Here is a 57,671-nt window from a genome sequence, read left to right on the forward strand (position 1 = left end):
CCTCTTTTTCTCCGTGCCATAATATTACCTCCAAAGTAGTGCTGCTTCCATTATACACTACTTTGGAGGTTTACACAAGATTTGGGATGGACTCGCCGTTTTCGGGTTTTACTGTTTTTACACTGCTGATATGTACATAACTTCTCTTAATTCTTTTCCGCCGATATTATCATCAAGGTGTTCGCTTGTACATATGAAGCCATTCTTCTCATAAAAATGTCTTGCGCTGATGTTATCTTCAAGCACCCATAAGAGTATAGATGTGAATCTTTGTTTTTTGAGTTCTTCAGTACACTTTTTTAGCAAGTGCTTTCCGTAACCTTTTCCAATATACTCGGGAAGGAAATAAATAGAAACAATCTCACCGTACTCCTTGAATTTATCCCATCTTGATCTGCAGAATCCTGCCGTACCGATAAGCTTTCCGTTTTCGGTCATTACAAGGTTTTTCATACCGTTTTTATTGATCCTGTCTGCCCAGCGGCCTTTTGGGATACTGTCAAGGTATTCCTTCGGGATAATGCCTTTATAGGCATATTTCCAGCTTTCCTCATAGATATTACTGATTTCCGACAGATCGTCTTCTGAATTGATATATCTGATTTCCATAATATTTTCCTCCTTTAAAAATATTACTTATTATACTATAATATGATTATACAGTCAATATTTTAGTGGTAATATAAGCTAACACTTCCTTCTTTATTATTGACAAAAACACACTAATATGGTAGAATATGTAAGGTTATTGATAAAGGTTTAGGAGTTGATCATCTTGAAAAATACCTTTGGTTCAAGTGTTTCCGTGACCATTTTCGGAGAGAGCCACGGTAAAATGATCGGCGCTGTACTGGACGGCATTGCCCCTGGTATAGCTGTTGATGAAGAATTTATAAGCAGACAGATGGCAAAAAGACGTTCTGTAGGAGCAATATCCACAGCTCGTCATGAAGAAGACAAGGTAAACATAGTAAGCGGAGTTTTTAACGGCAGAACAACAGGAACTCCGATAACGCTCATAATAGAGAATCAGGATACACGCAGCAAGGATTACGGTGAGCTTGCCTATAAAGCAAGGCCGGGACACGCTGACTATACCGCACAGATGAAGTATCACGGATTCCAGGATTTTCGCGGAGGCGGCCATTTTTCCGGACGTATCACAGCTGGAATAGTTGCAGCAGGTGCTATTGCAATATCAGCACTTGCAGAACATGGTATTAAAATAGGAACGCATATCCTTTCATGCGGCGGCGTTAAGGACAGACATTTTATAGATTACGATGCGGATATAGATAAGCTGAGTGAACTTGATTTTGCGGTTCTTGATGATGACAAAAAGCCGCTTATGAATGAAGCAATACTTGCGGCAAAGGCTGAAGGCGACAGCGTCGGAGGACGTCTTGAAACTGCTGTAATTGGATTTCCGGCAGGTGTGGGAGAACCGTGGTTCGATACTCTTGAAGGAGTGCTTTCTCACGGACTGTTCAGTATTCCGGCTGTCAAGGCAGTTGAGTTCGGTGATGGCTTTGAGCTATCAGAAAGCCGCGCAAGTAAGGTCAACGATGATTTCCGCTCAGATAAGGACGGAAATGTATACACAGCAACAAATCACTGCGGAGGTATACTCGGAGGCATATCAAACGGAATGCCGCTTGTATTCCGTATCGGAGTCAAGCCTACTCCTTCAATATACAAACCTCAGGAAACAGTTGACCTTAATACAATGAAAAATACGACATTACAAATACAGGGACGTCATGATCCGGCAATTATACATAGAGCACGTGTGGTAGTTGACAGTATTACAGCATTAATTCTTGCAGACCAGCTGGCACTTCGTTTCGGAACAGACTGGATTAACAAAGATATCAAAGGAGAATGAACCATGTCCATGAATATAGTAAGAGAACTTCCACATCCTAATGATATAAAGGCAGAATATCCTCTTTCAGCAGAACTCGCTGCAATAAAGACAAAAAGAGATGAAGAGGTAAAAGCTGTTTTCAGAGGAGACTCGGATAAATTTCTCCTTATCATAGGTCCTTGTTCAGCTGATAATGAGGACAGTGTACTTGATTATATTTTAAGACTCAGAGAATTACAGGAAAAAGTCAAGGACAAGATCCTTATGATACCAAGGATCTATACAGGTAAACCAAGAACAACAGGTGACGGCTACAAGGGAATGCTCCACCAGCCTAATCCTTCCGCAATGCCTGACCTTAAGAGTGGTATCATCGCAGTCAGAAGTCTTCATATCAGAGCGCTTTCCGAAACCGGATTCAGTGCAGCTGACGAGATGCTTTACCCCGAGAATTACAGCTATCTTGATGATGTTCTTGCGTACATTGCTATAGGAGCGAGATCAGTTGAGAATCAGCAGCATCGTCTTGTTTCAAGCGGTGTATCTATCCCTGTCGGAATGAAGAACCCTACAGGCGGAGATATCTCTGTTATGATGAACTCAATAACAGCTGCACAGCACCGTCACGCTTTCATCTACAGGGGCTGTGAAGTCAAGAGCGACGGTAATCCGTATGCACATGCTATACTCAGGGGATATGTCAACGACAGGGGACAGTCCTTCCCGAATTACCACTATGAAGATCTCATTAATCTCGCACAGATTTACAGTGAAAAGAATCTGGAAAATCCTGCTCTTATCGTAGATACTAACCATTCAAACTCCGGTAAGAAGTATATGGAACAGATAAGAATTGCCAAGGAGATACTCCATAGTATGCGTCACAGCGATGATATCAAGAAGCTTGTTAAAGGCCTCATGATCGAAAGCTATATTGAGGATGGTTCTCAGAAAATAGGCGAAAATATCTACGGAAAATCAATTACAGATCCTTGCCTGGGCTGGGAAAAATCAGAAAAACTCGTACTCGAGATAGCTGAACAACTGTAAATATAAAAAATAACCGTTCTTAAAACTAAGAACGGTTATTTTAGTTATATCATATTTTATTCTTCACTCTGTGCGAACTGGCTTTCATGTCTTGTGAAGAAATCAGTTCTTGGAGGCAGGAATTTGAGCTTATGATCCTTTCCTGTAAAGAATGTAAGAGGTTCAAGGATAGTATCCCATGACCAGATGCGTTCATCAACATCAAGGTATTCACGAAGCTTTTCTGTACCAAAAGGAGCCATTGGGTGAAGAAGTACACCTGCGATCCTTATCATATAAAACAGGTTAGCCAATGCTTGTTCAGCCTCAGCAGGGGACTGATCCTCCTTTAAAGCACGGGACATGTATTTGCTTCCGTTTCTTATATAGCTGTCAAGAACGTATGTGCACTGATGGAAAGCAAATTTAGCCATGTATCTTTCATATTCAAGGACTGCTTTTTTAGCATCTGCTACAAAGTTCTCTTCTGGTGCAGCAGAAGGCATTACGCCGTCGAATAGCTTCTGAGTTGTATAGAAAGCGGTACGAATCATTCGGTTATATACATTTGAAAGAAGAAGACCGTCCTTAACTACGGGATCTGCATCATCAGGAGCAGCATCAGGATTGAATGGCTTAGGCATAAAGCTTACCGAACGCTGACCCAGTCCGAGTCCGAGCCAGTGCATGCGGAGCTGTTCAGGAGTGTAATAATTCAGAAGATCATCAGCCATAGGAGGCTTTATAGCGCCCGAACTTGAAGCCTTTTTGTCCAAGAATAAAATGTGATGATTTGCAACTATAACAGGCATCTGAAGTTCGCCTTCAGCCGGAGTTGATGACTTTGTATCAGATTCCTGCTGAGCCATCCACATAGCAGGCTCTGCAATACCGTAGAAATAGATATTATCCTGTCCGATGAACTGATAAACAGTAGAATCCTTACTGCACCAGTAGTCCTTCCACTCATCACGAGAGTGACCTATCTGTTCAAGATATGTCTCTGTAAAAGAGATAGGAGCCCATAAGGATTCAGGCCAAACCCAGACAGTAAGACCTTCAGCACCTTCGAGTACAGGTGCAGGAACGCCCCATTCTATATTTCCTGTAAGGCGGAAGGGAACGAGTGTCTTACCTGTTCTGTAACGGATGCCGTTCTCAGTAAGAACTTTACAAGCTTCATCACAGTCTGAAAGCTTTGAGAACTCTATAGTGAATGAAGGCTTTTTAGGCTCTTCAAGATAATTATGCTCAGGCAGACTTGACTTTAATGAGAGATACTTTTCCTCAAATTCACGTTTTACATATATAACAGGCGGTTTAAGGAACTCTGAGATAGTTTTCCATACAACAGGTCTCACGTCCTTGCGCTTCTGCATTTCAGCTACCCATTCCTTCATAAGCTCCTCGTAGTCTCTGAGCTTGAAGTACCAGTTGGTAACAGGTTTCATTGTAGGAGTTTCACCAGTAAGCGTACTAACAGGGTTCAGCAGATTTTCCGGCATATACTGATGACCAAGGTCACATTCATCTGCATAACCTTTTTCAGAAGTACAGCCTTCAACCGGGCATTTACCGATGACCTGACGTCCGTTAAGGAATACACCGGCTTTTTCATCAAAGAACTGCATGGTAGTTATGCGGTTCAGCTGACCTTTTTTATAAAGTGAGCTTATAAACCAGTCAGTAACCTCTGCGTGTATCTCCTTAGAACGGCCGATTCCTGAAGCTCCAAAGAGGTTTGGCGATATACCGTAAGCATCGAGAGTTTTCTTCTGCTTTTCATGATTGCTTGAAACAAAGTCAGTAAGTGAACCGTTGAATTCTCCGTTATTTGATTTAACTCTCCAGCTTTCAGCTATAGGTGAACCATAGCAGTCGGTACCGCTTACGAATATAACGTTTTCTTTACCGATCCTGTCACGAAGAAAACGTGCATATGTATCAGCGAATACGAGCATACCGCCGACGTGTCCGAAATGAAGTTCCTTATTTCCGTAAGGCATTCCGCCTGTAACTATAGCACGTTTAGGAAATACAGGTCTTGGAATCTCAAAATTATTATTTCGATCTTTTGCCATAAGATATTGTCCTTTCATATTTAAAAACTTCTCTTATTATAGCATATTTTTTCTTATAATTCAATAGCTTTGTATTATAAAAAAAGTAATGACTGGACTATAATAATGCTTATTCATGTTCAAAGGTTATAATAATTGCACCAAACTTTTATTTGGTGCAATTATTAGTATGGAATAATATGTACGAATAAAGCAAATATGATCCGTTCTCCCATAAGGAAAACGGACCATTATTATTGCTTAACGATTATTCTGTGTACGGTAATGAAGTTATTGTTTTAGCATCAAGCATCTGTATTGCAAGTGCATCCTTAGCTGTTATACCGTCGCCGCGGTTACAGCAGTCAGCGTTATCTGCTGCCTGACCTTCTAACTTGTACTTGTTTCCATTAGCTACATACTGTAATACAGCAAGTGCGTCTGCTAATGTAACATCACCGTCAAGAGTTGCATCACCGATCACACCATTGCTTGGAGTCTGTGCCGGTGCTGTAGTTGGTGCCGGCTGAGGTGTTGTTGGAGGCTGAGTAGCTGGTTCTGTTGGCTGTGGCTGAACTGCCTGACCGCTGTAAACAGCAGTTATCTGAACATTGCCTGAAGGCTTGAATGAGATCTCAGGTGAAGTTGTGCTGCCTGAAGTGAGCTGTGCACCGTTAACTTCCCAGTGTGAGAAGCTGACGCCTTCCTTTGGAACAGCTACAGCAGTTACATCATAATCTGCGTAATAATTACCGCTCCATGTTGACTCCTCTGTTAAGTTTAATGTATTAAATTTAATGCTTCCCTTATCAGGATCATTGTTTACAGTTACCTTGCCTAACTCCCCTGTTAAGCCGAAGCTTGTCTTGAGCATGCTTGTAATGTTACTGTATCTTGTATTGTAGAATGTTTCAAGAAGCTGATAATCTTCCTCGAATGTCTGCTCATTGTGGACATTCTTTGATGATGGGAAACGCTTATAAGTATCAAGTATCTGCTGCTTGTAGTTTGTCTTATAGTAATCTATAGCTTTCTTGGTCTTATTGGTATCAAAGTTATAGTTTGCCATATCCATGAAGCTGAGTTCAAACTGCTTCTTGAATTCTTCATTCTTCATGAGAGCTGAGAATGAACCGCTGAGTGAGCCGCCGCCCATTCCGAATCCGAAGCCGCCTCCGCCGCTTACCTGATTGAAGCTGTTGAAGGTAGGGCCTGTTTCATTGACCTTATCAGCGAGGTTAGAACTGTACTCTGTATCAAACAGAACCATACGCCATTTACCGTCTGCATAAGGATTTTCAGGATCCACTGAATTTGCACGCCATACACCTGTGTTATTGCTTGGCCAGTCGTGATTTGCCCAGTATATCTGAGCTGCAAAGTAATCAATATAGCTCTGGATATCGAGTCTTTCGCAGACACTTCTGTAGTTAGCATCAACACTCATATCGTTTCTTGAGATATCGTTGAGAAGTGAATTCCAGTCATTGAGATCCTGATCTGAACCGTCTTCAAGTGAGTTATTCTTTATATAAGCAACATCATTTTTCTTGATGCCGTAATGTGACTTGAAGTAGTCTGTGTTATACTTCTCCATGAGCTGATATATGCCCCAAAACTCACCGTCGATAAAGAGAATACACTCACTTGTTGCCTGTGTAGCCATATCTCTGTCAGTAACGAGTGACTGGTTTACAGAGTCACGGAAGAAGCCTGCCATATTATCGTTTCCGCCGTTTCTGATGGTGAAACCGTCGAACTTATCGATAACCTTATTATTCTTTTCTTTAGTTGATTTTCCTTCAAAGAGATCGTATTCAACTTCACCTTTGCCGTAATCTGCGCGAGCGAATATATTGAAGCTCTTCTGAGCCCATGCACGTGAAGCGGCACCCTTTGTTCTTATGCCGACATCCTGTGAAACAACGCTTGTACCGTTGTCGAAGATCTCAATATTTGCGGGACGCTCCCACTCTGCGCCCTTCTGGTTGTAGTTAGCCTGAGACATGAATGCGAAATCGCCCATATTCATTCCGAATCCGCCGTTACCGCCTGCTACACCGAAGTCACCAAAATTGAAGCCCTGGTTTCCAAAGTTGAAATTACCGTCCTGGCCGTTCATATTCCAGTTCATCTGACCTGGCTGCTGCCCCTGCTGCTGATTGTCACCTGCTGCAGGCTGTCCCCATTCAGCAGGCATATTCCACTGCCCTGGCTGTTGGCCAGGCTGCTGCTGTCCGGGCATTCCCCAGTTCATACCGCCGCCGCTTTCTTCGTATACTTTACCTGTTACGTATATACCTTTTTCATAGTCGAAAAGGTTATAAGGATCTGTAACGAGTGAAATAACTTTCATATTTCTGTAGCGGTCCACATTTGCTGAACCTACGAAATAAGTTTTGGTGATGATGCTGCTCTTTCTGCCCTGTCCGTCTACTGCTATAGCGCGGATAACAGCTGCTTTGAGTACGCCCTCGTCAGGAGCAAGTATATCTGTATAAGCAGAAATATCTGTTCTTGCACTGTACTTGTTAGGTTCACTTGTCATATCCTTGATATTGATAGAACCTGTGTACTTATCTGACTCTGTTGTAGGATCACTTCCGTCTGTTGTGTAGTAAACGGTAGTTCCTTCCGGCACATCGATAGTAAGATCAAAGCCGCTGTCATAGAAGCCGCTTTCAGCAGAGAAAGAAGGCGTCCTTACTGCGTTTGAACCCTCGGGAGCAGCATTTGCAGCACCGGGAGTACAGCTGAGAACGTACATCTCGCCGCTGCCGTCAGGATACTGACCGTAGGAAGTGTCCTTAGCCATGTCACCGAATGTTATCTGCGATGCTACGTTGCCTGATACATCGGTAAGAGTCAGAGTTTCGCCGCTTGTAGAAAGTCCGAATGGGATTATGCTGTTATTGGCAGCTCCTGCATCAGCATCGCAGAAAACCACAAGCTTCTCACCTGCACCGATAGATGTTCCCTGTGGGAATGTGAAGCGGAATGGCTCCCCTTCCTTATCGGAAAATCCCCAGCCGCTGATATCAACATTGTTGCCTGAACCGTTATACAGCTCTATCCAGTCATAATAACCGCCGCCGGGAGCAGCATATGTTGTGTTTTTGGCACAGACCTCATTGATAGTAACGCCGTCTGCAGCTGATGCTGTAGGTACTGATGGAACTATACCGAGTAAAAGTCCCATGCAAAGTATACCTGAAATTGTTTTCTTACTGAACTTTTTCATGTCATGTCCTCCTTAATTCAAAGAATCTCATATTTTTCATCCAATTCCCCTTTGAACGGAGCGATTTATTTCTTTTTCTGATTATTATTATAATATGTGAACGATTTTTTGTCAATGAAACTGCAATTATTCAGCAAAAATTGGTCATAAAACCAATAATTGCCTTAAGACTAAATTAAGATAATTTTAAGGAAAGGATATTTCAACGATAAAAATCCATTATTTGTATTTACAGATATAAACTAAATGAAGTGGAGATAAAGTATGAAAAACGCCTAATTTGCAGAAAATAGGGAAAAAAGCTTGAATTCGTCGATTCAGGGTAGTATAATTAGAAATGCTGAATTTTTATGAATGAGGAGATAGTATGGAAGAACAAGTAAAAAAACCGACCGAACAAAAGCTTAAACCCAAGCTGTTCTCGGTCATCAAAAACTACTCTAAGGAGCAGTTTATCAAGGACATAATATCGGGTATTATCGTTGCAATCATAGCGCTTCCCTTGTCTATCGCACTTGCACTTGCATCGGGAGTTAATCCTGAACAAGGACTTTATACTGCGATAGTTGCGGGATTTATCGTTTCATTCCTTGGAGGAAGCCGTGTACAGATCGCAGGACCTACTGCTGCATTTGCTACTATTGTTGCAGGTATAGTTGCTTCAGAGGGCATGGACGGACTGGTGCTGTCAACTATTATGGCAGGAATAATCATGCTCATTATGGGCTTCTGCCGTTTTGGTGCACTTATTAAATATATACCAGGTACCATAACAACCGGTTTTACCTTCGGAATCGCTGTTACAATTCTTGTGGGACAGATAAAGGACTTTCTCGGACTTACTTTCAGCAGTTCGCCCATTGAAACTGTTGACAAGATAAAGGAGATATTCCTTTCACTCGGAACATTCAATCCACAGGCGTTTTTGGTCGGAATAGTATCGCTCGGTATACTTATATTCTGGCCGAAAAAACTGGAAAAGATTCCTGCTTCACTTATCGCTGTAATCGTTGGTTCACTTATGGTCGGACTGCTTAAGCTGGACGTTAACACTATAGGAAAGCTTTATACAGTTTCAGCAGGACTTCCGCCTTTCACAGTTCCTTCCGTAAGTTTTGCGAGAGTAAAGGCTCTTCTGCCTAACGCATTCACCATAGCTATTCTCGCAGCAGTGGAGTCACTTCTCTCATGTGTTGTTGCGGACGGTATGATCGGTTCAAAGCACCGTTCAAATATGGAGCTTGTTGCTCAGGGTGCGGCTAATATAGGTTCTGCGCTGTTCGGAGGCATCCCTGCTACAGGTGCTATTGCAAGAACTGCCGCTAACGTAAAGAACGGTGGACGTACTCCTATCGCAGGTATGGTACATTCCGTTGTTGTACTTATTATATTATGTCTTCTTATGGACAAGGCTTCACTTATACCGATGCCTACAATTGCCGCTATACTCTTTATGGTAGCATATAATATGTGCGGCTGGAGAAATATTCGCAACACTATTAAAACTGCGCCTAAGAGCGATATTGCTGTTCTCTTTGTAACGCTTATCCTTACAGTTGTATTCGATCTTGTTGTAGCTATTGGTGTTGGACTCGTTCTTGCAGCACTTCTCTTCATGAAGAGAATGGCAGATGTTACAGAAGCACACGCTTGGGTGGATATTGATGATGAGGAAACCGATCCCGATAATATCCTTCTTAAAAAGATACCGCCGAATACTCGAGTATACGAAATAAACGGACCGATGTTCTTTGCGGCATCAGATAAATATAAGTACGTACTTGATGACAAAAATATCGATGTACTTTGTATACGTATGAGAAATGTGCCTGCTATTGATGCAACAGGTGTTGAAGCTCTCAACAGAATAGTAAAGAGATGCGAAAAGCATAATGTAAAAGTTATATTCTCCCATGTAAACGAACAGCCGATGCACGCAATGGAAAAAGCAGGTTTCATAGAAAAGATCGGAAAAGAGAATTTCTGCGATCATATTGACAGTGCACTTGCAAGAGCAGAGCAAATTGAAGCTTCAATCAAAGCTTCCTAAAGAACTTAAAAGTCGGGCATCATGTCCGACTTTTTACTTTTTGTATATTATGATCTGTAAATAAGCTGAAGTATAAAAATAATATACTGGCGGTTATTGACAATTTTAACATCATTTGCTATAATTAAGATGTATAAATCTGTATATTATATTTAGTTTTATTGTTTGCATATAATATACAGATAGTAATTTTTATAACTTTAATTACATTTTCTGTTATATGAGGAGGTCTTGTACATGAATCTGAAACGTATTACAGCAGGACTTATCGCACTTTCATTAGTGTGTTCTGCGTCCCCTTTTTCTGTATATGACAATACTATATCTATCTCGCATGCGGAGGATTCAGCAGGTAAAGCAGCAGCTGAGTTCAACTGCGGAAAGTATGTAAAACTGACACTTGAAAACGGTGTTGCAAGAGTTTCACTTAAAGATGCTTCTGCCGAGATCAAAGGTGCAGTATGGATCTATAATTACGATGAAGAGAAAGCGCCCTGGGACAGTGTAAAGGAAGATATCGAAACCCTTATTATAGATGAAGGCGTAACCGACATCGGTGCAAAGGCTTTTGAAGGATGTGAGAACCTTAAGAACCTTGTTCTTCCTTCAACACTTAAATCCATACGTTTCTGTACCTTCCAGTACTGCTATGCGCTTAAGAGTGTTACTATCCCCTCTTCTGTTGAACAGATAGCAGATGGTGCATTCCTTAATACAGGTATTGAGAAGCTGATATATACAGGTTCAGAGGAACAGTGGGATGCTGTCGATAAAGGTGGGCAGTTCATTGGTCCACAGCAGCCTGAGATACAGTTTGATGTTAATGCTGGTTCTGCAGGTACTACTGTACAGTGGTCTTTTGATAACGGTTCAGGAACTCTGAAAATAAACGGTTCGGGTAGTATTGCTGATTACGCTGAAGGTGAAGCGCCCTGGGCAGAGCTTGCGGATACGGTAAAGTCTGTGGAAATCGACAAGAATATCGATCGGATCGGTAATAATGCTTTTTCGGGATTAAAAAATCTTTCTTCTGTTGCTATGAGCGGTGTTACATCTATCGGTAAAAATGCGTTTATTGGCTGTGATTCGCTTGAAGAAGTAGTTCTTCCCGATAATATATCCGAGATAAGTAAGGATGCGTTCAGCGGGGACGCTCTCACGGTTTACTGCAAGCCGGGTACTAAAGCTGAAACTGCTGTAAAAGCAAGCGGAATAAAATATCAGGCTGTAAGCGGTACATGCGGTCCTTCCATGGCTTACTCATACAATAAGGACAGCAATGAGATCAATGTTTTCGGAGCAGGAAAAATGGACGATTTCAGTAAATTGGAAGATCGTCCATGGAATGACGTTTTAGCATCTGTAAAGAAGATAACGATAAGTGACGGCGTTACATCTGTAGGCAATAATGCATTCAATGGTGCATCTGCTGTAACGGAAATTATCCTCGGAGATACTATCGAAACGATCGGCAGTGATGCTTTTTCCGGTATAAGCTCAGTTGAATCCCTTTTCCTTCCTGATGAACTTACTGAAATAGGCAGTTCTGCTTTCTCAGGCTGCACCTCACTTGAGACCTGTGTTATCGGTAATAAGCTGAAAACTATCGGTTCGGCTGCCTTTTTCGTTGAAGTTCCCGAAAAAGATTTGACTATACTCTTTAAGGGAGATGAAGCTGCTTGGAACAAGGTGGATAAGACCATAAATAACGGTTATCTTGATGATGCGGTTATGGTCTATAATGTAGACGGAGGAAAGTACTCAGATAATATCTTCTGGGTTTATTCTCTTGATGAGAAACAGATAATTATTCAGGGCAGCGGAGAAATGCCTTCATCGGAAAGTTATCCATGGGCTAAATATGCTGATACTGCTGAATCGGTCATCTTTACGGATAAAATCGAAAACATCGGAAATAAAGCATTTGCCGGTTTTACTGCCTTAAAATCAGTTACTATGAATGATGCGGTAGTTTCTATCGATGATGAAGCTTTCTCAGGATGTACCGCACTTGAAAAAGTTACCTTCTCCCCTGCTATTAAAACTATCGGAGACAATGCTTTTGCAAAATGCGCCAAACTGAAAACTGCTGATTTCCCCGATACTCTTGAAACAATTGGCTCTCACGCTTTCGATAACTGTGACTCGTTATCGTATGTAAAAATTCCGCTTGCAGTAAAAACTATCGGTGACCATGCTTTCTTTGAGTGTGATAACCTCAAGGAAGTTTATTTCGAGCCTGCAGATACTGTAATAAACGAAAAAGCTTTCGGTTACAGTTCGGAAAGCCGCGTCAACAGTGACCTTGCTATAATTACTTTCGACGGAACTTCTGCTAAAGAGTACGCTGACGCTAACGGTATAAGAGTGATATCAACTAAGTCAGGAAACTCATGCGGCGAAAACATCGTTTACTCCTTTGATGAGTCTACAGGCGTTCTAACTGTATTTGGCCATGGCGCAACATTTGACTACGATAATGGTAAGAACAAAGCTCCATGGAACGGTGAAGGCTATGCTTCGGAGATAAAGGAAGTGGTATTCAGCGATGATATAACAAGGATAGGCAACTCTTTCCTTCAGAATGCACGTTCACTTGAAAAAGTAACACTCCCCTCTTCGCTTGAATCCATCGGTTCACAGGCTTTTCGTGACAATAAGGTCATTGAGTCCTTCAGACTGCCTTCTACGCTGAAAACGATCGGCAGAAATGCATTTATGGGAGCGCAGTCCCTTACTAAAATGTTCTTTGAAGGAGATGCACCTGAGATACTCGGAGACGCAAACGGCAATAACCGCACATTCATGGACGCTTACGGTACTGAGATATACGCTCACCTTTCACGCAAGGGCTGGGATACGTTCAGAGAGAATTCCGGTATAAAGGATGATATTACATTTATAGATCTGGACAAGACATCATTATCTGATAAGCTTACTATCGTAAATATTCCCGAGTCCGTAATAGTGGGCGAGGCTTATCCGCTTGAAGTGGATATTGATCCCCTTATTGCTTCGGAATTTGTATGGGTTAGCAGCAGTCCCGAGGTAATACAGGTCTCCAATAAGGGCGTATTGACTGCTTTCGGCGAGGGTGAAGCTAAGATAACTGTCCAGTCCAAGTATGATGAAAGCATTTCATACTCATTCATAATTTCGTCATCGGACAAGAATAAGCTTCATTCCGCTGATAAGGCTGATACACTTACTCTTGACGGCAAAAACTATTTCAATAATGCCTCTGCAAATAACTATAACGAATATACTACCTTCTGCACGAAGTACGTTAATTCCTTCCTTACACAGAATCAGGATGGTTCATTCCTCAGGATCGAAAACGTAAAGAATGAAACCATATATATTGAAAGCTACGACAAGGACATGAAGCTTCAGTCCACCAAAACAATAGACTCGGAGCTTGCTCACTTCCTTGGTTATTATCATGGTCAGGACGGCTGCCATTATTTCTTATTCGGTCAGAATAATATGGAAAAGGATGACGAGCTTGAAGTTTATCGTCTTGTCAGATATGACAGCGATTTTACTAACCGTGTGGCAGTTAAAGTCGACAATATGGGCGAAAGCTCGGTTTCACACCTTGACTTCTCCAATGGTGTTGCACGTATGTCCGAGTCGGATAAGTACCTCTACATAACCACCGCACACACTGTTTATCAGGGACATCAGGAAAATATCATTCTCGTGTTCAATAAAGAGACTCTGGAACGTATATACAATGCTTCTTTCTATACACGTTCCTCACACAGCTTCAATGGATTTATCGACTATGATGGCGAGTATATATATCTTGCCGATCACGGTGACTATAATCCCCGTGCGATGCTTGTTCAGCGCTTCCCGAAGAACACATTCTCTATGACCAACAACCGTAAAATGAACGTGTTTGATATAACTGTGCCCGATCACCCTGTATGGGGAGATAACTACACAGGTGCTACAATAGGCGGTTTTGCTGTATCTGATTCAACTACTCTTCTTGCAGGAACCAGTATAGATCAGACTCTAAAGGAAGTTGACGAGAATACTCAGAGCAACATATTCCTTACGGTTACTGATAATACACTTACTCATGCGGAGACAGAATGGCTTACGTCATATCCTGAAGGAAGCGGTATACAGGTCCGTACTCCGCAGATGGTCAAGCTTAACAATAATCAGTTCCTTATTATGTGGGAAGAATATGATACAAAGAAGAAAAACACAACTACAAGTATGGTCATTACAGATCAGAACGGAGTTCTCCTTACACAGCCAGAAAAGACCGAGCTGAGACTCTCTGATTGCCAGCCATTCGTTGCTTCGGACGGTACCGTTATGTGGTATGTAACGGATAATACAAAGCCTATCGTTTATAAAGTAAATCCATATTCATTCGAGAAGGAAGATACAAACAGCATAACTTATACCTATGATAAGGAAAGCGGTACTCTCCATGTATCAGGCAAGGGCAATATCCCGAACTATACAGACCTTAATGACAGGGACTGGATCAAGGAGAGCGGTGCTGATCCCGAGAAGGTAAAGACTATTATCGTTGACGGCAGTATTTACAAGATCGGTGACAGAGTATTTGAGGATCTTCCTGCACTTGAAAATGTTTTCTTCAATTCCGATACTTATACTATCGGTGAAAAGGCATTTTCAGACTGCAAAAATCTCAGAAATGTAGTTCTTCCGGATAAGCTTACAAATCTCGGATTCGGTTCATTCAACAATGACGACTCCATCGAAAAGGTAGTTGTTCCCGAAACTCTTACAAAGGCTGATTTCGGCTGGATGTATGCGGCAGACGGCGTTGCCGTTTACTACACAGGAACTCAGGAACAATGGGATGAAGTTACATCCGACCTTTACGATACTACCAAGAAACTGAAGGATATCAAGGTTGGTTCAGATGCCGGAAGCAGCGGAGAAAAGTCCTACTGGGTATATGATCCGAAGGAGAAAACTCTCGAAGTTTTTGGTGAAGATACTATTGACAAGCAGGATGAAGGCAAATATCCCTGGAGCGAGCACAGCGGTGATACTAAGAATATCATAGTATCAGGAGATTTTGATAAAGTTCCCGATAACGCTTTCGTAGATTTCAAAGAAGCGGAGCATGTAAAAATTACCGGTGACGTTGCATCTGTAGGCAAGAATAGCTTTGCAGGTACCGATAAAACGAATTATATCATTACAAAGCCTTCACTTAAGGATATTGAGGACAAGTCCATAGGTTTTGACAGTGACCTTGAGAAAAAAGAGGACTTCACCATAATTGGTACAAAGGGTTCAGCAAGTGAAAAGTATGCCAAGGATAACGGTATCGATTTCGTTGCTGTGGACGGATACTGCGGCGATGATCTTGCATATTCCTTCGATAAGGATACGGGCAAACTCACTATTTACGGCTCAGGCGATATGTACGATTTTGAGGACAAGAAACAGCCGTGGAATGAAGTTTCTGACTCTATCAAGTCGGTAGAATTCCCCGAAGAGATAACAAGGATAGGAAATAACGCATTCAATTCACATAACAAGCTGAACAATGTTGTTATCCCCGAATCCGTAAAGGAAATAGGAACAAATGCGTTCTATAATTCATCAAGTCTTGATACTATAACTATCAGATCGACGGATTACAGTCTTGATGAGACTTCATTCTTCAACGGTTACGGTATTGATCGTACTATCAACTTTACAGGCACTAAGGAACAGTGGGAAGCTGTTTCTACTGAGTCTGAAAACGAAGCGAGCGACAAGGTAGTATTCAACTACGTTGAACCTCCTACACCGGTAACTACTGAAACAACTTCTGTTTCTACGACTTCCGCAGCTAATAATACCGTAACAACTGCAAATGTACCATATTCTACAGGTACATCCGATAATGCGGGTACAATGCCCGGTTCCGGTACTGTAACGACTGTAAATTCACCAAAGTCCACAGATGTATCGGATAATACCGGTACAACGCCTGTTTCTGATACAGGAACTTCGGCAGTCGGAACGACATCAAACAGCGGTTCCGTGAAAACCGAAAACGTTCAGACAACGGCTTCTGTTCAGAATGCATCAAGCGGAACCAATGGTGTGCCTTCTGTCAATACAACTTCAAATGGTGGTTCGACTGCGAACAATGGTACAAACAATAATGGAAGTGTCACTACAAACAAGAGTTCAGATACAACAGCAGCCGGTTCGGAAGGAACGCAGACTACTGTATCTGTTATAGTTACAGGCAATGGTTCAAGTGGAAACGGCGGTACAACACCTCCGACTACAACTGCAGCTGCACCGAATACACCTGAGAATAAACTGATGCTCGGTGACGTCAATGCAGATGGTAAAGTAGATGCATCGGATGCCTCTGAAGTTCTTAAGGCTTACTCTATCTATTCCACAGGCGGAGTTCCCGATTATCTCAGTTCCGAACAGCTGAGAGTTGCTGACATAGACGGAGATGGTGCTATAAACGCTGGAGATGCTTCACAGATACTTGTTTACTATTCCTACCTGTCTACAGGAGGAAAGGACTCGTTTGAGGACTTCCTTAAGAAGTAACGTGTTTGTAATACGATCATCAATACAAAAATCCCACCTGTTGTCATAAGACAGCGGGTGGGATTTAATTTTATATCAGCTTACGTTCATCGCAGAACTCACATTCAAGGAGTGTTTCATCCCTGCTGAATCTGAAACTCTTTGGCAGGTATGCCTCGTGATTTGTTATACATTTCGGATTATCGCATTTAACATTCGGATAAACCTTTCCTTTAAGAGTCTCAAAAGACTTCTTTTCACTGAGCATAGTCATTATAAGAGCCATTCTTGCAAATACTCCGTATTTAGCCTGAGTGAAGTACATTGCGCGCGGATCATCATCCACGTCAACTGTTATTTCGTCCACTCTTGGAAGCGGATGCATTACGATCATATCTTTACGTGCCATAGACATCTTGCGCTTGTCAAGTACGTATGTATTTTTCTGTGCAAGGTAATCCTCAGTACTTGCAAATCTCTCCTGCTGAATTCTTGTCATGTAAAGTACATCGAGTTTGCCGATAACTTCTTCGATTGTGTCAGCTTCTTCAAATGAAGAGCCGTTTGCCTTGATTATGTCCTTGATGTATGCGGGCATACGAAGTTCGGGAGTTGAGATGAAAATGAAATGATTGTTTTCAAACATGCTGAGTGCCTTGCAGAGTGAATGAACTGTTCTTCCGTTGATAAGATCGCCGCACATTCCTACGGTAAGTCCGCTGAGTGATTTTTTCTCTATTTTAAGAGTAAGAAGGTCAGTAAGCGTCTGAGTAGGATGAAGATGTCCGCCGTCTCCAGCGTTGATAACCGAACAATCAGCAGTCAGCGATGCAGCTTTTGCAGCTCCAGCTATCGGATGTCTGATAACGAGTATATCAGCATAGTTACTTACAATTTTTGTCGTATCTTTTATTGTTTCACCCTTTGAAACTGATGAGTTTGCAGGATTGTCGAATCCTATTATCTGGCCGCCAAGACGTATCATTGCTGTCTGGAAAGACATCTGAGTACGAGTTGAAGGTTCGTAGAATAGCGTAGCCATTACCTTGCCGTCGCATTTATGAGCGTATGCTGCAGGATCGTTTTTTATCTGTTCGCCAAGCTCCACCACTTTCTGCCACCATGAAACGGGATAATCATTCAAGTCAATAAGATGCTGGTACTCTGACTGCATAAATTTAGACCTCCATATTATTAATTATATAATCGGCTTACAGTATTTTGCTGCCGTTTATTATCATTTCAAACTGAACACCAAGGAACTCCGAAGCTCTGCGGCAAAGGAGCATACGGTTCATAAATATCTCAAAATACTCAAGAACAGAGGAGATCTCTGTATCGATCTGAAGATCAAGTATAATGGATGTTTTTTTCTCGTTGAAGTAGACTTTGGATACTTCAACGGCGTAGTTAACTCTATCGTGGATATCGAAGGTGAGCAGGTCTGTATTTCTTACTCTGCTTCTGCGAACATCAGTCTTATCCCCTATTATCAGGGCTGCTGATATAGGATCAAGGGGCTGACCTGTTCCTTCGTCATGGTTTCCGATAGCGGAAATGATAGAGCATATCTCACTTGCGGGCATGTGCAGATTATCAAGAAGTCTGAAAGCCATTACTGCGCCGCTCTGTGCATGGTCTATTCTGTTGATAACGTTTCCGATATCGTGCATTATAGATGCTATACGTGCAAGCTCGACTGTTCTTTCGTCGAAGCCGAGCGATTCAAGTATGAGCGCAGATGTAGCTGCAACTCTTTCCACATGTGCAAATGAGTGTTCTGTATATCCCAATGCTTCGAGCGCCTTGTCGGCACGACGGATATACTCCATTATATCGGGATTCTGTTTGATGTACTTATAGGTTACAATACTTGCCATAGATCCTCCTCTGTCAAATCATATCAATAAGCTCCGTTATTCTCGAAATACACTTTGTACCATACAAGGAAAATGAAAACTGTCCAGATCTTACGGCTGTTATCAGCTTTTCCGTTTTTGTGGTCATCAAGCAGACGGATCAGCGGTTCTTTATTGAAGAACTGTCCTGAGCTTTCACTTTCAAATGTATTTTTTACCAGTGAATAGTATTTGTCCTCTTTGAGCCATACCCTTATGGGTACGGGGAAACCGAGCTTTTTCTTTGCAGCAGTCTTTGCAGTCTGTTCGGGAGTATCCTTTTTAGCTGCAAGACGCATTGCATATTTGGTTATATATTTTGTTTCTTCTGTGCCCTCAGAGTGTGTTACTCTGTACTTAGTCGGGATTTTCTCTGCAAGAGCCATTACCTCTTTGTCAAGGAATGGAACACGGAGTTCAAGTGAATTTGCCATGCTCATTTTATCAGCTTTGAGCAGTATATCCCCTGCCATCCACATATGCAGGTCGAGATACTGCATTTTAGTAACGTCGTCCATGCTCTTTACACGGTCGAAATAACGCTTTGTAAGCTGCTGGGGAGCAGGTGCTGATGTAGTGATTTTAAGCAGTTCCTTGCGCTGTTCGGGAGTGAACATATATGCGTTGCCGATGAAGCGCTCTTCCACATCCTTTCCTTTTCTTACGAAGAAGTTTACTCCCCTTCTTGCAGGCAGTTTAGCAGCTATCTTACCAATACCTCGCTTGATCGTGCGTGGAAGACGGTCGTATGCAGTACCATCAGGATCGCTGTAGACGTTATATCCGCCGAAGATCTCATCAGCACCTTCACCGGAAAGGACAACTTTTAGCTTATCTGATGCTATATTGCATACAAAATACAGTGCTACAGCTGAAGGATCAGCGAGCGGTTCATCCATATGATACTGTATCATGGGGATGCTTTCCCAGTATTCTTCTGGAGAAATGACCTTGCTGGTATTTTCTTTTCCGATAGCTTTTGAGAAATTCTTTGCCCAGCCTATCTCATTGTACTTTTCGTCCTTGCCGAATCCGACCGTAAAAGTCTTATCCACATCTGCAATAGCTGCAACATAGCTTGAATCAACTCCGCTTGAAAGGAATGAACCTACTTCAACGTCCGCTATCTTGTGAGCTGCTACTGAATCGTGGAAAACATCGGATATCTTATTCACCCACTGATCGAGTGAAGGTTCTCCGTCGGCACTGAAATGAACGTCCCAGTAGCGCTTGATCGTCATGTGTCCGTCCTTAAGCTTGAAATAATGGGCAGGCATAAGCTTGTAAACGTTCTTGAAAAAAGTCTCTTCTGTAGGAGAATACTGGAAAGTGAGATAGTTTTCAAGTGCCGTGGTATTAAGTTCTTTTACAAAAGCCGGATGAGCAAGAAAGCTCTTTATTTCAGAGCCGAACATGAAAGTTTTGCCCATACATGCGTAATACATAGGTTTTATGCCAAAAAAGTCCCTTGCACCGAAAAGTTCCTTGTTATTTTTATCCCAGATCACAAATGAAAACATTCCTCTGAGCTTTTCAAGAAGCTTCTCGCCGTATTCCTCATACCCGTGTATCAGGACCTCGGTATCGGTATTGGTTTTGAAAATATGACCGGCGTTGATGAGTTCCTCTCTGATCTCACGGTAATTATAGATCTCACCGTTGAATACGATGACCTTTGAGCCGTCCTCATTGAAAATAGGCTGGTCACCGCTTGAACTAACGTCAATGATGCTGAGTCTTCGGTGTCCGAGTGATATGTCGCTGTCAATGTACTTACCTTCCGCATCGGGACCGCGGTGTTTTATCCTGTCCATCATCGCTTCGATGACGGCATCGGGATCGTCTACGGTGTTAGTAAATCCAACTATTCCGCACATCAGTTTATTACCTCCAAATTAAAAATAGAAACAATATCATCCGACTGCACGCCATTGTACCTTCGGACAGAGAATAATATCTCTGAACCATTATACACCATTCCGCTGTATTTTGCAACAAAATAATCCCAATTTTCATGATTTAATAATTTTTTCAATAATTTTGCAATTTACTACTTGAAAACAATATGCAATAATGTTATAATAAATGTGTATTTCTATTTATACAGGAGATTGATCATGAATAATAATTATACACAAACAATCAATGACATCGTTAATGAAGTCAAAAAAGCAGTTATCGGCAAGGATGCTATCATAATCAAGACCTTGCTCACTATTCTCTGCCGCGGACATATCCTTATTGAGGATATCCCCGGAGTTGGTAAGACTACACTTGCACTTGCTTTTTCAAAAGCACTTTCACTTGAACATAACCGTATGCAGTTTACACCCGATGTCCTCCCTTCGGACGTTACAGGCTTTTCTGTCTACAACAAGGCTACAAATTCATTTGAATTCAGACCGGGCGTTGCTTTTTGTAACCTTTTTCTTGCTGACGAGATAAACCGTACATCCAGCAAGACTCAGTCTGCACTTCTTGAACTTATGGAGGAAAAGAGTATTACTGTAGACGGCGTTACATATAAGCTCCCCGAGCCGTATACAGTTATAGCTACCCAGAACCCTATCGGCTCTGCAGGTACTCATAATCTGCCAGATTCTCAGCTGGACCGTTTCATGATAAAGCTTAGCATGGGATATCCGGATTTTGAGGACGAGGTATCTATTCTCAGGACAAAATTTAACTCAGCTCCCCTTGAATCGATAAATGCAGTAGCTGATTCATCGGTTATTACCGAATTACAGGACTATATTGCCAATATTTATGTGGATGAAAGAATATATGAATATATGGTTTCTCTTTCTGCCGCTACAAGAAATCATCCCATGCTGAAACTCGGAGTCAGCCCCAGAGGTACTCTTGCACTTATGCAGATATCTAAAGGTATCGCCGCAGCTATGGGACGTAATTATGTTATCCCGGACGATGTTCTGTATATCTGCAATGATGTCTTTGAGCACAGAATAATGCTGAATTCCAAAGCTAAAATGGCTGAAACTACTGCTACAGATATCATTAATGACATACTGAAGACCGTTCAGGCGCCGCGCATCAGTGCAAAATAAGGTAAGGCCATGCTTGCAATAAAGATTCTATTTGCTATAATTATCCTCGTATGTGTTATTTTCTATATCATGTATCTTGGGGATTTTGCTCTTGTATTGCTTATCATTATGATAGCACTTCCCATAATCATGTTCATATCTACGCTTATAACCAAGAACATGATCTCTGTTAATTTTGCGGTAAGTCAGGATACAGCAGTCAAGAATCAGGATTTTCCTGTACGTATAAAGATCAATAACAGAAGTATTCTTCCTGTCGGCAAGGCAGAGGCACATATCGAGTATTATAATGTTTTCAATAACCAGATAAACAGCTTTGAACTGTATATGCCAATACAAGCGAGAAACAGTCAGAGCGTTACATTCCAGCTTCAGTCGAAATACTGCGGTATAATCAATATAAGGTGCGCTTACATCTATATTTTTGATCCGCTCAGACTTTTCAAATTCAAAGTCGGCAAAAACATCTGCACGGATATTGCGATCCTTCCTGAATGCCGGGAAATATCCGGTACTGTCAGATTTTCGGACAGAGTGAACGAGGAAAGCGAGAAGTTCTCTGAATACAAACCCGGCGATGATCCTTCCGAAGTATTCGACCTGAGAGGCTATATCCCCGGAGATAAACTGAACCGCATCCATTGGAAGCTTAGTTCAAAAAAGGATGAGTTTATTGTTAAGGATTACAGTCTCCCTGTAGATATCCCATCGGTTATTTTCCTTAATCTGAAATGCTATGATGACTCGAAGTACACATTGCCTGTTTTTGATACACTTGTCGAGTCATTCATATCTGTATCACAGTTCCTTATTGACAATGAACGTTCACATACAGTCGTGTTCTTCAACGGAAAAGCGGGCTGCTTCATGGAGTATACCATAGATAGTCCCGAAGCGCTTTCCAAAGTTACGAGAACTCTTATTTTCTCAGTCAACGATAATCTTTTCTGTGATCCTCCGGAAGCTTACCTTTTGGATAATACGGATGTTGAATTCTCATCCTTCACTTTTGTTACTTCTCAGCCGGATAACGATATTATCGGTAAGATAGATGATTCGGTAAATGCTGAGCTGAAAAATGTTATTATAGTTGTTAAATCACCTCGTGAAGCAGAAGCACTTAATGCATCGTATCCCGAAACAGAGATCTACCCTGTTCTTTTAGGCAGGATAACTGCTTCAATAAAAGAAATTGAGCTGTAATAAGCATAAGGATATAATATGAAAAAAAGTAAAAAAATATCTTCTGTCAATACAAACGGAATAAATATATGTGACAGTATAGTTATGTCTGTAAAGAAACGGCGTGTTAATCTGAGACAGCTTGAATCCGTAGGTATCGCTCTTACGGGATTTGTTTCGGTAATAATGGCATTTCTTTCTATGTTTGACTTCAATTATGACAGACCTTCCATTATATTTGCGGCTGTTATTTTTTCACTGATCTACATTTTTCTGTCTCTGGTCGGAAAAAAAGCAGTCTGGCTGATAATTGCTTCGGTAGTAGGTTTTACGGTATTCGCCTATAAGGTCATCGATACACTTGCCCTTGGCTATAAATACGTTTATAATGTTATATATCACAAAGCCTTTCTTACCGATATCAATTACTATAAGTTCCTGAAACCCGAACTTGAAGAACAGGCGACCACAGCTTTCTTCATAATGTGTATCTGGCTTCTTGCTGTGGTGATATACTACTTTACTATATGTCACCCGAATCCAATACTTCCTATTGTTACTACCTTCCCAGTCATTGAGATAGGACTCTATAACGGTATTGAGCTTCCTGTATTCTGGGGAGTCCTTGTGGTCGCTTACTGGCTTGCGCTCTTTGCTATGTCAACGATCGACCTGGGAGAATACTCTGGCGGAAGCGGCGGATTCGTCCGAAAGGACAATCTTTTCTTCCCGAAACGTCAGATGAGACTAAAGGTAACGGAAGCCTGCGGCGTATTTGTTATTCTGAGCGTTCTGGTAGTTTCGGTCATTTCTTCTGCTGTTATGGCTGCAACACACTACAAGAGAAGCGATGAGCTTAACAGAAAGCGTGTTGATATTCGCGATGCGGTAACATCTTTCTCGCTTTCAAATCTTGCAGACAGCATCTCGGCAGTTACCAGCGCATTTGGTTTCACATTCAAATACGAGGATCATAAACTCGGAAATGTGGATCATCTTAAGTATAAAAATACTATTGACCTTACCGTAAATGTAGACAAACCTTATGGTTCAGCAATATATCTTAAGGACTATACAGGTTCGGTTTATGGTAATAATGAGTGGAATTCCCTTGATGATTCCGTTTACGATCAGGAAATATTCAAAGATTTTAAGGATCACGAAATGTATCCTCAGTTATTCCCAGGAATTATCAATACGAGCATGACCTCTCCTGTTAATTTTAATACCAGATTTACTGACGATGGAACTGTTATAGTAGATTCACAAGGTTCATCCGATAATAATGTGGCTATAGATATAAAATCTGAAATGCGCGGAAACCGCAGCTTTACGCCTTATGGTGTTTTACCGGCAGAAGGATATGAATACGATAATGATCTTAACCTGAAATCTCAGAAAAACGACGACTGGTATTCTTACTTTTTCTGCGGTATGGATACTGAAGCCATTGGCTATTTCTTTGACAATAATACGAGAAATGTTATCAATGCGGACGATCTTAACCCTGAGACAAGTCAGGAAATAATCAATCTTGCAAAAAAATATGATCTCATAAGCTATGATAACTATATAACTATTGATCTTCCCTTCACATCTTCTGCTTCTTCCCTCATTAATCGCCCTGCTATGCTGCTTACAGAGATTCTTCAGATCAGATACAGAGATTTCGTTTATGAGAATTACCTTCAGCTGCCGAATGATAACAACATGTCGGAAATACGAACTGCTTATTCCGAACTTCTCAGTATTGCTTCAGACGCTAAAACTCCTGCCGCTAAGCTCGAAGTTCTTACAGCAATAAGAGAAAAAATGGCATCTGAGGTTTCTTACTCGCTCTACCCGGGAAAAACGCCTTCAAACCGTGATTTCGTAAACTATTTCCTGCTTGAGAATAAAAAAGGATTCTGTATGCATTATGCAACTTCGGGAGTTGTTCTTGCAAGAATGGCAGGAATTCCTGCAAGATATGCTACAGGTTACATAGTTGTCGGTGATGACTTCAATGACTCGAATCGTAATGATGACGGTTCATATACTATAGAACTGCATGATAACAGAAGCCATGCCTGGACTGAGATATACATTGACGGTTATGGTTGGGTACCATTCGAGTTTACGGCAGGTTATTCAAGTCAGACTATAGATACATCACCTTCAACATCTACAACAGAACCTTCTACAGAAACTACTGTAACTGCTGCAACACAGGAAACCACAGAAGCTGCTGAAACTCAGGAAAAGTCTGAAAACTCAAATAATACAGGCGAGAAAAAGAATAACACAGTTACTTCCGTTGTTACAACAACTAAAGCCGCAGGTCTCGTAAAGCCGGGTTCAGGCAAGGATTCGCATGAGGGTACTCTTGTCCTTGGCAAAATTCAGATTTTATTAATGCTTATTGGGCTTCTTCTATTTGTAATTGCTGCTGTATTTATCCGAAGGAAAGCTATTCTTTACTTCAGAAATAAACATTTTACAACAGGTACAAACGAGAATAAACTTGCATACTTGTATGAGTATACCGAGCAGCTTCTCAATAACCTCGATATAAGCAAAGACCATCAGAGTTACATTGATTTTGCCAATGATGTCGAAAAGTGGTTCGGAGGCGTCTATTTCGAAGAAGGCGAATTTTCAAACTTCGTAAGCACTGCTCTTGATTCTGAATTCGGAAATATTACTCCTTCAGATGATGATATCAACAAAGCAAAAACAATTTCAGAACGTATAGCAATTAAGTCATATAATCGCTCCAACATAATCAAAAAATTCATTATGAAATTCATATCCGTATTGATTTAGGAGGCATAGTATGTCGTTGTTTAAAGCCAATACACTTTCTAAAGGAATTATGCTTATGATTACAGGATTGATCGTGGCGTTTTTTCCGGGAGTTATCTCGAAAATGTTTTATCTTATAGGTATCATGATAATCCTGTTCTGTGCTTTTCGTATGGTAGTCAGCCTTATCGAAGGCGGTTCGCTGTCTGTTACGCTTATCAATTCATTTGGTGTGCTTATAGGAGCTATCGTTATTTTCCTTCCGGCTGTAGTAAAGATAGGAGTTCCGCTGATAACAGCTATTATTCTTGGTTTTGCAGGTGTCGAAAGACTGTTTATTGCTTCTGAACTTAAAAACCGCGGAAGCTCATATGCAAGCAAAGTAGTTATCGGCATGCTGCTGATAATAGCTGCCATGGTAATGTTCTTCCATCCTTTCAGAACAAGCAATGTTATAAGGATAGCGATCGGACTCGTTATAGTGGCTATCGGTTCGTGTAATCTTTTCATGGACCTTTATAACAACAAACCCGAGAAGAACACTATAGTTGATATCGAAAACTATTCCATAAGAGAAGATGACCATTTTCTTGAATAGCAAACGCCCCTTTGGTAACATCAGAAACCAAAGGGGCGTTTTTTCACTTCTTTTTCTTAAACATTCTTGAAATTGAATACATACCTATTACTGCTATAACTCCGGCACTGATCGTAACCGTATACGCTGCGAAGTCATTCTCATTATCTCCGTGTACAACTATCTGTGTATCGGATCGGGAATCCGATGTTTTATTGTTTTTATAACTATAAAACAGTGCGGCGCAGTTCAGCAGGATTATAACAGTCATGATTATTTTTACTGCTTTCTTCATCCTTCTTATCCCTCCACGACTCTATTATATCACTTATCCTTAAACTAATCTTAAAAAAGACATATAAATATAGGTAATGTACTGATTTTTTTCAAAGGCTTGAATTTTTGGAATATATGTGTTAGAATATGTATGACTATTTTTTATCAATCGGAGAGATCATAATGAGTAAATTCAGAAAACAGCATATGTCCGTCCATTGGCATGAGATCGTTGATTCGGAAAGATCCGAACCTGCTGTTAAAGCATCGCTTAAGGAAAAAGCTACCCTTGTCGGCAGAGTCGGACTGATGATGCTTTCAGTAGGAACAGGTGCCTGGAGAGTTCGCGCTTCTATGAACAAGATCGCAAGAGCACTGAATATAGGGTGTAATGCTGATATAGGCCTTCTTACAATCGAATACACCTGTATCGAAAACGGAGAGACCTATACCAACGCTTTGTCTATTAATACTACCGGCGTGAATACTGATAAACTTGCCGCACTTGAATCCTTTGCCGACGGCTTTGCTGAACGTGCAGGAAAGTATTCTGTCGAGCAATTCCACATGATACTGGACAAGTTTCAGACCATGCCTGCTAATTACAGTGCGTTGAACCTTGGACTTGCTTCTGCACTTGCGTGTTGTGCTTTTACATTTTTGCTGGGCGGCGGTCCGATAGAAATGATATGTGCTTTTTTAGGTGCAGGAATGGGAAATTTTATTCGTAAACTATTGCTTCAGCGCCATATAACATTGCTTGCCAATGTTGCTGTGGGAGTTGCATCAGCTTGCTGCACATATATCCTGTCAATAAAGTTAGCTGAATTATTCTTCGGAGTATCAGATGTTCATCAGGCAGGCTATATATGTTCGATGCTGTTCGTTATACCCGGATTTCCGCTGATCACGGGAGGTATTGACCTTTCAAAGCTCGATCTTCGCTCAGGTCTTGAACGTATCACATATGCACTCCTTATAATCGGCATGGCAACTATGACGGGGTGGCTTACGGCTACTATTTTCAAATTTGCTCCTGCCGACTTCGATCCGATGAGCATCTCCCCTGCTTTGCATTGTGTTCTGAGACTGATAACAAGTTTCTGCGGTGTTTACGGCTTCTCGCTTATGTTCAACAGTCCTCGTAAGATAGCGGCTACAGCAGGAATCATCGGAATGATAGCTAATACGCTGAGACTTGAACTCATCGACTTTCTCGGACTTCATGCAGGACTTGCAGCGTTTATAGGTGCGCTTTGTGCCGGACTTATGGCAACAGCAGTAAAGAAAAAAATAGGCTGGCCGAGAATTACACTCACAGTTCCTTCAATTGTTATAATGGTACCGGGAATGTTCATGTACAAGGGCATATACTACTTTGCTCAGAATAATATCAACGATGGCGCAATGTGGATCACAAAGGCAATATTGATCGTTATCGCACTTCCTCTCGGTCTTATCTTTGCACGAATATTTACAGATAACAATTTCAGAAAAAGCAGTTGATGAATATAAAACAACAGCGGCACTCTTAATGAGTACCGCTGTTGTTTTGATGGAAATGGAATTAACAGATTGAAGATTTCAGAAAGTTGGGGCAATACCGCACAAAGACCGCCCTTGTCTTTGTAGTGAAACGCTCGCATAATTCCCCGTACAATTAATGTGCGGCATCGCCAAAATAAAATTAAGTTCCGTCCTATCCCTTTGCTGTCATTTTATATATCATGTTTTCCCTCTCACTATATTAAACGTATGAAACTCAGAAAACTCTCACATAATTTTAGAAAAAATTGACTTTTTTTTTTTAATGTAGTATAATCATAAAAAAGAGATGTTTATGTGAGAGTTTTTGCTCTTGAAAACGTTTAATAATATGGAGGGAATTTATCATTCCTTCGGAAAGGAGCAGAGGATGGATAACGGTGCAGCAAGCTACCATCGTTTCCTTGCCGGAGATAAAGAAGGTATGGTCGAGCTGATCCGTGATTATAAGGACGGTCTGACTCTTTATCTTAACAGCTTCGTCAATAACATAAGTATTGCTGAAGAGCTTATGGAAGATACTTTCGTTAAACTTGTAGTTAAAAAACCAAAGTATCAGGAAAAAAGTTCGTTCAAGACATGGCTTTATACCGTCGGGCGCAATGTGGCTCTCGACTTTTTACGAAAAAGTTCAAAGGATCCTTCGTTGTCAATAGATGAAATGTATAATGTCGCCGACAATGAAGACGTTGAAAGTGATTACATAAAAACAGAACAGAATATCACTCTTCACCGTGCAATGCAAAAGCTGAATCCTGAGTATAAACAAGTTCTTTATCTTGTTTATTTTGAGAATTTTGATAATGCAGAGGCCGCCGAGGTCATGCATAAGAATAGAAGACAGATAGAAAATCTGATATACAGAGCGAAAAAAGCTCTGAAAACTGAATTGGAAAGGGAGGGATTTGTGTATGAAGGATTATAGAGACGTAGCTGAAAGTGTCTTCAGAAAAAGCGAGATCATCCTTGAAGCTAAAGCTAAACGCATGCACAAGATCCGTAATGTCTCTATCGCCGCTTCAGGTATGTGTGCTGCCGCTATAGTAGCAGTCGGCGTTATAAAGAATAATCAGATAAATTCAAGTATGGGCAAAAGTCAGATAGACAGCATGGTATCAAATTCTGTTATCGATGAAACACAGGCATCGGAACCAGTATCGACAGAAGCAGTTCAGACAACTGCAATTGAAGAAACTACTAAAAAACCAAAGAAAACAAAAACTACTGCGGCTGTAACAACAGAAGCAGTTGAGACTAAGACCACAGCAGAGAGAATACAGGCACCACCGCCTGCGATCTCTCCGTCAAGGCCTTCTGAGGCTACTTCATCACCTTCGGTTAAGCCTCAGCAGCAGGCTTCTCCGTCTGTAGAGGAAAAAACAGAACCTCCTGTTGTTCAGCAAGATAAACCTGCGGTTGTGACTGCTCCGCCTGTTGTAACGGAAAAGCCTGAAACTACAGTTATCGCACGCACGACAACACCTGTAAAGACTACATCAACTTCTAAAACAACAAAAACAACCGCCAAGACTGTTACCACAACAAAGAAAACTCAGGTGACTACTTCCAGAAAGACTACAGTATCTCCTACACTTCCTCCCAAGACTTCTAAACCAATAACGACCACAACTTCGGTTGAATGGACTAAGCTTCCGATTCAGCTAAGGTTTGAGAAGTTTGACGTAATAGAAGGTTCACTTGATAATCCGTCAAGGGTAACAACTTATCACACATGTGACACTGTTATTTCTAAGAACAAAATACAGTCGCTTCTTGTCTCGGGATTCTTCCATACTCAGGATCCGTTTACGGGAGAAGAAGAGAAGCATGGTGCTTCTGCGTACATTATCAAAAATGTTGATCGCTATGATCAGCTTGCTGTAAAATTCGACGGTGATGATGATTATTACCTCTATGAAAATAGGGGTGAATCAGAGGAAATAAAAACCGATCTGAAGCCTTTGACCATCGAAAACATGATCGACGATCTGCATCTTCGTGAAAAAATGGTCGTTACAGGAGAAGCAGTTATCCATGATAAGAAAGAAAAGACTGTTCATGGTATAGAAGCTCCTTTTGTATGGCAGATTCTTACAAATGAGGCGAAACTGCCTAATATCATCAGCGAAGTAAATGATATTGATGTTTATGTTGAATTTAAGGTACAGATAGCACCTTCTTCCAACGAATATATGATCGGTGTCTCGAAAGACGGCTATGTTTATACTGATATAGTTGCGAATGGCGCTGTATTCAATATCGGTCAGGAACAGGCAGATGACATAATCGATGCAGTTCTTGAAAAATAATCTTAAGCCGCAGGTACGTGTTGTACTTGCGGCTTTTGTGCATTATTACTAAAGTTGCTTGCTTTTAGAGATTAAATATTTACGTCGATTTTTGAAGATTTTTTGGCATAATTGCCTAAAATATGGTATAATTATTATATATGTGCGACTTTTTTAATTCCATATTATTAAGGCAGGTGAATTTATGAGTAATAATGAATTTTTCGAGATCGCTGTTTTAGTTTCAGGTATAGACGAAGAATATCAGAACAGTATCATTGATGGTATCGTCGAATGTGCAAAGGATAATGACGTTAATATCTCAGTTTTTTCTTCTTTTGGCGGAGTTCTTTCAGATAAAAAATATGATACAGGCGAATATAATATCTATGAACTTATCAATTATGATAAATTTGACGGACTGATTCTTCTTACAAATACTATCGCTAATACGAAAGTCAGAGCAGAGCTTATAAAAAAAGCTGAAAAATCTGCTCTTCCAGCAGCTATCCTTGACTGCGACGAGCATCCTGTTTTTACCAATATTTCTATTGATAACTGTTCCGCAATGCGTGAGATAGTCAAGCATGTAATAGCTATTCATGATGCTAAGACCATTAATTACATTTCAGGGCCTCTTGCTAATTCTGAAGCCCAAGACCGATTTGACGCTTTCGTTCAGGTTATGGAAGAATTCGGACTCGATGTTGACGAAGACAGGATCTACTATGGCGATTTTCGTGCCATTGACGGAAAAAATGCTATCGATAAAATGATAAGATCAGGACAGAAAATTCCTGACGCCGTTATATGTGCCAACGATGCTATGGCTCTTGCCGCAGTTGCTGAACTTGAAAGGTACGGGTACAATGTCCCGGAACATGTTATAGTGACCGGCTTCGATGATACATATAATGCAAAGCACCATTTTCCTTCAATTACAACAGTTTCTCGTCCGCTTCATAATGCAGGCTATCAGGCTTGTGAAACTGTTATAGGTAAAATAGAAGGAACTTCTTCTGAAAGTAACATTGTACTCGAAGCTATGCCCGTTTACAGGGAAAGCTGCGGATGTAAGAGTGAATTCTCTGAGAATCTACCGAATTACAAGAAAAGCGTGTATAAGACTCTCAATCGCATAAATAATGATATTTCAATGATAAACCATATCACAAGAGAGCTTGCGGAAGCCTCTTCACCCGAAGAATGCTATAATACCATAAACGCTTTTATCGATACTCTCAATTGTGACAGGTTCAGCCTTTGTCTGTGTTCTGACTGGAACAGAGCCTACAGGAAGGATCTTGACGGATGTTCCGAGGACGATTATCAGATAAATGGCTACGCTCCCATAATGAGCGCTCCGCTTATATGGGATAAAGGTTCCGTAACAAGTATCAGTTCATTCAGAAGTGCAGATATGTTTCCGATACTTAATTCTACAGGCGGAAATGTAAATTATTTCCTTCCTCTGCATTATTGCGACCGCTGTATCGGTTACTATATCATCACAAACAGTGATTTTCCTACGCACAGTCCCCTTTGTCATTCTTTCATGATGAGTATAAGCAACTCTCTTGAAAACGTCAGGAAGATCGATGCGTTAAACAGTGCTATCAGCGAGCTGGACCGACTTTTTACAATGGATCCTCTTTGCAACATATATAACAGAAACGGTTTTATACGTCTTGCAGATAAGATGCTTGCCGAAAGCATTGAAAATGATACAAGTATTCTTATTTCGTTCATTGATATGGACGGTCTGAAAATGATAAATGACAATTTTGGTCACAAAGAAGGTGATTTTGCACTCCAAACCCTTGCTGCTGTGATCAGTAAATGCTGCAACAACGATAAGATATGCGCTCGTTTCGGCGGTGATGAATTCATTGTTTTTGGTGTGAATTCAAACGAAAAGGAAATACGTGACTTTGAAAGCGATTTCAATCTTAACATCAAGCAAACAAATATGCTTATACAAAAGCCTTACGAGCTTGGTGCGAGCATAGGAACGATAGTTACAAAGGCTGATTCCGAAAGTAAGCTTTTCCAGCTCATTTCCAGGGCTGATGAACTGATGTATGAAAAGAAAAAGAAGAAGAAAACGTCACGTTATCTTAGAAAAGAATAGTGAAGAATAGAAAAATATATCCACAGGAGGATAAATAATGACAGCTAATATCCCTGATATCTTTGCAAGTAATGTTTTTAACGAGGAGGTTATGAAGGCACGTCTCCCCAAAAACGTGTATAAAAATTATAAGCGTACCATTCAGCAGCGTGAACCACTGGATATGACTACAGCTGATTTTATTGCAAATGCAATAAAAGACTGGGCTATTGAAAAAGGCGCCACACATTACACTCACTGGTTCCAGCCTATGACAGGTTCTACTGCTGAAAAGCATGACTCATTTATAAGTGTTGGTGCAAATGGTACAGCTATAATGGAATTTTCGGGAAAGGCACTCGTAAAAGGCGAACCTGATGCTTCTTCTTTCCCGTCGGGAGGTCTTAGGCGAACCGACTCAGCAAGAGGATATACAGCTTGGGATCCGACTTCTTATTGCTTCGTGAAGGAGGGAAGCCTTTACATCCCGACAGTTTTCGTTTCATATACAGGTGAGATCCTTGATAAAAAGACTCCCCTGCTGCGTTCTATGGACGCACTCAGTACAACAGCAGTAAGATTTCTTAAGCTTTTTGGCAATGAACGTGTTACAAGAGTTACCTCTACCGTTGGTGCTGAACAGGAGTATTTTCTTATAGATAAGGCAATGTTCGATCAGCGTGAGGATCTTATTCTCACGGGAAGAACTCTCTTTGGTGCAAAGCCTCCTAAGGGACAGGAACTTGATGACCAGTACTTTGCTAATCTCAAGCCAAGAATTGCTGCTTATATGGCTGAACTGGATGAAGAACTCTGGAAACTCGGAATTTACTCAAAGACAAAGCATAACGAGGTCGCTCCCGCACAGCACGAAATGGCTCCTATTTTCACAACGTCAAACCTCGGTACAGATCAGAATGAGCTTGCAATGGAAGTGATGGAAAAAGTTGCTCTTCGTCACGGTCTTGTTTGTCTGCTTCACGAAAAGCCTTTTGAAGGTGTAAATGGTTCTGGTAAGCACAATAACTGGTCAATGTCTACCGATGACGGGCAGAATCTCCTTGACCCGGGTGATACCCCTATGGAGAACCTGCAGTTTCTTACTATACTCTGCGCTCTTATCAAGGGCGTTGATGAATATGCCGATCTTATGAGACTATCAGCGGCTTCTGCAGGAAATGATCACAGGCTCGGAGCGGATGAAGCTCCTCCTGCAATCATTTCTATGTTCCTCGGCGAAGAACTTGAAGCTGTTCTTAAGGCTATAGAGAATGATGAAGCTTATAAAACACAGTCCAGCACATTTGAGATAGGAGTTAATGCACTCCCCTCCTTCCCAAAGGATTCTACAGACAGAAACAGAACCTCACCATTTGCGTTTACAGGTAACCGTTTTGAATTCCGCATGGTAGGTTCATCAGATAATATTGCTTGTCCGAACGCTCTGCTTAATACTATAGTAGCTGAAGAACTTTCGCAGTTTATTGAAAGACTTGAACCATTCAAGGGAAGCAACGGATTTGAAAACGAAGTCAAAAAGCTTCTTAAAGAAGTAATTAAAGAGCATAGCCGTATTATTTTCAATGGTGACGGATATTCCGCAGAGTGGATAAAGGAAGCCGAAAAACGTGGACTTCCGAATTATCCTTCTACGGTTGACTGTATGCCGCATTATACAGATGAGAAGAACCTCAGAATATTCAGAAAATTCGGTATTTATAACAGGAACGAACTTACTGCACGTACCGAGATACACCTTGAAAAGTACAGTAAGACTATCAGGATCGAAGCAAGAACTATGGTCGAAATGGCAAGAAAACAGCTTCTTCCTGCAACTCTGGACTATATCAGCAAGCTTTGTGCATCTATTGCAAATAAGTCGCAGATTGGCTTTACATCTCGTACCGAAACGAGTATGGCTGAAAAACTCAACGAACTTGCAGATAAATTCTATGATTCGATCCAGCGTCTTGAAGAAAGAGTTAATAAAGCCTGTCTCGTTGAAGGAGCACGTCAGCAGGCTGAATTCTTCCACGATTATGTTCTTGCTGAAATGGATATAATGCGTGAGATAGCCGATGAGATCGAGCTTATCATGCCGCGCACAGAATGGCCGATACCCACTTATTCTGAAATGATTTACAACGTATAAATTAAAAAACGGAGCATTTGCTCCGTTTTTCTTTTATGAAAGATCATCAATGATTTTTTCAAGTACAGGTTTATCCTGTTCATAGGTCTTTTCCATTTCCTCCTGCTTCGCATAAAGCAGACGTGCAGGCTGTCTTATTGCGATAAACCAGTCATCTTCTTCGTTATATTCAGCGCCTATCTTACTGAAGAAATCTGTACCTGTGAGTTTAAAGTAGTACTTGTCGATCCGTTCATTATCAGGGAAAAGATCAGTCAGATCCACAAATACGTCTTCCGGATTTATCATTTTGCTGATCTGATTGTTTCCTATTACTATAACTGCATTTCCCGATTGCATTTCAGCTGTCAGTTTTGTATCTACGCCATTTACGTAATTCTTTTGCGGTTCATCGGAATACGGTATATAACATACCGAAACGAGTACCTCGCCGTTACCATTAATATCCTCGGCGAAAGATTCAATATATTTTTCGAGTCCTTCCGAATCTTCGCCAATAGACGGACACTCCCCCAGGAAAAGCACTGTCATATCGGGACGAGGTTTGGATACAAGGCTGTAAACAAGATATGAAGCTATAAATACCCCTGCACATGCAATAATAAGCCACCATTTGTTGTGATAGAAAAAGTTGCTTATCTTTTTGGGAAAACTGAGCTTTATCTCTTCTTCCTCTTCTTCGTGGATAGTTTCACTTTCTTCTATAATACCCTGTTTAAGGCGTATGAGTTCCTTTTTTTCTTCAAGGAGTCGGCGTTCTTTAGCTTCTTTTTTTTCTTTTTCAGCTTGTTCGTATTTTTTCTGTATCTCAAGCTCTTTCTGTTCTTCAGCTTCAAGACGCTGTTGCTTTTCTTCTTTTATATTCTGAAATACGCTCTTTGAAATATGCAGCTTCTCGTTTTTGGTATCTTTTTTATTATTATCGCTCATGTTTCCTCCTAAAAATACAGGCGGACTGTATCATGTCCGCCTTATTTGTTACTTAGATATTTCGAGAACTTCAAATTCAAGCTCGCCAACAGGTGCATCAACAATAAAAGTATCTCCAACCTTTTTCTTCATGGCTGCCTTACCGATCGGTGACTCATCGGAGATAAGTCCGTTTTTAACATCAACATGGTTAGTACCAACGATAGTGAATGTTTCGATCTTTTCAGTACCTACGCGTCTGATCTTGATGATCGAACTCATACCGATCTCATCAACAGAGATATTAGAATCCTCAATGATTTCTGCGTTGTCTATTGTGTACTGAAGTTCAGCGATCTGAGCTTCGAGGATAGCCTGTTCGTTTTTAGCTTCATCGTACTCAGCGTTTTCTGAAAGGTCTCCGTAAGAACGTGCAACCTTCAGACGTTCTGCAACTTCTTTTCGTTTATTGATCTTAAGATCGTCAAGCTCCTGTACAAGCTTTTCGTAGCTTGCTCTGGACATCTGCTTTGCCATAAAAAACAACTCCTTCAAAACTTAAAGAAATGTGGTGCGCATATCTGTTATATTACATCGAAATTGCGCTCCCCGAACGCAGTTCGGAGCAATAACCGCCTAAAGGAGGTTATTGAGTTTACATTAATTATAATATATATTCTTTGAAAAGTCAATACGTTGATCACTCGAATGAATCAAGATCCATTTCATTGAGCAGATCCTTAAGATTTGCCAGATCATCAGCAGTAAGGGTAACACCCTTGCCCATTCTTGAGTGATCCGGTGACCATTCGCGTATATCATACTTTGGTTCATGTTCATTCCAGCTTACCATGTTAAGCTCTTTAGTCCATCCTTTTGCGTTTTCTGAGAGAACACCTATCTTTTCTGTTATCTCAAATTTTAATTCTGCCATTTAAATAACTCCCTTCTATAGTCTGCACATATCAGCAAACTATCATATTCTATTATTTTATCACAAAAATCTTTGTTTGTCTATACCCAATTTATTTAATTAAAGCATCAACTGGTTTGAATCTCCAAGCTCTTTGGCTGGTTTTCCCGCAGCAGGAACGCTTTTTGCACGGTATTTCTGGAGTTCTTCAAGATTTTCTTCTGTTACTATCTCAGCAGATGACAGTAATGCCTTTTTCCTGAGTGTAATAACCTGAACTCCCTGCGAATCTCTTGTGGATTTCGGAAGTATCATACCTGTATTGAACAATAGTGCATGACCGCTTGATGTTCGGAGAAGAATATCACATTCCTCATTCACAAATATCGCCGCTACAAGAGGAGATTTCTCGGAATATGCCTTTGAAAGCTTCTTGCGGTTGGTTTTCGTCTCATAAGACTTCATGGGAATCTTTGCTGCCTTACCGTTTTCAAAGAAGAAAATGACATAGCCACTGTAATCAATAGTCGGAACTACTGTTTTAAGTCCCTCTCCGTCATCAAATGAGAGCTTTGCAGGGATATAGTCACCCATAACACTTGCTTTAGAATCCTCGAAAGAGCTTACGCGGCTCTTGTAAGCCTGTGCCTTATCGGAGAAGAAGATGAGTTCGGTCTTATTTGTGGACTCGAAGGACTGACTGATATAGTCCCCTTCTTTGAGCTTCTGCTCATTGCTCATTCTAAGGGATTGTGGAGTTATCTTCTTGAAGTATCCGCTGTCTGAAACAAAGATATTTACAGGATAATCAGGTGTATCGTCTGTTTCCTCTTCTTCCTCAACATCTGATTGATAGAAGAACATAGTCTTACGAGGCTTTGAGTAGTTCTTTATAACATCCTGAAGCTCATTGATAATAATCTTTCTGATCTTCTTTTTGTCACGGAGAATATCCTCCATTTCTTCGATGTCTTTCCTGAGAGTATCAACTTCCTCAACCCTGCGGAGAATGTACTGCTTATTTATGTTACGGAGTTTTATCTCTGCAACGAATTCAGCCTGTACCTCGTCGATACCAAAGCCGATCATAAGGTTAGGTACAACATCCGCTTCGTTCTCGGTCTCGCGGATTATCCTGATAGCCTTGTCGATATCCAGAAGTATCTTTGAGAGTGCTTCGAGAAGGTGGAGCTTTTCTTTCTTCTTCTGAAGATCGAAATAGGTTCTTCTCTGTATACACTCCTCGCGGAATGCTGTCCACTCGATGAGTATCTCTCTTACTCCCATAACCTTAGGTGTGCCTGCAATAAGTATGTTGAAGTTACACGGATAACTATCCTGTAAAGGAGTAAGCCTGTAAAGCTTCTGCATGAGCTTATCAGGATCTGTACCCTTCTTTACATCAATAGCGATCTTAAGACCATCGATATCGGTCTCATCACGTATATATGACACTTCGCGTATCTTTCCTGTCTTTACAAGATCGATTATCTTATCGATGATGGCTTCAACGGTTGTTGTATACGGTATCTCGGTAATTTCGATACATCTTGCCGCCTGGTCATAGCTATACTTAGAACGTACCTTGATACTTCCCCTGCCTGTTTCATAGACTTTATTAAGCTCAGTTTCATCATAGAGCATTAGTCCGCCGCCGGGGAAATCAGGTCCTTTAAGTGTACTGAGAATATCATGGTTGCTGTCCTTCATCAGTGCAATGGTTGTCTCGCAGACCTCCTGCAGATTGAAGGGGCAGACATTACTTGCCATTGATACGGCAATTCCTGTATTCGAGTTTACAAGTACCGTAGGGAAGGTTGCAGGAAGAAGTGTGGGTTCCTGCATGGTATTATCGTAGTTTGGTACAAAATCAACTGTATCGTGGTCTATATCACGGAAAAGCTCGTTGCAAATCTTTTCAAGCTTTACTTCTGTGTATCGTGGTGCGGCAAAGTGCATCTTACTTGAATACTGCTTACCGAAGTTTCCCTTGCTGTCGATATATGGATGAAGCAGTGCCTCGTTTCCTCTGGTCATACGTACAAGAGTCTCGTAAATAGCCTGATCTCCGTGAGGATTCAGCTTCATGGTCTCACCGACTACGTTTGCGGACTTTGAACGCTCTTTATCAGGTGAGAGCAGTCCCCTCTTGTACATCATATACAGCAGTTTGCGGTGAGATGGCTTGAATCCGTCTATTTCAGGAAGAGCACGGGAAACTATAACGCTCATTGCGTAAGGCATATAGTTTGTCTTAAGTGTATCGGTTATTCGCTGATTAACGATACTTCCCGAGCCTTCGATATATGCTTCATGTTTGAATACTGCTTTCTTCTTTGGAGGTTCTTTTTTTCTTGGCATTCTAATTCTCCTTTTAAAGAAATTAAAGTTGTTTTGTCATATAGTCATAGCAAAGCTTATCTCCGTTATCACAGTCTATAATGTGATATGATACGGAGATATAGCCGTTTTTCAGATAGATTTCCTTAGCTGATAACGAAGCGCTTAACTCTGCGCTTTTATACTCATTGCTTATTTTCAATTCGGCAAACTGCATCAGTAAACGTCCGAAACCTTTCCCCTGATGTTCAGGCAGAACGAACAGACGGTTTATCTCGTTTCCGTTTATTGTAGCTGTTCCAGCAGGTTCACCGTTCTCTGTTTCAGCTATGTATACATCTCCTGATCTGATATCCTTGATGATATTGTTGATGCTGTGGTGAGAAAGGAAAAAATCTACAGCTCCCTTGGGATAATAGTGAGGATATATACTGCTGATAGTTGTATGAGTTATCATCCGTACTGTCTCGGCGTCGGACAGAATTGCATTTCTGATCTTCATATCTGATCAGCTGATATCAGCGAGTTCAAGGTAATCAGCGCCATATTCCGAGATATAGTCCTTACGTCCCTGAAGGTCATCACCAAGAAGCATTTCAAAGACTTCGGCAGATCCAGCTATATCTTCAGCAGTAACCTTGATAAGTCGGCGTGTATCAGGATTCATAGTAGTAAGACTCATCATGTCTGGTTCGTTCTCACCGAGACCTTTCGAGCGTTGTATGGTATGCTTTTTATCCCCTATCTCATCGAGTATACGCTGTTTTTCCTGTTCTGTATAAGCAAAATAAGTTTTTTCCTTGGTGTTTATTTCAAAAAGAGGAGATTCAGCTATATACACATATCCTTCACTTATAAGTGTAGGAGTGAGCCTGTAGAGCATGGTTAATATAAGCGTTCTTATCTGGAAACCGTCTACATCGGCATCAGTACATATAACTATTTTGCTCCAGCGGAAGTTTTCGATATTGAAAGTGGAAAGTTCCTTGTTAGCCTTAGTTGTAACTTCAACGCCGCAGCCAAGTACTTTGATAAGATCGGTTATTATCTCGCTTTTGAATATCTTTGCATAATCAGCTTTAAGACAGTTGAGTATCTTTCCTCGTACAGGTATTACAGCCTGGAATTCTGCATCACGGGCAAGCTTTACAGAACCGAGCGCTGAATCACCTTCCACGATATATATCTCACGTCTTGTAACGTCTTTTGTACGGCAGTCAACGAATTTTTCCACCATATTCGCAAGATCGATAGTACCAGTAAGTTTCTTTTTTACATTGAGTCTTACACGTTCAGCATTCTCACGGCTTCTTTTGTTTATAAGGACTTGTTCAGCTATTTTCTGTGCTTCGTCAGGATTCTCTATGAAGTAGATCTCTATCTGATGACGGAGAAATTCAGTCATTGCTTCGCGGATGAACTTGTTCGTTATCGCTTTTTTAGTCTGATTCTCGTATGAGGTCTGGGTAGAGAATGAAGATGATACAAGTACAAGACACTCCTCAACATCATTGTAAGATATCTTTCCTTCGTTTTTCTGGTAGCCGTTATTCTGCTTGATATAGGCATCTATCTGCGCCTGAAATGCACGTTTTACTGCGTCCGCAGGAGAACCGCCGTGTTCAAGAAAGCTGGAATTGTGGTAATACTCTGTACGTTTAACCTTGTTAGAGAATGTAAGTGCAACATCAAGCTTGACCTTATACTCAGGCTTGTCCTCACGGTCGCGTCCCTTTTTCTCTGCTGTCCAGTGCTGAATGCTTGTAAGAGGAGCCTCGCCTGCTATTTCCTCGACGTATTCGGTTATACCGTGTTCGTAGAAGAATTCCTGTTCATTGAATCCACCTGCTTCATTTTCAGAACGGAAAACAAAAAGCAGATTTGGATTGACGACTGCCTGCCTTTTGAGAATATCGCAGAAAAACTCGTCCGTGACATCGATATCTGTAAATACCTCAAGGTCGGGACGCCAGCGTGTTTTGGTACCTGTTTGCTTTTTCTTGCATGGTTCCTTTTTAAGGCCTCCGACATTATCACCTTTTTCAAAGTGAAGATTATACTTGAAACCGTCACGTACTACTTCAACGTCCATATATTCAGATGAAAACTGTGTAGCGCAGAGACCGAGTCCGTTAAGTCCGAGAGAATATTCGTATGAGTCAGCCGAATCATCATACTTACCGCCTGCATAGAGCTCGCAGTAAACAAGTTCCCAGTTATATCGCTGTTCGTTGTTGTTGTAGTCAACGGGACATCCTCTTCCGAAGTCCTCGACCTCGATATCATGGTTGCGGTAATGAGTTATGATTATCTTGTTGCCGTAACCTTCACGCGCTTCATCGATAGAGTTTGAAATAACTTCAAATATAGAGTGCTCGCATCCGTCAAGTCCGTCCGAACCGAATATAACGGCAGGACGCTTTCGTACCTTGTCGGCACCCTTTAGCATGGTTATACTGTCATTACCATAATCTTTTTTCTTTGCCATTTTACAATTACGGAAGAAGTATCCGTATTCTCCTTTCTCATTGGCTGAAATACAGCCTTATTCAAACTATCCTTATTATTGTAACATATTAGTCTGAATTTTGCAAGGAATTTTTTTAAAAATCTTTATATACGCGGAAATGCAGCACCTTTCATGGAAAAGTGCTGCATGTAAGATCATTCAACTGTAACGCTCTTTGCAAGATTTCTCGGCTTGTCAACATCATATCCCTTTGCAACGGATACATAGTAGCCAAGAAGTTGAAGCGGTATTACTGAAAGGCTTCCCGAGAAGTGAGGATCAGTCTGAGGAATGTATACAGTAAAGTCTGCAAGATCCTCTATACTGTAGTTACCGTATGTGGTAAGTCCCATAAGTGAAGCACCGCGGCTCTTGACCTCTACCATGTTGCTTACGGTCTTTTCGTAGAGATCAGGCTGAGTAAGAACTCCGATAACTGTGATGCCTTCTTCAATAAGGCTGATAGGACCGTGCTTGAGCTCGCCTGCTGCATATGCTTCGGAGTGGATATAGCTTATCTCCTTCATCTTAAGGCTGCCTTCAAGCGATATCGCATAGTCAACGCCTCGTCCTATGAAGAATGCATCCTTAGCGCCTGCAAGCTTGTTTGCGTACCACTGGATACGTTCCTTATCTTCAAGTATCTTCTCTATCTTTTCGGGAAGAGTGTATATCTCCTGAATAAGTTCGTCATATTTCTCGTCATTTATCTCCCCTCTTGCCTTTGCAAAGCCTATTGCAAGGAGATATGAAGCTATAAGCTGTGTACTGTAAGCCTTTGTTGTAGCAACCGATATCTCAGGTCCTGCAAGGGTGTAGAACACATTATCAGCTTCACGTGCAATTGAAGAGCCAACAACATTTACTACGCCAAGTGTTTTGATTCCCTTTTCCTTAGCTTCTCTGAGAGCAGCAAGGCTGTCAGCAGTCTCGCCTGACTGACTTATTATGATAACAAGACTGTCTTTTACAAGTGACATTTTCCTGTATCTGAACTCTGATGCAAGCTCGACTCTTACAGGGATAGATGTGAGATCCTCAATAACATACTGAGCAGCCATACCAACATGGTAAGCTGAACCGCAGGCTACAATGTAGATCTGTGATATCTTCTGCATTTCTTCGTCCGTGAGACCAATATCACTGAAATCTATTTTGCCGTCCTTGACAACTGAATTTATAGTATCCTTTACTACCTTTGGCTGTTCGTGTATTTCCTTGAGCATGAAGTGTTCGTAGCCGCCCTTTTCAGCAGCTTCTGCATCCCACTTTATTTCTGTAACGTTCTTCTCAATCTCTTCACGGTCTATGTTGTAGAAAGTTACCTTACCTTTTTCAAGTTTAGCGATCTCTCTGTTGCCGATATAGTACACATTTCTTGTGTATTTGAGTATTGCAGGAACGTCTGAAGCTACATAAGTCTCACCGCCTGTGATTCCTATTATCATAGGACTGTCCTTACGTGCTGTGTAGATCTCACCTGCATAGTCCTTGAACATAACACAAAGAGCGTATGAACCTCTTATTCTAATCATTGCTCTTGCAATTGAGTCTACAGGACCGAGAGCATATTTTTTATAATAGTAGTCTATCAGCTTGACTGCTACCTCAGTATCAGTCTGTGACTTGAACTCGTATCCGCTTTTTACAAGCTTTTCACGGAGTTCCTGATAGTTCTCGATTATACCGTTGTGAACAGCAATAACATTTTCGTCATCGCTTGCATGAGGATGTGCGTTAAGGGTTGAAGGTTCGCCGTGAGTTGCCCAACGGGTATGACCGATTCCGCAGCTTCCTTTAACTGCACTGCCGTCGTTGGTCATTTCTTTAAGAACCTTAAGTTTTCCTTTTGCCTTAACTATTTCTGTTTCGCCTTCGCCGTCACGAACGGCGATTCCTGCTGAGTCGTATCCTCTGTATTCCAGCTTGGAAAGTCCGTCAAGCAGTATCGGAGCTGCCTGATTCGTACCTGTAAAGCCTACTATTCCACACATGATTATGTAACCTCCAGATTATATTTATGTTGTTATGATTTATCATATCAAAGTATAAAGTATATTTTATTATATACTTTTTTATACTGCTTTGTCAACTGTTTATTTGTTAAATTAAAGGAAACAGTTATTTTTTCATCAGGTCTCCGATGTGTATTATGTTTCCGTTATCACTGCCGTTTGAAGAATTATGGTGAGACTGATTATTCGGATGAACAGGATGACTTCCGCTCGAAGTATGTATACCTGCACCTGTCTGAGTCTGAACGTTGTTTGCTCTCGGAGTCTTATCGATACGTTTATTGAGGAATGAATCTTCCTTTACAGACAAGGCAAGGCTTCCTTCCTTTGTGTAGTCAGAAGCGCCTGATTTTTCATGTACAGTGTTGAGCTGAGAACGCATCTTACCTGTTCCTATACCGCCTGAAAGAGCGCCAACCACAGCACTTACAAGTCCTGACGCAGGTGAATTATCATCACTTATAAGCTGATATAAAATGAAGCAGATTATAGCCGCAATAATTGCGATTAAAATGAACCAGCGCAGTGATGCTTTCTTGTCGCTTGGAAGGTCTCCGACGAATTTACCTGTCTGACCGTTCATTGCGAATATGTACTTATTATTATTCCATGTTGTATTGAGTATCCAAACAGGATAAAGCGCATATTTTACACTTCCGTCGGAGAAACGTATATTTTCACCCTGACAGGATACATTGTCATATCCGACTACAGTCCTTGCAAATTCCTGTTCTGTACTATGCTTTATGCGCTTATTGGCACGTTCTATGCTCTGCTTTGAGTCAACGTCATACTTATCTGCAAGATAACCCGAGAGATAAGCAGTCTTGAATTCTACCGCTTCTGCAATATTGAAAGGCTCTATGGACTCCATAAGGTCATCAGGCATTTTTTCCGAACCGTCCACAGGTACTTTTTCAAATCTGATCTTACCTGTACGTCTTGCCTGATAATAAGATCTTTCAGTATAGTCGAACTGCTGATCTGACCATATTCTCACCTTTTCACAGCGGTATAGTATATCAGCGTTGGAATCGGTATCAAAAAGCCATACAGGTACGTATACGCCTTTTATTTCGTCTATATGATTCTCTTCTTTGAATACCTTCGGAAGAAGTCTTTTTCCTTCCATATGCTTCATGAGTGCACTTTTTGCAGCGTTCTTGTCGAGCTTGAAAGGAATTATCATATCAGGTCTTAAGTCACCTGAAAACTGTCCCGACAAAACCACGGGATTGTCGCAGTAGGGACACTTTGTAGCACCTGTTGTCTCATCGGCGATTATCTCGCCGCCGCATGATTTGCAGGAATATACGTTAAAAGAAGCTGCATCACTGTCGCTCCATGAATTATCCGGAGTATCGCTCCAGTTCATGTCATCTTCCTTGCCTGATGTAGCGTTCAGCTGGTCATTATAATCCTGCACAGTCTCCATATCGAATTCAGATTCGCAGAAAGGGCATTTCATTTTCTGTACATCGCTGCTGAATTCCAGCTTACCGCTGCAGCAGGGACATTTATATTCTCTGATCTCGGACATTTCACACCTCGCTTATCAGAAAAAGGCTGACGAGGTAAGACGTCAGCCTGTTCATTATTTACTTTATGACATCTGAATCATTGAAAGGATCGCCGCACTCCGCACAGAACTTAGGAGGATTGAACGGATCCGCAGGCTCCCAGCCGCACTTATCGCACTTGTAAAGAGGAGCACCTGCAGGCTTTGGCTTTCCGCATTCTGCACAAAATCTGCCCTTATTTACTGCTCCGCAGTCGCATGTCCAGCCGTCAGCAGATGCAACGGGCTTGGCCTTGCCGCAGTTAGCACAGAATTTACCTGTATTTGAAGTACCGCAGCTGCATGTCCAGGCACCGGCAGGTGCAGGTTTAGCAGCTCCGCAGTTAGCGCAGAACTTGCCTGTGTTTGAAGTGCCACAGCTGCATGTCCATGAAGCAGAAGAAGCAGCAGCCTTTGCTGCGTTCATCTCAAAGAGGTTGTTTGCGTTGAGTCCGCCTGCCTGCTGAGCCATGCCCATTCCGAAGAAGCCTGTCATAGCACCGCCGGCATTTCCGGCAGCTGTAGTCATAGCCTCAGCCTGAGCGCCGACCATTGTAGCAGCGGCGTTTCCTGCATCCTTATTCCATGCAAGGTCTTCATACTTCTTGATCCTGTCCTCATCTTCCTTGGGGATAGTTACAGAATTGATGCCGACAGTGATAAGCTCGATACCTCTGTGTTCTCTCCACTTAGCTTTGAGAGCCTCATTCATTGCATCGCATATTTCTATTGTGCGTCCGGGAAGCTCATAATACTCTATTCCCTTAGCAGAGAGCTGTGAAAATGCAGGCTGCATGTATGTAAGGAACTCTGTCTTGAGCTGAGCATCGATGTTAGAACGTGTGAACGCACCCGAAACATTTCCGCATACATTTGCATAGAAGAGCATAGGATCAACAATTCTGTATGAATAAGCACCGTTGCAGCGAACGCCTACTGTGAATGTACGTCCTGCCTCAAGGTTCTTTATTGCAAAAGGAACGGGATTCTGTGTTCCGAACTTGTTATCCATTATTTCCTTTGTATTTATGTAGTAAATACGCTGATCGTGACCTGTTGAACCGCCGTATCCGACACGCTCCCACCACTTCTTGAAGCTCTCTTTAAGGCCGACCTTAAGACCATCTGTGAAAACGCTTGGCTCTGTGGACATATCATATGTATATTTTCCCGGAACAGAGCAGATCTCGACAACCTGTCCGTCGTCAACGATTATCATGCACTGACCTTCATTTACAGCGATACCGCTTCCGTCAGTAATGATATTTTCGCTTCCGTGATTATTTGAAGAGAATTTGCTTGTTCTTTTCTGTCCTTTACATACAAGTACATCAGCAGGCATTGCATCACAGTAGAAGTATTCTTTCCACTGATCGGCAAGAACGCTTGCGCCGGATGTAAGCATTGCAGAAATAAGTCCCATAATTAAAACTCCTTTCGTAGCTGCGGCTGGACCTCAGCTATTGAAAAAATTCAACAATTCATGTCTGTATTCAAAATAATACAATATATATTATAACATATCCATATGAAAAATGCACTACTTAAGAGCAATTTTTTTGAAGAAAATAATATATTTTTATATTTTAACTTTATTAATCCCAGTTTTTCCACGTGTCAGGTTCATAACCGATAACCGCTTTTTTACCGTTTCGGACTATAGGAGTTTTCAGGATATGTTGATTTTCAAGCAGTTTTTCTTCCTTATCAGCGTCGGAAAGGTAACGCATCAGAGTAAGCGTTTCAGAATCCTTGGCATTTTCATTTATCATCGCATCGATCCCTCCTACAGATTGCTTTACACTGTTGAATTCACCCTTACTCATGTCTTTTTCCTTAAGATCGATAAACTGATACTTTATTCCTCTTTCCTTGAACCAACGCTCTGCTTTACGTGTTTCACTGCATTTTTTGGTACCGAAGATCTGTATATTCATATTAATCCTCCTGCTTGAATGCTATATCCATGCTCTCAACAGGCTTTTTAAGCTCGAAACGAATGCTGTGAAGATCAAGACCGTTTTGTGCAAAGTACAGACGTATAGCTGTAAAATGAGAGAAAAGCGGAACTTCTTTTGTAATTGCAACCGGCTTTCCACCTGTACCGTTCCAAGTGTATACTCCGCTGGCTGTGCCCATAGCAAATAAGCTTACAGGAAGCTGTGACAGTTCTCCAAGTTTCGAAGAAGCTGTTATGGTTACATCGTAGAATCCGATAGCGTTGACTGTAAGAGCGAAGGCATAGTTAGTGTTCTTTTCGGTCTTTACACCAGAAAGATCAAGTTCGAGTTCGCCGTCCAGGTCATAAAAGACTACAGGTGCATCATCGGTATCAGCATCAGCAGGTCTGTTTATTACTTCAACTTTTTCTTCTTCCCCTGCCATTCTCTTCATTGCGTTAGTACCAAGGAGGAATCGGCATATATTCATTGCGTTCCTCTGTAATTCCGAACGTCTGAGTTCACCGTTTTTCAGTGATTCAAGAGTATTGTCGTCGTTTTTGTCGCCGTCTGCGCAGACCATGTACACATCGTTCTGCGCCATAGCCATTGCCGCAAGGTCAAACTTGTCCGGCTCTCCTCCGCGCCTGTTTATATTTGCCCACCAGTCGGTCATGGTGAAGCCTGTAAATCCCCACTCTCCACGGAGAATAATTGTATTAAGGTCATAATTTCCCGCAGTCCATACTCCGTTGACCTTACCGTATGTGGTCATGATAGAATCAGCATTTCCTTCTTTTACAGCAATCTCAAAGCCCTTAAGGTAGATCTCCCGAAGTGCTCTTTCTGATGCTGCCGTGTCAAGGAAGTGGCGGTTAGTTTCCTGGTTATTGCCGCAGAAATGCTTTATCGTACCTGTGACACCTGAAGAGTGCAGTCCCTGAAGTTCAGCAGCCGCCATCATACCCGTCAGATACGGATCCTCGGAAAAATACTCGAAATTACGTCCATTCAGCGGATGACGATGTATATTCATTCCGGGACCAAGTAAGCAGTCCACCTTATTGGCACACATTTCAGTTCCCATATATCCGAACAGTTCACAGATAAGTTTTTTGTTGAATGTAGAGGCTATCATAGTACCGTTAGGAAGACTGAATGCCTTTGTACCGCAGTCCAGTCTCATACCCGATGGACCGTCTGAACAACATCCGGCAGGTATGCCGAGTTCATTGAGTCTGTCGGTGACACCTCCGAATGCAGAAGCAGTACCTGCTGTGACTCTCGGGCTTCCCATACCTTCACCTCTGATGATGCAGGAAAGTTCCTCGTCTGTAAGCTGAGCGACGAATTCTTCGATAGTATTCTTTTTGTTGTAAACATCTGTAAGACGTATTCCCTTATCGCCTGTAAACGGGATCTCATCCGGAAGTCCGCCGAGACGTCTTGCTGTCTCATCTACCTTGCTGAGAGGCGTATCCTCAAAAATCGGTACCAGTTTTCCGTCCGAAAGCGAGGCTTTGACACGTTTGAAGCTTTCAACGGGAGCAAGGGCCTGGGTACATTTCTGAATGATCTTATCCTCGGAAAGCTCAAATTCAGCGGAGAATACAGCTGATCTTACGTCACTTCCGATATAAAACGAGTATTTACCCTTTTCGAGAAGCCAGCAATAGGATGTTTCACTGTTTTCGCAGTCGTCATATGAAGCGATATAATCGGTATTTACCTCAATGCAAACTGTCTGTGATTCTCCGGGAGCTAACAGCTCGGTCTTTTCAAATCCGCAGAGAACCCTTGAAGGCTTTCCAAGTCTGCCCTGAGGAGCTTCACAGTAAATCTGGACAACTTCCTTACCGCTGTACTTGCCGGTATTTGTAACTTTGACTTTAAATTCAGCGATATTTCCGTTCATGACGAAATCGGTCATATTCATTTCAAAAGAAGTGTATGAAAGACCAAATCCGAACGGGAAGCGGACTTTATCCTTACAGAAGGTCTCGAACCACCTGTAGCCTGTATATATATCTTCGGTATAGTAATTTACATTCTTGTTGCCGAAGTAAGGATCTGAAGGGTAGTCCTTGACATTATAAGCTATAGTATCAGGCATCTTTCCGCAGGGAGTAATTTCTCCTGTAAGAACTGCGGCAGTACCTGTTCCGCCTGTCATTCCGCCCTGCCATACATAAAGGAGAGCATCAGGAGAAATTTCATCTATAAAACTGATATCAATAAGTCCTCCTACATTTAGAAGCACTATCATACTGTCAAATTCAGCCCTTACTTTACGCAGCATGTCGGTTTCTTCATCCGTAAGAAGGAAGGAACCTGCTTCGAGTCGGGCATCCATTTCTTCGCCTGCTGTTCTGCCGATGATGACTATAGCCTTGCTGCATCTCTGCGCTGCACTGCGCACCAGTTCCGCATCGAGTGGCATTTCTTTTTGTGACCACGGCTCTCCGCCCCAGCCGTTGCCGACGTCAAACGGATTTTCTTCATCCCATTTCATATAAGTATCCAGCAGTTCACGATCGATATCAACGCCTGCATCGATCAGTCCGTCGACTATATTGACTACCTTCGATACGTTGACCATTCCGCCCGAACCTGTACCACTTTTGTAGTAGTGGAGCTGTATTCGTCCGAAAACCGCTGTTTTATCAGTTTTGCTAAGAGGAAGAACGTTATTGTCATTTTTCAGCATGACAATTCCCTCTGCAACGGTCTGAGCTGCGATCTCTGTATATTTGTTCCAATCAAGTACTTTTTTCATAGCAATACCTCTTTTCGGTTATGTTATAAGATAATTATAGCAAATTTCACGAAAAAATCAATAGTTCGGGCAAAAAAACAGAACCGAAAAACGGTTCTGCGATAAATAAATTAAATTGAAACAGTCAGACGTTCAAGGGTGAAGCCTTCATTCCAGCATTTATAATATACATTCATGCATTTTCTGAATTGATTGAAGATCTTCTCCGCTTTATCTTTATTACTGTAAACTTTCCAGAAGCCTGTAGCTTGGCATTCTCGCTTTTCTATGAAGCCTATAACATCCTCAGGCGGATATCCTAAGAATATGCCTATTTCATGCGGAAATTCTTCCGATTCTTCTATTCGGTTGATAAGGTCTGATAAACATTTGCTTATATCTCCGCAATGATATCCGCATCTTCTAAGGACTTTGTCCGCTTTCACATCTGAAAGGTCTGCTTCAAGTCTAGAAGGACGAAAAATATAGATAAGTGCTTTTCCGTTGCTGTATCTAAGTGGTACGACTCTTATTCCCTTTGTGGCAAATCTCTTGTTAAATGCTGTTACGTCATTTTTGAGTGCAGCTTCATTTTCGTATGAACATGCGAACATGTTTGCTGTTTTAAGTCCTGCAAGTGTCGGCGAACAATGCCTTATTACAAGCTCCTCAGGCATTATCAGTTCCTCCCTGTGTGAGTTTCGAGTATGCTTTTCAGAGCTGAAGCTGAGCTTGAATGTGAACGCTCAACCTTAGTCTGCATACCTTTTGTCTCGTTTATGGCACATCTTGCCATTTTATGAGACATCGTTCCCGTAAAGAGAACAAGCAGATCAGGATTTCCGATCTGTTTCTTAAGGTCTGTCTTCATGTGTGTGAATACTTTTGCGCTGCATTTGTACTGCTGACAGATCTCTTTGTATTTTCTGATCATACAGTCATTGCCGCCTACTATAACTACGCTCATAATTTCTCCTTTAAGGATATGGGTGATAAGATCTTATTAAGTTAGTAACAACTAACCTATGTTTCAATTATACAGGATAAGCCATCTTATGTCAACTTAAATTAAAATCATGTAAATTAATTGTGTGAAGTGTTGGTAAACCATTTGCAAAATCAGTATAAAAATATTAAATATGCACACTTATTTTGCTTTCGAGCGTTGTACAAGGCTAACTATTGAGCTATATTCACTAAATTACTTTTTCATATTCCGAATTATTTTTATCTCATGCGATGTTTTTTTGACTTTACTTTATTTTTTAGTGATGATATAATAAGTATATAGATCGTTTATATTTGTTAGTTAAGGATAAATTATTCTTAGGAGATGAAATAATTGAGATCAATATTTAAAAAGTATTCTTTACTTATGTGGCTGATATCATTGTCAGCTGTTTTATCTTCCTGCGGCATGGAGCCTGTTCCTTCAGCTGAACCAAGCAGTATGACCGTTGCAAGCGACAGTGTTACAAATGCGGCTGTTGAGGAAACTACAGCTGAATCTACAGAATCAGCCAGAGAATCTTCTTCCACTGATAAAAATGAAGAGGAAGAAAAGACAGAGTCGGCTTCTACGACAACAACTTCACAAAAGAAAACAGACAAGAAAATCCCGCTCAGTTTTTATGAGACTGAATTAAAAGTCGGCGAAACTCAGATGCCTATTGTTGATGATGAGATCAAGGAGATATGGACAAGTTCCGACAATGATGTAGCCTCTGTTGATGAATTCGGCAATATAACTGCAAAGGCAGAGGGAAAATGTACCATTACAGTTGCAGATGCGGACAATAAGGATTATTGTGCAGAGATCAATGTTACTGTAGTTCCTCAGCCGGGATTGACTTACATTGACGGTATTCTTATCGCAAATAAGACATATAGTCTCCCGTCGGACTACAATCCGGGCGGACTTACTCCCGAAACAAACGCTGCTTTTGAAAAGCTTGTTCAGGGCGCTGCCAATGACGGACTTGATATTTACCTGTCATCAGGATTCAGATCTTACAGCCTTCAGCAGCAGATCTATAATCAGTATTGCTATGACTACGGACAGGCTCAGGCTGATACCTTTTCCGCACGTCCGGGACACTCAGAGCATCAGACAGGTATGGCTATAGATGTCAATATCATCGATGACAGCTTTGCAGGCACTCCTGAGGCTATATGGATAGAAAACCACTGCTTCGAGTATGGTTTCATACTCAGATACCCAAAGGGTAAAGAGGATATCACAGGTTATAAGTATGAACCGTGGCACATCCGCTATCTTGGTGTCGATACCGCAAAGGCAGTTCATGACAGCGGACTTACCTTAGAAGAATATCTTGGGATAGATTCTAAGTATTCTGAATAATATATAAACGCCGCAGTTGATCTGCGGTGTTTTTACGCACGATCCTATTATGAACGGAGAGAAAACATGAAAAACAATTCGTCAGACCTCACTGAAGGTCCTCTGCTAAAAAATATAATCCTTTACAGCATTCCTATTATCCTGACTGGTATTCTTCAGCTTCTTTTCAATGCTGCTGACCTGGTAGTTGTCGGACGTTATTGTGGAAGTATCTCAGTTGGTGCTGTCGGAAGCACGGGTGCTGTTATAAACTTACTGGTAAATCTGTTTATCGGACTCTCAGTTGGTGCAGGCGTAACTGTCGCCCACGGAATCGGTTCGGGCAGAAGTGACGACGTACATAAGACTGTACATACAGCTATCCCTACCGCTGTTGCAGGCGGTGCGATACTTATGGTCATAGGACTTCTTTTCTCACATTCTATACTCGCCCTTATGAAGACTCCTGACAACGTTATCGACCTTGCTACCGTATATATGCGTATCTATTTCTGCGGAATGATACAAAGTACGGTATACAATTTCGGAGCTGCTATCCTCCGTGCAGCAGGCGATACGAAAAGTCCGCTCTTCTTCCTTACCGCTGCCGGAGTTATAAACATTATACTGAACCTGATTTTCGTTATCTGCCTGAATATGGACGTTGCAGGCGTTGCTCTCGCAACCTCTATATCACAGACAGTTTCTGCTGTACTGGTTGTCAGGGAACTGATGAAGCGAACTGACAACTGCAAACTTGAACTGAAGAAGATGAAGATATACAAACGTCAGCTTCTAAGGATTATACAGATAGGTATTCCGGCTGGAATACAGGGAGCGCTCTTCTCTATATCAAATGTAATCATTCAGTCATCTGTCAATTCTTTTGGTTCAGTTGCTATTTCCGGAAATGCAGCAGCTCAGAATATCGAGGGATTTGTGTACATCTCAATGAATTCTATAAGTCAGACCGCTCTGAACTTTGCAGGTCAGAACCACGGGGCGCGTAATTTTGACCGTATCCGCAAGATCATGAAGATATGCATATCACTCGTCTTCTGTACAGGACTCGTGCTTGGTGTTACTGCTTATATCTTCGGACGTCCACTTCTCGGTATTTACATAACCGACTCGGACGAAGCGATAAAGATAGGTCTTGTAAGAATGGCGTACATCTGTATCCCTTATTTCCTCTGTGGCCTTATGGATGTGGCTACGGGACTTCTCCGAGGTATCGGATATTCCGTAATGCCTATGATAATCACCGTCGCAGGTGTTGTAGGCATAAGGATCACATGGATATATACGGTTTTCAGAATGGAAGCTTATCACTCGCTGAAAAGTCTTTATCTCTCATACACTATCTCTTGGAGCATTACTTTCCTCATAGAAATCGTTACTTTTATTATTCTTCTGAAGAAAATGAGTAATTCGGACAAAAATACCGTTTCAACCTGAAATACTGCTTTACAGCTCCCCTGCGGAGCTGTTTTTGTGTCATTTTTACTTCCTGTGCATATTATATACCATAAACGCTAAGGAGGTTCACTATGGATGGTGTTCTTATAACTGCGGCTGTTGTTCTTGCGGTGATAGCTCTCATAGAAATAGTTACTCTGTTTTTCAGACTTCCGTATAAAGGTTCCGATCCGCCTTATATAACACTTCTTCCCGTATTTAAGGAAGATAAAGATTTTTCTCTTAGGCTTGACCGCCTTGCTGCACGTTCCTGCGGAAGATCTGATGTGTATATCGTTATATTCTCCGCTGACAGCGAACAGCTTGAACTGATAAACGCCTATTCCAGGGATAATCCCGACTCTGTCATTATTTTCCATGAAGAACTTGAAAAAATATTGTCGAAAACATTTGCAATTGAGAGATAAATATAGTATAATATAAAAGAATGGTCATTTAATACGAAAGGAGGACTCCCGATGAGCGAAGAGACGCTGCATATAGAAGGTACGGTAGAGGATGTTATGTTCAAGAATGAATCAAATGGCTATATCGTACTCGATCTCGACGCAGGCGGAGAACTCATAACTGTTGTGGGTGAGCTCGGAGATATTGAAGTCGGAGAAGGTCTGATACTTGAAGGCAAATATGTCAGCCATCAGAAGTTCGGAACTCAGTTCAAAGCAGAATACTGCGAAAGAAAGCTTCCCGACACTGTGATCAATATCGAGAAATATCTTGCAAGCGGTGCTATAAAGGGAATTGGTCCGGGACTCGCCAAAAAGATAGTGAGCGTTTTCGGAAGCTCTACCCTTGATATCATAGAACATGAACCTATCAGGCTGAGTGAAGTAAAGGGCATTTCTGTGAATAAGTGCGAGGAGATAGCCAATGAAGCTAAGAAAATATTTTCGCTTCGTGTGATAATGTCCTTCCTCTCTCAGTATGATATAAAATCAAAAGTAGCGATGGATACTTACCGCAAATACGGTGCTGATGCTATGGAACTTATCCAACTGAATCCGTATATTCTGTGCGGTGATCTTATAGAACTTGATTTCCGTAAAGCCGATGAAATAGCTCATGATCTTCATATAAGCCGCAATGCGGATAAACGTGTCATTGCAGGTATGCAATACATAATCAAGGCAAACGCTTCACTTGGACATTCCTGTCTCCCTCTTGATGCACTTCTGTCCAAAACAACTGTAGCACTTAATGTCAGTGACAAGGAATTCTTTTCCTCCTACAATGCTGCTCTCGAAGATAACGAACTTTTTGAGTACGTAAAGCATGACAGGGAATATGTATATCTCCCCGATTATTACTATGCAGAAAGCTTCATTGCTGACCGCATCCACATTCTTAAAGATTTCTCGTCTCCTGTAGACTTCGACTACGATCAGCTCATTGATATTGAAGAAGAGGAGCATAATATACACTACGAAACCTTACAGCGTCAGGCGATAACTTCCGCTATTTCACGCGGACTTATGATACTAACAGGCGGTCCGGGTACAGGTAAGACAACTACGCTCAATGCTATTATCTCCATATTTGAAAAACGCGGGGACAAGGTACTGCTTGCCGCCCCTACGGGACGTGCCGCAAAACGTATGTCCGACCTTACTGGCTACGAAGCCAAAACGATACATCGTCTCCTTGAAGTTGTCTATGATGCAGGCGGACATACTGTGTTCGCTCACAACGAGAACAATCCTCTTGACTGCGATGTTCTTGTGATCGACGAGATGTCAATGGTGGATGTCATTCTTTTCGAGAAACTGCTTCGTGCATTAAGGCTTGGCTGCAAACTGATAATGGTCGGCGACAGCGATCAGCTTCCATCAGTCGGTGCCGGAAATCTCCTGAGAGATCTTGTTGAAAGCAAGACAGTAACTGTTATAAAACTCAAAGAGATATTCCGTCAGGCTCAGCAGAGCTGTATCGTTACCAACGCACACAGGATAGTTTCAGGTGAATTTCCTGACCTTACACGCAAGGACAGCGATTTCTTCTTTTTCAAGCGCGAGGACTACGCTCAGGCAGTAAAACTGATAGTTGATCTGAATAAGACGAGGCTTCCGAAAGCGTACAATTACTCCCCTACCGATGATATCCAGATACTTACCCCGTCCCGTAAAGGAACAGTCGGTACTATCGAGCTCAACAAGGTCCTTCAGAATGAACTGAATCCGCCGTCCGACAGCAAGCCCGAACAGAAAGGTTTTATATATACCTACCGTACAGGCGATAAAGTAATGCAGACGAGGAACAATTACGATATCACATGGAACCGTGACGGCGAACAGGGTGCAGGTATATTTAACGGTGATATCGGCAAGATAACAAGCATCGACCGCTCTGCAATGATAGCAGTTATAGATTTCGACGGCAGGATCGCACGTTATCCTTTTGATATGCTTTCACAGGTCGAACTTGCCTACGCTATCACAGTACATAAAAGTCAGGGCTGCGAGTTTGAAGCTGTCATAATGCCTGTTATGGGCGGATTTGAAAAACTAAGCTACAGAAATCTTCTCTATACCGCAGTTACAAGAGCAAAAAAACTTATGATACTTATTGGTTCGGAAGAAAAAATAAACAGAATGGTTACCAATAACAGGCGTACAAGAAGGTATACCTGTCTTATGAGCATGCTGAGAGAAGCTTGCGGTATAGATGACAATAAACATCTTCAGGAAAAATTCAAGGATATGTGATCGTATCTTATAAAAGAAAGGATTATATTATGGCAAATACAGATATCGGAATAGATTTAGGTACTTCAAATATCGTTATGACCATGGGAACCAAAGGCGTTGTACTCAGTGAGCCTTCGGTCATTGCTTATAATACCCGTACAGAACGTGTTCTTGCAGTCGGCAAGGAAGCCTACGAGATGATAGGAAGGAACCCCGATTACATAGCTGTTGCACGTCCTATAAGCGAGGGCGTTATTTCAGATGATGACCTTACCCACAGTATGATCCGTGAATTCATACTAAAAGTTACGGGACATCAGCTCATAAAGCCGAGAATAATAATCTGCGTTCCATCATTTATTACGGATATCGAAAGCCGTGCTGTTGTAGAAGCCGCTAAAAGTGCCGGTTCACGCCAGGTATATCTGATACAGGAGCCTATTGCTGCTATGATCGGCGCAGGCGTTAACATAACCAAGGCCAAGGGACACATGATCGTTGATATCGGCGGCGGTACTACCGATGTTGCTATCGTTTCTATGAACGGTGTTGTTACTTCTCATACTATAAAAGTCGCAGGCAACTCCATAGACCGTTCGATAATCAAGTATATGCAGAACAAGTACAAGCTCCTTATTGGTGAGATAACCGCAGAAAAGGTCAAGATAGAGCTTTGCAATCTCTATGATCCGAGCGATGAGATAACTTATACTGTAAAGGGAAGAAGTTTACTTAAGGGACTCCCCTCTCAGGTACAACTCAGTGAAAATGAATTGTTTCAGGCTATAGAGGATGATACTTTCGCTATCATGGAGGCTATCCGAAAGGTACTTGAAGATGCTCCTCCCGAGCTTGTTGGAGATATTTACGATAACGGTCTTCTTATGACAGGCGGCGGCGCACTTCTTGGCGGACTTACTCAGCTTATCAAGCGTACACTCGGCATAAACTGCAATATTGCAAAGGATTCTATCAATTGCGTGGCAAAGGGTACAGGTATGGCATTCGGTAAGATGACTACCCTTCTTGACGGATTCGAGACTGCAACGGTATATAAATACAGATAACGATTATTCTCCCTGTTTTCCAGGGAGAATTTTTTATTTGTGCAAATCGAACAAACTTTCCGCAGAACTGTTGTTCTTCCAACTGCTGTGTGATATAATATATGTAGAATATATGTTCGGTGGTGATTATATGTCCGATAGTTTACGTTCGTTTATTGCTATAGACCTTAAGTCTTTCTATGCCTCCGTGGAGTGTACAGATCATGGCTACGATCCGCTTACTACCAACCTTGTAGTAGCTGATCCTTCTCGTACTGATAAGACTATATGCCTTGCCGTTTCTCCTGCACTGAAATCATTCGGTATTCCGGGACGCCCCCGCCTTTTCGAGGTAATACAGAAAGTCGCACAGGTAAATGCGCTCAGGAGAAATAAAGCTCCCTATCACAGATTCCAAGGATCTTCCTGTATTTCTACAAAACTTTTGTCTGATCCTTCACTTGAACTTAATTATATCGTAGCTCCTCCGAGAATGGCAAGGTATCTTG

At 41.5% G+C, this 57,671-nt stretch carries 39 protein-coding genes (1 of these 39 running past the window's edge); 19 read left to right on the forward strand and 20 right to left on the reverse strand.

The window, feature by feature from the left end; genetic code table 11:
* Positions 1 to 117: 117 nt before the first annotated feature.
* On the reverse strand, positions 118 to 609 hold the full coding sequence (locus BT127_RS06590; RefSeq protein WP_075424239.1) for a GNAT family N-acetyltransferase: 492 nt from the start codon (positions 607 to 609) through the stop codon (positions 118 to 120).
* Positions 610 to 775: 166 nt separating this feature from the next.
* On the opposite strand from BT127_RS06590, the gene aroC reads away from it, so the two are divergent.
* Positions 776 to 1,885 carry a chorismate synthase gene (gene aroC / locus BT127_RS06595; protein ID WP_075424240.1) on the forward strand — a complete coding sequence of 370 codons (1,110 nt, stop codon included), beginning with the start codon at positions 776 to 778 and terminating at the stop codon, positions 1,883 to 1,885.
* Between the two features lie 3 nt (positions 1,886 to 1,888).
* Positions 1,889 to 2,917: a 3-deoxy-7-phosphoheptulonate synthase gene (locus BT127_RS06600; protein WP_075424241.1), complete on the forward strand. Its 1,029-nt coding sequence runs from the start codon at positions 1,889 to 1,891 to the stop codon at positions 2,915 to 2,917.
* 56 nt (positions 2,918 to 2,973) lie between these two features.
* On the opposite strand, the gene BT127_RS06605 is transcribed toward BT127_RS06600, so the two are convergent.
* A complete protein-coding gene (locus BT127_RS06605; protein ID WP_075424242.1) occupies positions 2,974 to 4,977 on the reverse strand; it encodes a class I tRNA ligase family protein in 2,004 nt (667 codons plus the stop codon).
* A gap of 247 nt (positions 4,978 to 5,224) precedes the next feature.
* Positions 5,225 to 8,197 (reverse strand): CotH kinase family protein, encoded by a 2,973-nt coding sequence (locus BT127_RS06610; protein ID WP_075424243.1) that lies wholly within the window; start codon positions 8,195 to 8,197, stop codon positions 5,225 to 5,227.
* 367 nt (positions 8,198 to 8,564) lie between these two features.
* Between BT127_RS06610 and BT127_RS06615 the strand changes: the two genes are divergently transcribed.
* Positions 8,565 to 10,247: a SulP family inorganic anion transporter gene (locus BT127_RS06615; protein WP_075424244.1), complete on the forward strand. Its 1,683-nt coding sequence runs from the start codon at positions 8,565 to 8,567 to the stop codon at positions 10,245 to 10,247.
* A 237-nt stretch (positions 10,248 to 10,484) separates the two neighbouring features.
* Positions 10,485 to 16,814 carry a leucine-rich repeat protein gene (locus tag BT127_RS06620; RefSeq protein ID WP_075424245.1) on the forward strand — a complete coding sequence of 2,110 codons (6,330 nt, stop codon included), beginning with the start codon at positions 10,485 to 10,487 and terminating at the stop codon, positions 16,812 to 16,814.
* Between the two features lie 70 nt (positions 16,815 to 16,884).
* Here BT127_RS06620 and pyrB read toward each other — a convergent pair whose 3' ends face one another.
* The 3 genes from pyrB to asnB are packed head-to-tail and all read right to left on the reverse strand — an operon-like array spanning position 16,885 to position 20,568.
* Positions 16,885 to 17,967 carry an aspartate carbamoyltransferase gene (pyrB, locus tag BT127_RS06625; protein WP_075424246.1) on the reverse strand — a complete coding sequence of 361 codons (1,083 nt, stop codon included), beginning with the start codon at positions 17,965 to 17,967 and terminating at the stop codon, positions 16,885 to 16,887.
* Positions 17,968 to 18,004: 37 nt separating this feature from the next.
* Positions 18,005 to 18,673, reverse strand: coding sequence for an HD domain-containing protein (locus BT127_RS06630; RefSeq protein ID WP_075424247.1), 669 nt, complete (start codon positions 18,671 to 18,673; stop codon positions 18,005 to 18,007).
* A gap of 23 nt (positions 18,674 to 18,696) precedes the next feature.
* Positions 18,697 to 20,568 (reverse strand): asparagine synthase (glutamine-hydrolyzing), encoded by a 1,872-nt coding sequence (gene asnB / locus BT127_RS06635; protein ID WP_075424248.1) that lies wholly within the window; start codon positions 20,566 to 20,568, stop codon positions 18,697 to 18,699.
* A 240-nt stretch (positions 20,569 to 20,808) separates the two neighbouring features.
* On the opposite strand from asnB, the gene BT127_RS06640 reads away from it, so the two are divergent.
* The 4 genes from BT127_RS06640 to BT127_RS06655 are packed head-to-tail and all read left to right on the forward strand — an operon-like array spanning position 20,809 to position 26,323.
* Entirely contained in the window at positions 20,809 to 21,759 is a 951-nt protein-coding gene (locus tag BT127_RS06640) for an AAA family ATPase (protein ID WP_075424249.1), read from the forward strand.
* A gap of 9 nt (positions 21,760 to 21,768) precedes the next feature.
* Complete coding sequence (locus BT127_RS06645; RefSeq protein ID WP_075424250.1) at positions 21,769 to 22,962, forward strand: DUF58 domain-containing protein; 1,194 nt, start codon at positions 21,769 to 21,771, stop codon at positions 22,960 to 22,962.
* A gap of 18 nt (positions 22,963 to 22,980) precedes the next feature.
* Positions 22,981 to 25,746, forward strand: coding sequence for a transglutaminase-like domain-containing protein (locus BT127_RS06650; RefSeq protein ID WP_075424251.1), 2,766 nt, complete (start codon positions 22,981 to 22,983; stop codon positions 25,744 to 25,746).
* Between the two features lie 10 nt (positions 25,747 to 25,756).
* On the forward strand, positions 25,757 to 26,323 hold the full coding sequence (locus BT127_RS06655) for a hypothetical protein (protein ID WP_075424252.1): 567 nt from the start codon (positions 25,757 to 25,759) through the stop codon (positions 26,321 to 26,323).
* A 43-nt stretch (positions 26,324 to 26,366) separates the two neighbouring features.
* Here the strand turns inward: BT127_RS06655 and BT127_RS06660 are convergent, their stop codons facing one another.
* Positions 26,367 to 26,597: a hypothetical protein gene (locus BT127_RS06660; protein ID WP_075424253.1), complete on the reverse strand. Its 231-nt coding sequence runs from the start codon at positions 26,595 to 26,597 to the stop codon at positions 26,367 to 26,369.
* Between the two features lie 164 nt (positions 26,598 to 26,761).
* On the opposite strand from BT127_RS06660, the gene BT127_RS06665 reads away from it, so the two are divergent.
* From BT127_RS06665 to BT127_RS06685, 5 genes are all read left to right on the forward strand, one after another.
* On the forward strand, positions 26,762 to 28,084 hold the full coding sequence (locus BT127_RS06665; protein ID WP_075424254.1) for a threonine/serine exporter family protein: 1,323 nt from the start codon (positions 26,762 to 26,764) through the stop codon (positions 28,082 to 28,084).
* A gap of 409 nt (positions 28,085 to 28,493) precedes the next feature.
* Complete coding sequence (locus BT127_RS06670; protein WP_075424255.1) at positions 28,494 to 29,048, forward strand: RNA polymerase sigma factor; 555 nt, start codon at positions 28,494 to 28,496, stop codon at positions 29,046 to 29,048.
* A complete protein-coding gene (locus BT127_RS06675; protein ID WP_075424256.1) occupies positions 29,035 to 30,432 on the forward strand; it encodes a hypothetical protein in 1,398 nt (465 codons plus the stop codon). Before BT127_RS06670 ends, BT127_RS06675 begins: the two co-directional genes overlap by 14 nt.
* Before the next feature lie 184 nt (positions 30,433 to 30,616).
* On the forward strand, positions 30,617 to 32,542 hold the full coding sequence (locus BT127_RS06680; RefSeq protein ID WP_075424257.1) for a GGDEF domain-containing protein: 1,926 nt from the start codon (positions 30,617 to 30,619) through the stop codon (positions 32,540 to 32,542).
* 37 nt (positions 32,543 to 32,579) lie between these two features.
* Positions 32,580 to 34,673, forward strand: coding sequence for a glutamine synthetase III family protein (locus tag BT127_RS06685; RefSeq protein ID WP_075424258.1), 2,094 nt, complete (start codon positions 32,580 to 32,582; stop codon positions 34,671 to 34,673).
* Between the two features lie 33 nt (positions 34,674 to 34,706).
* On the opposite strand, the gene BT127_RS16760 is transcribed toward BT127_RS06685, so the two are convergent.
* From BT127_RS16760 to BT127_RS06755, 13 genes are all read right to left on the reverse strand, one after another.
* Entirely contained in the window at positions 34,707 to 35,603 is an 897-nt protein-coding gene (locus BT127_RS16760) for an FHA domain-containing protein (RefSeq protein ID WP_082334934.1), read from the reverse strand.
* 48 nt (positions 35,604 to 35,651) lie between these two features.
* Entirely contained in the window at positions 35,652 to 36,119 is a 468-nt protein-coding gene (gene greA / locus BT127_RS06700; RefSeq protein WP_075424260.1) for a transcription elongation factor GreA, read from the reverse strand.
* Between the two features lie 163 nt (positions 36,120 to 36,282).
* Positions 36,283 to 36,516, reverse strand: coding sequence for a YdbC family protein (locus BT127_RS06705; protein ID WP_075424261.1), 234 nt, complete (start codon positions 36,514 to 36,516; stop codon positions 36,283 to 36,285).
* 99 nt (positions 36,517 to 36,615) lie between these two features.
* Positions 36,616 to 38,856, reverse strand: coding sequence for a DNA gyrase subunit A (locus BT127_RS06710; RefSeq protein ID WP_075424262.1), 2,241 nt, complete (start codon positions 38,854 to 38,856; stop codon positions 36,616 to 36,618).
* 22 nt (positions 38,857 to 38,878) lie between these two features.
* A complete protein-coding gene (locus tag BT127_RS06715; protein WP_075424263.1) occupies positions 38,879 to 39,337 on the reverse strand; it encodes a GNAT family N-acetyltransferase in 459 nt (152 codons plus the stop codon).
* Positions 39,338 to 39,343: 6 nt separating this feature from the next.
* Positions 39,344 to 41,323 carry a toprim domain-containing protein gene (locus tag BT127_RS06720; RefSeq protein WP_075424264.1) on the reverse strand — a complete coding sequence of 660 codons (1,980 nt, stop codon included), beginning with the start codon at positions 41,321 to 41,323 and terminating at the stop codon, positions 39,344 to 39,346.
* Positions 41,324 to 41,499: 176 nt separating this feature from the next.
* Positions 41,500 to 43,338 carry a glutamine--fructose-6-phosphate transaminase (isomerizing) gene (gene glmS / locus BT127_RS06725; protein ID WP_075424265.1) on the reverse strand — a complete coding sequence of 613 codons (1,839 nt, stop codon included), beginning with the start codon at positions 43,336 to 43,338 and terminating at the stop codon, positions 41,500 to 41,502.
* A gap of 127 nt (positions 43,339 to 43,465) precedes the next feature.
* Positions 43,466 to 44,899, reverse strand: a complete 1,434-nt coding sequence (locus BT127_RS06730; protein ID WP_075424266.1) for a TFIIB-type zinc ribbon-containing protein — start codon at positions 44,897 to 44,899, stop codon at positions 43,466 to 43,468.
* Between the two features lie 58 nt (positions 44,900 to 44,957).
* Complete coding sequence (locus tag BT127_RS06735; protein WP_075424267.1) at positions 44,958 to 46,340, reverse strand: SPFH domain-containing protein; 1,383 nt, start codon at positions 46,338 to 46,340, stop codon at positions 44,958 to 44,960.
* A gap of 172 nt (positions 46,341 to 46,512) precedes the next feature.
* Complete coding sequence (locus tag BT127_RS06740) at positions 46,513 to 46,854, reverse strand: arsenate reductase family protein (RefSeq protein WP_075424268.1); 342 nt, start codon at positions 46,852 to 46,854, stop codon at positions 46,513 to 46,515.
* Position 46,855: 1 nt separating this feature from the next.
* On the reverse strand, positions 46,856 to 49,633 hold the full coding sequence (locus BT127_RS06745; protein WP_075424269.1) for a beta-glucosidase: 2,778 nt from the start codon (positions 49,631 to 49,633) through the stop codon (positions 46,856 to 46,858).
* Between the two features lie 110 nt (positions 49,634 to 49,743).
* Positions 49,744 to 50,289: a DUF3793 family protein gene (locus BT127_RS06750; RefSeq protein WP_075424270.1), complete on the reverse strand. Its 546-nt coding sequence runs from the start codon at positions 50,287 to 50,289 to the stop codon at positions 49,744 to 49,746.
* Positions 50,290 to 50,291: 2 nt separating this feature from the next.
* Complete coding sequence (locus BT127_RS06755) at positions 50,292 to 50,579, reverse strand: DUF2325 domain-containing protein (RefSeq protein ID WP_075424271.1); 288 nt, start codon at positions 50,577 to 50,579, stop codon at positions 50,292 to 50,294.
* Positions 50,580 to 50,954: 375 nt separating this feature from the next.
* On the opposite strand from BT127_RS06755, the gene BT127_RS06760 reads away from it, so the two are divergent.
* The 6 genes from BT127_RS06760 to BT127_RS06785 all read left to right on the forward strand — a co-directional run.
* The gene (locus BT127_RS06760) at positions 50,955 to 51,974 is read left to right on the forward strand and encodes a D-alanyl-D-alanine carboxypeptidase family protein (protein WP_075424272.1); all 1,020 of its coding nucleotides are present in this window, start codon (positions 50,955 to 50,957) and stop codon (positions 51,972 to 51,974) included.
* Positions 51,975 to 52,040: 66 nt separating this feature from the next.
* A complete protein-coding gene (locus BT127_RS06765; protein ID WP_075424273.1) occupies positions 52,041 to 53,411 on the forward strand; it encodes an MATE family efflux transporter in 1,371 nt (456 codons plus the stop codon).
* A 92-nt stretch (positions 53,412 to 53,503) separates the two neighbouring features.
* Positions 53,504 to 53,839, forward strand: coding sequence for a hypothetical protein (locus BT127_RS06770; RefSeq protein ID WP_075424274.1), 336 nt, complete (start codon positions 53,504 to 53,506; stop codon positions 53,837 to 53,839).
* Positions 53,840 to 53,890: 51 nt separating this feature from the next.
* On the forward strand, positions 53,891 to 56,134 hold the full coding sequence (gene recD2 / locus BT127_RS06775; protein ID WP_075424275.1) for an SF1B family DNA helicase RecD2: 2,244 nt from the start codon (positions 53,891 to 53,893) through the stop codon (positions 56,132 to 56,134).
* A gap of 29 nt (positions 56,135 to 56,163) precedes the next feature.
* The gene (locus BT127_RS06780) at positions 56,164 to 57,183 is read left to right on the forward strand and encodes a rod shape-determining protein (protein ID WP_075424276.1); all 1,020 of its coding nucleotides are present in this window, start codon (positions 56,164 to 56,166) and stop codon (positions 57,181 to 57,183) included.
* A 130-nt stretch (positions 57,184 to 57,313) separates the two neighbouring features.
* Positions 57,314 to 57,671, forward strand: partial view of a Y-family DNA polymerase gene (locus tag BT127_RS06785; protein WP_075424410.1) — the start only. The gene runs 1,160 nt beyond the window's last position; only the first 358 of its 1,518 coding nucleotides appear in the window; it begins with the start codon at positions 57,314 to 57,316; its stop codon lies off the right edge, out of view.

The organism is Ruminococcus sp. XPD3002, from assembly GCA_900119535.1.
GTDB lineage: Bacteria > Bacillota > Clostridia > Oscillospirales > Ruminococcaceae > Ruminococcus > Ruminococcus flavefaciens_H.

Bases quoted from the DNA above. Each gene is read 5' to 3' on its own strand.
- BT127_RS06665 (WP_075424254.1), top strand. From the start codon at position 26,762: ATGAGTAAATTCAGAAAACAGCATATGTCCGTCCATTGGCATGAGATC.
- BT127_RS06730 (WP_075424266.1), bottom strand. From the start codon at position 44,899: ATGTCCGAGATCAGAGAATATAAATGTCCCTGCTGCAGCGGTAAGCTG.
- BT127_RS06705 (WP_075424261.1), bottom strand. From the start codon at position 36,516: ATGGCAGAATTAAAATTTGAGATAACAGAAAAGATAGGTGTTCTCTCA.
- BT127_RS06755 (WP_075424271.1), bottom strand. From the start codon at position 50,579: ATGAGCGTAGTTATAGTAGGCGGCAATGACTGTATGATCAGAAAATAC.
- BT127_RS06660 (WP_075424253.1), bottom strand. From the start codon at position 26,597: ATGAAGAAAGCAGTAAAAATAATCATGACTGTTATAATCCTGCTGAAC.
- BT127_RS16760 (WP_082334934.1), bottom strand. From the start codon at position 35,603: ATGAGCGATAATAATAAAAAAGATACCAAAAACGAGAAGCTGCATATT.
- greA (WP_075424260.1), bottom strand. From the start codon at position 36,119: ATGGCAAAGCAGATGTCCAGAGCAAGCTACGAAAAGCTTGTACAGGAG.
- BT127_RS06610 (WP_075424243.1), bottom strand. From the start codon at position 8,197: ATGAAAAAGTTCAGTAAGAAAACAATTTCAGGTATACTTTGCATGGGA.
- BT127_RS06740 (WP_075424268.1), bottom strand. From the start codon at position 46,854: ATGAATATACAGATCTTCGGTACCAAAAAATGCAGTGAAACACGTAAA.
- BT127_RS06620 (WP_075424245.1), top strand. From the start codon at position 10,485: ATGAATCTGAAACGTATTACAGCAGGACTTATCGCACTTTCATTAGTG.
- pyrB (WP_075424246.1), bottom strand. From the start codon at position 17,967: ATGCAGTCAGAGTACCAGCATCTTATTGACTTGAATGATTATCCCGTT.
- BT127_RS06750 (WP_075424270.1), bottom strand. From the start codon at position 50,289: ATGCCTGAGGAGCTTGTAATAAGGCATTGTTCGCCGACACTTGCAGGA.
- BT127_RS06615 (WP_075424244.1), top strand. From the start codon at position 8,565: ATGGAAGAACAAGTAAAAAAACCGACCGAACAAAAGCTTAAACCCAAG.
- BT127_RS06605 (WP_075424242.1), bottom strand. From the start codon at position 4,977: ATGGCAAAAGATCGAAATAATAATTTTGAGATTCCAAGACCTGTATTT.
- BT127_RS06735 (WP_075424267.1), bottom strand. From the start codon at position 46,340: ATGGGACTTATTTCTGCAATGCTTACATCCGGCGCAAGCGTTCTTGCC.
- BT127_RS06765 (WP_075424273.1), top strand. From the start codon at position 52,041: ATGAAAAACAATTCGTCAGACCTCACTGAAGGTCCTCTGCTAAAAAAT.
- BT127_RS06645 (WP_075424250.1), top strand. From the start codon at position 21,769: ATGCTTGCAATAAAGATTCTATTTGCTATAATTATCCTCGTATGTGTT.
- recD2 (WP_075424275.1), top strand. From the start codon at position 53,891: ATGAGCGAAGAGACGCTGCATATAGAAGGTACGGTAGAGGATGTTATG.
- BT127_RS06600 (WP_075424241.1), top strand. From the start codon at position 1,889: ATGTCCATGAATATAGTAAGAGAACTTCCACATCCTAATGATATAAAG.
- BT127_RS06780 (WP_075424276.1), top strand. From the start codon at position 56,164: ATGGCAAATACAGATATCGGAATAGATTTAGGTACTTCAAATATCGTT.
- BT127_RS06655 (WP_075424252.1), top strand. From the start codon at position 25,757: ATGTCGTTGTTTAAAGCCAATACACTTTCTAAAGGAATTATGCTTATG.
- BT127_RS06745 (WP_075424269.1), bottom strand. From the start codon at position 49,633: ATGAAAAAAGTACTTGATTGGAACAAATATACAGAGATCGCAGCTCAG.
- BT127_RS06670 (WP_075424255.1), top strand. From the start codon at position 28,494: ATGGATAACGGTGCAGCAAGCTACCATCGTTTCCTTGCCGGAGATAAA.
- glmS (WP_075424265.1), bottom strand. From the start codon at position 43,338: ATGTGTGGAATAGTAGGCTTTACAGGTACGAATCAGGCAGCTCCGATA.
- asnB (WP_075424248.1), bottom strand. From the start codon at position 20,568: ATGTGCGGAATAGTTGGATTTACTAACACCGTAGACGATCCCGATGCC.
- BT127_RS06710 (WP_075424262.1), bottom strand. From the start codon at position 38,856: ATGCCAAGAAAAAAAGAACCTCCAAAGAAGAAAGCAGTATTCAAACAT.
- BT127_RS06640 (WP_075424249.1), top strand. From the start codon at position 20,809: ATGAATAATAATTATACACAAACAATCAATGACATCGTTAATGAAGTC.
- BT127_RS06590 (WP_075424239.1), bottom strand. From the start codon at position 609: ATGGAAATCAGATATATCAATTCAGAAGACGATCTGTCGGAAATCAGT.
- BT127_RS06720 (WP_075424264.1), bottom strand. From the start codon at position 41,323: ATGGCAAAGAAAAAAGATTATGGTAATGACAGTATAACCATGCTAAAG.
- BT127_RS06715 (WP_075424263.1), bottom strand. From the start codon at position 39,337: ATGAAGATCAGAAATGCAATTCTGTCCGACGCCGAGACAGTACGGATG.
- BT127_RS06650 (WP_075424251.1), top strand. From the start codon at position 22,981: ATGAAAAAAAGTAAAAAAATATCTTCTGTCAATACAAACGGAATAAAT.
- BT127_RS06685 (WP_075424258.1), top strand. From the start codon at position 32,580: ATGACAGCTAATATCCCTGATATCTTTGCAAGTAATGTTTTTAACGAG.
- BT127_RS06630 (WP_075424247.1), bottom strand. From the start codon at position 18,673: ATGGCAAGTATTGTAACCTATAAGTACATCAAACAGAATCCCGATATA.
- BT127_RS06680 (WP_075424257.1), top strand. From the start codon at position 30,617: ATGAGTAATAATGAATTTTTCGAGATCGCTGTTTTAGTTTCAGGTATA.
- BT127_RS06770 (WP_075424274.1), top strand. From the start codon at position 53,504: ATGGATGGTGTTCTTATAACTGCGGCTGTTGTTCTTGCGGTGATAGCT.
- BT127_RS06675 (WP_075424256.1), top strand. From the start codon at position 29,035: ATGAAGGATTATAGAGACGTAGCTGAAAGTGTCTTCAGAAAAAGCGAG.